The organism is Pseudoalteromonas sp. T1lg76, from assembly GCF_002964725.1.
GTDB lineage: Bacteria > Pseudomonadota > Gammaproteobacteria > Enterobacterales > Alteromonadaceae > Pseudoalteromonas.
Window position 1 is genome coordinate 57,185 of sequence record NZ_PQCE01000034.1, and the last position, 56,609, is coordinate 113,793.

Consider the following 56,609-nt stretch of genomic DNA (forward strand, 5'->3'; position numbering starts at 1 on the left):
TTTAGTGAAACGGATGTCCTCGGGCACATTAACAATACAGTACTACCGGTGTGGTTTGAAGCCGCCCGCACACCTATTTTTAAAATCTTTACCCCAGATCTTAATCCACATCAATGGCGCTTGATTGTTGCTAAGGTGGAAGTGACCTTTTTGGGCGAGCTTTTCTATGGCCAGGAAGTGGAAGTGAAAACCATGATCGAGCGCATCGGTTCCAGCTCTTTTGTGATCAAACAACAAGCCTGGCAGCATGACCAGTGTTGTGCCGAGGGTAAGACGGTGATGGTGCGTTATAACTTCGAAAACAAGGCGTCACAAGCCTTAAGCGAAGAGGAAAAGTCGCAACTTAGCCAGCATCTCGAGGCCGTGCAAGAGGGCTAGGGGCTGTTGATGGTGGTTGTGGCGGGAAAGGCCGGAGACACACACCGTTTTGTTTCAAAGCGAACACCATACTCGGCTTGCTCATCCTCGAAGAGCTCAACAATTTCATAATCATTGAGCTCAACCACCTTACTGTTTTTACTTTTCGCGCAGCGCGAGAAGCTGTCTGCCTCCCAATTGTAGGCAAACTGGGCAACTAGGATTTTGATCCACTTATCGGAATCCTTGCCCGGCTCGGCAATGTTTGCTTCAAGGTGCATGGTCGCCGGTGCCTCTTGTGTTTGTTCTGCATTGGGTTCTTGCTCCTTACTCATCTCTTTTTCAAAGCTCGCACTGACCTGATCTATGACATCACCCGCATTGTCGAAATCCCCTGAGGTTACCACTAGGTTGGCCGTGACAATAACACATAAAACAAAGCGGGCGATGGCGGTTTGAATGGGTCGTTTCGTGCTGTCCAAAAAGTGCAAGCCAAAGCGCTGGAAAGGTCTGAGTAAGAGTAATACCAAGATGTAAAGGGGAAGCACCAGCTGGAGAAGAAGCAAGGCGATAACCGAAAGCGCTAACATCCAACTGGGCAGGTACAGCAAGATAGCAAAGTTATGGGTATAGTCGAAATGGCTTGCCGCCACGCCGGTGACTTCATTTACCGTGCCAGCTGCATTCGCCAGCACAAAATTGGCTATGGTACCGTAAAACAGTAAGAGAATGGCTTTACCGGGAAGTGAGTGAAAAAGCTGAAGAAAGCGCGGCCAGAACTCAATGGTTAAAGCCGCCACTGTGCATGCCGTTGCCAGCCAGATACTGACGGGAGAGAGCAACAAAGCGACCGCGTACAGGCGTTGTGCCAGGGTCAAGGCTTGCCAAAATTTTTTAAAGCCTAGTTTAAGGTTTCTCGTATTTCGGGCTGTTTTTGCTTTGAGGCGTAATAAGGGGGCCGTCATGATAAGCCTGAATATTTTCGTTATTTATTCAGACTTTACCCCCTAATTGCTTATTTTGCCAACAATGGCTTGAGATAGTGCCCGGTATGGGAGCGCTCATGCGCAGCTACTTCTTCCGGGGTACCGGCGACGAGAATTTCACCGCCACCGCTGCCGCCTTCCGGCCCTAAATCCACAATCCAGTCGGCGGTTTTGATCACATCCAGGTTATGCTCAATCACCACTATGGTATTGCCGTGGTCGCGCAGGCGGTGCAATACCGTCAGCAGTTGCTGAATATCATGGAAGTGCAGGCCGGTAGTGGGCTCATCCAAGATATACAGGGTTTTACCCGTGTCGCGCTTGGACAGCTCTCGGGCCAGTTTCACACGCTGCGCCTCACCGCCGGATAAGGTGGTTGCCGCCTGTCCCAGACGAATATAGGACAGGCCTACATCCATCAGGGTTTGCAGCTTACGATTGATCGCAGGAATGGCATCGAAAAATTCGCGCGCGTCTTCCACCGTCATTTCCAGCACCTGATGAATGTTTTTACCCTTGTAGAGGACTTCCAAGGTTTCGCGGTTATAGCGCTTGCCCTGACACACATCGCAAGGCACATACACATCCGGCAGGAAGTGCATTTCCACCTTGATCACGCCATCGCCCTGACATGCCTCACAGCGTCCGCCCTTAACGTTAAAGCTAAAGCGACCCACCTTGTAGCCACGCGAGCGTGACTCCTGAGTACCGGCAAAAAGTTCACGTATGGCGGTGAAAATCCCCGTATAGGTGGCCGGGTTTGAGCGTGGCGTACGGCCGATAGGGCTTTGGTCGATATCGATAACCTTATCGAAATGATCCAGGCCAGTGATTTCTTTATGCGGCGCCGGCTCAACTGCGGTGGCGCCGTTGAGTACAGTGTGTGCCACCTTAAACAAGGTGTCGTTAACCAGGGTCGACTTACCCGAGCCGGAGACACCGGTAATACAGGTCATTAAACCGAATGGGATGCGCAAGTCGACATTCTTGAGGTTATTGCCGGTAGCGCCAAACAGCTCTAGCCATTTCTCGTTAGTCGGGTGGCGCTCCTTGGGCACGGCGATTTCTTTGACGCCGCTGAGGTATTGGCCCGTTAATGAGTCCGGATTGTTCATGATGTCGTCGCGCGAGCCTTCGGCCACCACGTGGCCTCCATGAACTCCGGCGCCCGGACCGATATCGATAATGTAGTCAGCGGCGCGAATGGCGTCTTCATCGTGCTCCACCACCAAGACGGTATTGCCGAGGTCGCGCAGGCGCGTCAGGGTTTGCAGCAGGCGGTCGTTATCGCGCTGGTGCAAGCCGATAGAAGGCTCGTCCAACACATACATAACCCCTACCAGGCCGGCACCTATCTGGCTGGCCAAACGAATGCGCTGGGCTTCGCCCCCGGAGAGGGTATCGGCACTGCGCTCCAGGGATAAATAATTTAGGCCGACATTGACTAAGAAGGATAAGCGGTCGCGAATTTCTTTAAGGATCTTATCGGCAATCTGTGCTTTTTGGCCGCTGAATTCCAGGCTGTCGAAATAGTCGAAGGCCTGGCCTATGCTCATCAGGGTCACCTTAGGCAGGTTAGTCTCGTCGATAAAGACGTTACGTGCTTCCTGACGTAAGCGTGAGCCGCTACAACTGGGGCAAGCCTGTGAGGTTTGATACTTGGCCAGCTCCTCACGCACCGAATTGGACTCGGTCTCATGGTAGCGGCGCTGCATATTATTGAGCACGCCCTCGAATTCATGATTGCGGGTGATTAGATCGCCGCGGTCGTTACGATAATGGAAGGCGACCTTGTCCTTGCCAGAACCCTCCAGTACCACCTTTTTGGCCTCATCACTTAAATTTTGGAAGGGCGTATCCAAATCAAATTGATAATGCTCGGCCACAGATTGCAGCATTTGGAAATAGTAGAAGCTGCGCTTGTCCCAGCCCTTAATGGCACCACCGGCGAGGCTTAGCTCGGGGTTATGAACCACGCGGTGGGGGTCGAAATACTGGCGTACACCCAGGCCATCACAGGTTTGACAGGCACCGGCCGGGTTATTGAAGGAAAATAATCTTGGCTCAAGTTCGCTCATGGCATAGCCACAGCTTGGGCAGGCAAAGTTGGCGGAGAACACCAGCTCTTCTTCGAGGGAATCATCCATGGCGGCCACCTGAGCAACGCCACCGGAGAGCTCCAGCGCGGTTTCGAAGGACTCGGCTAAACGTTGTTGCTGCCCTTCTTTCACCTTTAAGCGGTCAACCACCACTTCTATGGTGTGCTTTTTATGTAGCTCTAACGGCGGAGGATCGGATAGGTCACAGACTTCACCATCGATGCGAGCGCGGATATAGCCTTGTGCCGCCAGTTGCTCGAGCAGCTTAACATGCTCACCCTTACGGTTTTTTACCACGGGTGCCAGCAGCATCAGCTTGCTGCCCTCGGGCAGGGCTAGGACGTGATCCACCATCTGGCTGATGGTTTGCGCCGCCAACGGCAGGTGATGGGTTGGACAGCGTGGCTCGCCGACACGGGCAAACAGCAAACGCAGGTAATCGTATATCTCGGTGATGGTGCCCACGGTTGAACGTGGGTTATGGGAGGTCGACTTCTGCTCGATGGAAATAGCCGGCGACAGGCCTTCAATATGATCTACATCGGGCTTTTCCATCAGCGATAAAAACTGGCGCGCGTAGGCCGATAAGGATTCCACATAACGCCTTTGTCCTTCGGCATACAGGGTGTCGAAGGCGAGGGACGATTTGCCCGAGCCCGATAATCCGGTAATGACGATCAACTTATCCCGAGGTATGGTTAGATTGATGTTTTTAAGGTTATGGGTGCGCGCACCGCGAACTTCGATATTATCCATTCTTCGCCTGTTTCCCGAGCTGCTTATTAACCTGTAAGTATCGCATAGTTTGCCATTACTTAGCGATGCTTTCTTGTCCTTAAACCGAGCCGATGGCTTGCATCTTGGCAAGGGCTAAATTCGCGGCTAGGCATGTCCCAATGGCAGGCGATTATGCTATCATCGCCGGCCAAGATAGAATTTGTTATCAGCCGATTAGTAATCCGTCATGTCTGCATCCCAGTTAAACAGTGTTGAAAAGCGCGCCGCGCTGTCGTTGGCGAGCGTGTTTGCCTTTCGTATGCTTGGCCTCTTTATGTTGATGCCGGTGCTGGCCATTTATGGTCAGGATCTCAGTGGTTTTTCGCCCTTGTGGATCGGACTTGCCATTGGTGCCTACGGGTTGACTCAGGCGCTGCTGCAAATCCCCATGGGCTGGCTATCTGACCGTTTCGGTCGTAAACGTATTATTATCGCCGGATTAATCGTCTTTACCCTGGGCTCTGTGATAGCCGCTTTGGCCGAGTCCATGTATATGCTGACGCTAGGTCGAGCACTACAGGGCATGGGCGCCATTGCCAGTGCCTTGTTGGCCTTGGCTGCGGATCTAAGCCGCGACGAGCAGCGTCCCAAGGTGATGGCGGTGATTGGCATGAGCATAGGCATGAGCTTTGCGATTGCCATGTTGCTTGGCCCCATGGTGGCGGCTAGCTTTGGCGTCTCAGGTATCTTTTGGTTAACGGCAGCTCTGGCGCTGGTGGGAATGGCCATAGTTGTATGGCTGGTACCCAGTGCGGTTAATCGGGCTCCCAAGGGGGAAACCACTGTGACCCTGAGGGATGTGGGTAAACTGGCGCGCCACCCGGATCTGGCGCGTTTGGATTTGGGGGTGCTGTTTTTGCACCTGACCCTGACCACCATTTTTGTTTCCTTGCCACCTCAGCTTATTAACGACGGTTTACCCGCGGCCCAGCATTGGCAATTGTATATTCCGGTATTTATTTTATCTTTTGTGCTTATGGTGCCTATGATGATAGTGGCTGTGGCTAAGCAAAAGGAAAAACCCCTGTTTTTGGTGGCCATAATTATGCTGGTTGTCAGCATGCTGGGCTTGGTTTTCGGAGCCAACTCTGTCTACATGATAGCCTTGTGTATGATGTTGTATTTTATCGCCTTTAACTTTCTAGAGGCGACCATGCCGGCCCTAGTATCACGTCTGTCGCCAGCCAATCAGAAGGGCTCGGCCATGGGCGTGTTCTCATCATCCCAGTTTATCGGTGCCTTTTTGGGCGGTATTCTTGGCGGATTTGTGGCTCAGCGCGGTACCCCCGAGATGGTGTTTGCGGCTGCCGCCTTGGTTGGGTTAATATGGTTTGTCATTGCTGTAAAAATGCGAGTACCGCCGCGCAGTAAAATTATCAGTTTGCTAAGTGCAGTAGGCAGCGAACATGATGCAGAACAATTAGCGGCGCAATTGGTAGAGCTGCCGGGAGTGCTTGAAGCCACGGTGGTATGTGATGAAAACCGTAGCTACCTCAAGGTAGACGAGAAGAAATTTGATTTACAGGCGGCGCAACAGCTAGTCGCCTCAGCGTAAAAAGTAGGAGCATATATCCATGGCGCGCGGTATTAATAAAGTGATTTTAGTGGGCAACCTGGGTCAAGACCCTGAAGTTCGCTACATGCCTAACGGCAATGGCGTTGCTAACATTAGCATCGCGACCAGCGACAGCTGGAAGGATAAAAACACGGGTCAGATGCAAGAGCGTACCGAGTGGCACCGCGTGGTGTTGTTCGGCAAGCTGGCCGAGGTAGCCGGTGAGTATCTACGTAAAGGCTCGCAGGTTTATATCGAAGGTAAATTGCAAACCCGTAAATGGACAGATCAAAGCGGTCAGGAAAAGTACACCACGGAAATCGTGGTTGACGGTTTTGACGGTAAAATGCAGATGCTCGGCGGTCGCGGTGAAAACCCAGGCGGCGGTCAAGGCGGTTACCAAGGTGGCCAGCAGCAGGGCGGCTTCGGTGGCGGCCAGGCGCACAGCCAGCAAGGCGGTCAACAAAGTGGTGGCTATGGTCAATCACAGCAGCAGGGTTATGCACCGCAGAGCAACCAAGGCATGCAGCAAGCTGCTCCACAACAAGGTGGCCAGCAAGGTGGCCAACAAGGCGGTGGTTATGGCAACCAGCAGGGTGGCCAACAGGGCGGTTTCGCTCCTAAGCCACAAAATGCCCCTCAAGGCGGCGCTGCTAACCCAATGGAACCGCCAATCGACTTCGATGACGATATTCCGTTCTAAGGTAAATAAGCTTGCTTAACTGAGCTTATTGAAATCTAGATAGTTTCTTCTGAAGGCCCCGTAATACGGGGCTTTTTTATGGGCTCACACTTGAGCTTCCCCAGCACATGGACAACACTTTAGTCATGAGTAAAGATGACTAATAGACCTTGGATTTGTCCATTTTCACTAAGTATCAAAAGCTTGGCTTAACTTGCATGCTTGGCGCGCTGATGATGGTGCTGATCAACGCCATTTTGGTGTGGGGCTTGATGCAGGAGCGGCAATCGCAAATACAACAACTGGAAACGCGGCTTGAGCAATTGGGCAGTGTTAACGAGCAGGTGCTCTCCACGGCTCTGGCGCCTTATGGTTTATCAAGTAAGGCGCAAACGGGGAGTTTTGTGATGCCGGTACAATTTAATCTGGCCCTGAGCTCAGGGGCGCTCACTGTTTATAGTCAGCCCTTGTGGCAGCAGCATAGCCATTGGTTTATTGCCATTAATGTTTTGTTGCTTATTTTTTTATGGCGCACGGTACAGTGGCTGCGCAGGACCGAATGGCGTGCGGCGCGGGCATTCAGCTGCTACGGAGGGCAGAAAAAAGAGGACGAAGACCAGGATACCCATCCGGTCAGTGCCAATATGCTGGGGGTCAACCAGCTTTATCAAAGTGTTTTTGCTATTGTTTATTGCCAGCGCTTAAGCTCGGTAGCATCCGGGGTCGTGAGCTTATTCGAGACCCTGTTGCAGGAGCAGTTACAGCATCAACAAAGGGTATCGGTTAAAATTCTTAATTCCGGCTGCTTCGCCATTACGGTTAAAGAAGTGGCCTATAAACAGCTGGAAACTCATTTGCAAAGCTTTAGTGCCATGGCGCTTAAGTGTTGCCGTAGCCTATTACCTGATTTGCGTCGCGATGAGGTTAAAGTCGGCCTGTGTAACTATCGCAGTGGTGCCGATCAGGCGGTGGTCTATCAGCTGTGCCAATCGGCATTGGCATTGGCGTGTCAGAGTGAGCATAAGCATTGCTACCGCATTCCCTTTAGTCATAATCACTCCATGCTGCTGGCCGCCAAGTCCTGCTCTTTGGTTGATGCCATTAATAACGAGCAGTTTGTATGTTTCTTCCAGCCTGTATTCGACTTATATAATGAGGAAATTATGCATCACGAAACCCTGCTGCGAATTCGCCATCCACAGCTTGGGCTGATTTCTCCCGAATATTTACTAAGTCACAGCACGCCTGAAAGTGCTGCGCGCAGCGTTGATATTGCCGTACTGAAGCGTCTTGAAACCATGCTTAAGAGCGAGCAGCTGCAGGCCGACATCAGTTTAAATATTCACCCCAGCTCCTGGCTTGATGATGATGTATGGCGGCGGTTAGGGGAGTTTTTAGAAGCCCACCCCAGGGTGTGCCTGGAGTGTCCGGCAGCGCTGCTGGCCAAGCAACCCAGGCTGATAGCAAAGCGCTTAAAAAGCACAACAGCGTGCCAGCGCGGTATCATTGTCGACCAGCTAAGCAAGTGGCCCACCGACGCCATAAACACCCTTAATGTACCGATTAAGGCCGTTAAATTAGCCAGTGAATTGATCAGCCATGTGGATACGGACAGGCATATTCAGCGTCGGGTTTTATCTTATGTCGCCAATGCACAGCGCTTGGGGATAGTGGTTTTTGCGGTCGGCATTGAGCGCCATCAACAGGCCGAAGTGCTAAAACAACTGGGTGTGCAAGGAGCGCAAGGCTTTTACTTCACCGGCACCATTAACCAACTCAGTGCCTTTAACTTGCCCCAATAAGGCCGCGATACCTAAGGCCTTCCTTACCCTGTAGGCCACCGGTATGGATGGCAATGATATGGCTGCCGCCGGGAAATAACCCTGTTCGATCAGTTGCCAGAGGGCATAGATCATTTTGCCGCTGTAGATGGGCTCCAGTGGGACCTTGTGAGTGTGTTCGAACCATTGGCAAAAGCGCCATAGTTCGGGGCTAAAGCGACCATAGCCGCCGTCATGATGGTCACAAAGCAGACGCCATTCGCAGTTGGGCTGTGGCTGAAGCCGTGTGATTTCTAGTTTTAGGTATTCGGCATTTTTCAATACAGCTATGCCCAACACCTGGGTTTGTGTATGCCCGGATAGCAGTCCCGCCAGGGTGCCGCCACTGCCGGTGGCACACGCTAAGAACTGATGTTCCGGCAGGCTGTGGGCCAGTTCTTCGACTCCCCTTAAGGCGGCGGTATTGGTGCCACCTTCGGGAAGGATAAAAGCCTTGGTAAAGCGCTGCTGTAATTGCTCTAGGTACTCCGGGCTATTGCGCTGGCGATACTCGATACGGGTAACCGGATGCAACTGCATACCGCAGGCCTTGGCAAAACGCAGCGTCGGATTATGCTCATCCAGCTGCGGGCCGCGCACTATAGCGCGCGTTGCAATGCGGAATATTTTGCCGGCGGCGGCACTGGCATACAGGTGGTTGGAAAAGGCGCCACCAAAGGTCAGCAGCTCGGATTTACCGGATTGGGCAAAGGCGACCAGGTTGTACTTTAACTTGCGCCATTTGTTGCCATGGATAATGGGGTGCAGCAAATCGTCACGTTTAATACTCAAGCGCACACAGTGTTTGGTTAGCAGCACATCCTGGATTTGCTGCAGGGGAGATTCGGGGATTGTATTTTCGACCAGATTCATGGTTAACCGTGTTTATTTGCTGTGAGTATGTGCAATGATGGCGCTGCGTTATTATCCGTTGCGACTAGGGTAAAAGCCAGCTTCAAGCTGGAATCCAGTACTTTTACCCACCGAGTCAGCGACTGTTAAGCGCAGAGGTGGACAATGAGCGCCAGCGGTGGCGAGATAAGGGGTTATACTAGGCTTGCCGCGGGTAAGTTTTTAAATGTACTACTTTATGCGTATGTCGACAGATGTCATCAAAGTTTTGCATTTACGGCGCTCAATGTGCTGTTTTTTAGAGACCAATGCAAGCTTTATGTTGCCGCGACGCAGTTGCATTGGTAAAGTGTCCCAAGCTTTCAGATAATAAGAATTTTCAAAGGTCAACCAGTCCCATGTTCAAGAAACTCCGTGGTCTTTTCTCCAACGATCTATCGATCGATTTGGGGACAGCGAATACCCTGATTTACGTTAAAGAAGAAGGTATCGTCCTTAACGAGCCTTCAGTAGTAGCCATTCGTCAAGAGCGTGCTGGTGGACCTAAAAGTGTGGCTTCGGTAGGGACGGAAGCCAAGCAAATGCTGGGTCGTACCCCGGGCAACATTAAAGCCATTCGCCCTATGAAAGACGGTGTTATTGCCGATTTTTATGTTACCGAAAAAATGCTGCAGCACTTTATTAAGCAAGTGCACAACAACAATTTCTTGCGCCCAAGCCCACGCGTTCTAATTTGTGTGCCTTGTGGTGCCACTCAGGTTGAAAAGCGCGCCATTCGCGAGTCGGCCATGGGTGCTGGTGCTCGTGAGGTGTATCTTATCGAAGAGCCGATGGCGGCAGCCATTGGTGCCGGTCTGCCGGTATCTGAAGCAACGGGTTCCATGGTGGTCGATATCGGTGGTGGTACCACAGAAGTGGCCATTATCTCACTGAACGGTGTGGTGTATTCTTCATCGGTGCGTATCGGTGGTGATAAGTTTGATGAAGCCATTATCAACTACGTACGTCGTAACTTCGGTAGCCTGATCGGTGAAGCCACGGCGGAGCAGATCAAGCACGAGATAGGCTCGGCATTTAAGACCGACGAAGTAAGAGAAATGGAAGTACGTGGCCGTAACTTGGCCGAAGGTGTACCGCGTTCATTTACTCTGAACTCACACGAGATCCTCGAAGCCTTGCAAGAGCCATTGATGGGCATAGTAAGTGCGGTAATGGTGGCGCTGGAGCAATCGCCGCCAGAGTTGGCATCGGATATTTCTGCTCACGGCATGGTATTGACCGGCGGTGGCGCACTACTGAAAGACTTGGATCGCTTACTAATGGAAGAAACCGGTATTCCGGTTGTGGTAGCCGACGACCCACTTACTTGTGTTGCGCGTGGGGGCGGTAAGGCCCTGGAAATGATCGACATGCATGGTGGTGACGTATTTAGCTACGACTAATGAATTTATTATTTGGTCGCACTATTTCAATGCAACTGCGATTAACCATCGCAGTTGTGCTTAGTGTTATTCTTATTCTTGGTGATCGCTACACCAGTGGCGGCACAGCAGTACGTACCTCGCTTAATACCCTGGTCAGCCCCTTGTTATACCTGGCCAATCTTCCCTATGAGCTGCTTTCGACCAGCGCTAAAAATCTGACCTCCCGCGATCAACTGCTAAAAGAAAACGAAGCCCTGAAAAACAAGCAATTGTTGCAAAGTGAACAGCTGCAGCAATATGCCTTTTTGGTGCAGGAAAACGAAAAGCTGCGTGCTTTATTAGGCTCAAACCCGAGGCAGCAGCAAGGTAAGCTGGTGGCCCAGGTTTTATCCGTGCACTCGAATCCTTACAGTCACCAGGTGGTGATCAATAAAGGAACTTCGGATGGCCTGCGTGAAGGCTTGGCGGTAATAGATGAGTTGGGTGTGGTCGGCCAGGTGATCCAGGTCGGCGCCAGTACCAGTCGCGTCTTGTTGCTGACAGATACCACTCATGCCACGCCGGTGCGGGTGCTGCGCAACAATGTGCGCACAGTGGTTGAAGGCATGGGTAAGATCTCCAGTGTTAAACTTTCTCATGTGCCTCATAGCTTGGATATTCGTATCGGTGATGTGTTATTAAGCTCTGGGCTTGGCGAGCGTTTTCCCGAAGGTTATCCGGTTGCCGTGGTCACCCATATCAATCGTGATGAGGGTCGCCCCTTTGCGCAAATCTACGCGCAGCCGGTGGCGCAGCTCGACCGCATTCGACTATTGCTGGTGTTAACCGATACACCCCAGATGCAAGAGGTAAAGATCGATGAGTAAGCAATATGGGCTCATTATCTTAAGCGTCTTTTTCTCCTTGGTAATGGCGCTAATGCCCTTACCGATTTCCATGGAAGCGTTTCGTCCCGACTGGGTGCTTTTGGTCTTAATGTATTGGTCATTAGCCTTGCCGCATCGCGTCAATATAGGCACCGCCTGGCTAACCGGCTTGATCATTGATTTGGCCACCGGCTCTCCGCTTGGAGTGCATTCGCTGACTTATGCGGTGACCATTTACATTACCGCCAGTAATTATCAAAAGCTGCGTAATTTTTCCATTTGGCAGCAAGGCTTATTAGTAGCCGTGTTCCTGGCCTTGCATCATCTGCTGCAGTTCTGGCTCCATCACTTTCTTTTGGATGTCTACTTTTCGCCGCAATACCTGTGGCCGGTGTTAACCGGTGCCATTTGTTGGCCCTGGTTGTTCCTGTTGCTGCGTAAATACCGCCGTCATTTTCGGATCCGTTAATCATGAAGCCAATTTATCTTGCTTCGCAGTCGCCCCGGCGCCGCGAGCTTTTAGCGCAACTGGGCGTTGAATTTGAACAGTTTTCCGTGGATGCGGACGAACGTCCCTTGGCCGGTGAAAGCGCTCTGGCGCTGGTGGAGCGTCTGGCTCGTCTTAAGGCGGAGACCGGCGTTGCCCTGGGCTATCATGACCGTCCTGTGCTTGGCAGTGACACAGTAGTGGTGTGCGACGAACAAATCATGGGTAAGCCCCATGATTTTGATGATTTTGCTGCCATGATGCGGCTGCTCAGTGGCCGCAGCCATGAGGTTTTGACCGCGGTGGCTTTGGCAGACACAGAGCATACAAGCAGTGTGGTGGTCAGCACTCAGGTCACTTTCAAGACCCTGAGCGAGGCGGAAATAGCCGCCTACTGGCACAGCGGTGAACCCTATGACAAGGCCGGAGGCTACGGCATTCAAGGGCGTGCGGGCGCTTTTGTCACCCACCTTAGCGGTAGCTATTTTGCGGTGATGGGGTTACCTTTGTATGAGACACAAAAATTACTAGCTGAATTTTAGCATGAGCTCAGAATTACTTATCAATGTGACTCCCAGTGAGAGTCGCGTCGCCTTAATAGAAAATGGCGTGCTGCAAGAGATCCAGGTTGAGCGCATCGGCAATCTCGGTATCGTCGGTAATATTTATCTCGGTAAGGTGAGTCGCGTATTGCCCGGTATGCAGGCAGCCTTCGTCGATATCGGCCTAGACAAAGCAGCATTTTTACACGCTTCCGACATAGTCAACAGCGCCTCCTTTGAAGACGGGCTCGACGAGCAGCCGGTGAAAAAGGTGCAGGATATTCGCGAGTTGGTGCGTCAGGGCCAGCATATTATGGTGCAGGTGGTTAAAGACCCTATCGGCACCAAGGGTGCCCGATTAACCACGGACATCACCATTCCTTCACGTTATCTGGTGTTTATGCCGGACGCCACACACGTGGGCGTCAGCCAACGCATCGAAAGCGATGAGGAGCGCCAGCGTTTAAAAGACATAGTGGCTCAGTATAATGATGAAAACGGTGGCTTTATTGTGCGCACCGCCGCCGAAGGGGCGAGCGAGCACGAGCTTAAGCATGATGCCGAATTCCTTAAAAAGCTGTGGTTGAAAATAGTCGATAAGCGTAAAAAGACGCGTAAAGAAAGCATATTGCACGAAGACTTAAAGCTGGCGTTTCGTACCCTGCGTGATTACGTTGGCGAGGATATGGAGCGCATTCGTGTCGACTCCAAGCTGACTTATCAGGAGCTGGTGAGCTTTACCGAAGAGTTTGTGCCGCACCTTCATAAAGTGCTGGAATACTACCCCGGTGAGCGCCCCATTTTTGATCTTTTTGATGTCGAAAACGAGATTCAAAAGGCACTGCACCGCAAGGTAGAGCTGAAGTCCGGCGGATATCTTATTATCGATCAGACCGAGGCCATGACCACGGTGGATGTGAATACCGGCGCCTTTGTTGGTCATCGCAATCTAGAAGAAACGATCTTCAACACCAATATCGAAGCCACCAGTGCCATTGCGCGTCAGTTGCGACTGCGTAATCTGGGCGGCATCATAATTATCGACTTTATCGATATGATCTCCGATGAGCACAAAAGGCGGGTATTGCACTCTTTAGAGCAGGCGTTGTCTAAGGATAGAGCCAAGGCCAATATCAATGGCTTATCGGCACTGGGGCTGGTGGAAATGACCCGCAAACGCACCCGGGAAAGCCTGGAGCATATTCTCTGCGGTGTGTGTCCATCCTGTGCCGGTCGGGGCTCGTTGAAAACGGTGGAAACCGTCTGTTATGAAATCCTCCGTGAGATTGTGCGCGTCAACCGCGCCTATGATGCCGACAAATTTATGGTGTACGCCTCAGCGGCCGTCAGTGAAGCGCTGATAAACGATGAATATCACAATCTTGCCGAGCTAGAACTCTTTATTGGTAAACAAGTGATTATTCAAACCGAAAACCTGTATAGCCAAGAGCAGTTCGATGTGGTGATGATGTAGTGAACGCCAGGTCGGTTTGCTTTTTTTGCGTCACAAAAATTTGGCAACTCAGCGCCATAATTTTAGTGCTGTTGGCCGTGCTTGTGTCGTTGCTAAAATACAGCTTGCCTTATGCCAACGATTACCGTGTCGAGGTCGAGCAGTTTCTTGGCGAGCAGCTGAATGCCGATATCTCCATAGGTTCGCTTAGTGCCAGTTGGCAGGGCAATGGCCCGGCCCTGGTGGTTAACGAAGTGGGCTTTGCCGATAACGCCCAAGCCCCCATCAGCGTCAGCGTGGCGCAAACCCGCCTCCATATCAATTTGTGGCAATCCCTGCTGCACAGACAGTTACGCTCTAACTATTTTGTGCTTAATGGCTTTAAGGCCAAAATTGACGCTCGGCAACTGTTTGCCAATCAGCAAAGCAATAATAACTCACAGCAGCAAGCGCTGATCGAGAGCCTCTTCCTCGGCGCCTCAGGGCATTTTGCCATAGAGGAGAGCGAGCTTAATATCATCAGCCTGGATAATCGTAATCATAGAATCTTGTTAGAAAATTTGGTGTGGGAAAACCGCATCGACGGGCATTATGCCGAGGGGCAGGTAAGCCTGCCCGGCATTGAACAGAACTCTTTGGAAGCACGGCTTAAGCTATCCGGTGAAACCCTGGCCGGGGTGTATGGGGATCTTTATGTGCAGGCTCAAGGTCTGGATGTTTCCGGCTGGTTAAACGACTATCTGCACCCCGAACTTAAAGAGCTGCAGTCGGATTTAAACATTGAGTCTTGGTTGCATTTTGCCGGTGGGCGCCTGACCGATGTGCAGCTGTTAACCCATCCGAGCAAGTTATCCTGGCGTAATGGCGAGCAGGATGAATACCTTGAATTGCAGCAAGGCATGGTACGAATTCACCCGCAAGCCAAGGGCTGGCGAGTGCGTACATCCGGACTGCAGCTTAGCGACGAGCAGTTCCAATGGTCACCGCTGATTTTCGATGCCTTGTTTAGCGATGAGCAACAGGTCTGGGTGCAGGATTTGGATATCTCCATGGTCTCCACCTTTGCTCGTTTGGCCAAGGGCGAGGCCCTACAAGGCTTGCTTTCCATTCAGCCGCAAGGCTTTATCAATGAAGGTTATTTCCATTGGCAAAACGCCGATAAATGGCGCTTATGGTTTGCCGCCGAGCATCTCGGCTGGTCCGGCATTTATGGTATTCCTGGGGCGCAAGACCTCAGTGCCACAGCGCATATTACCAATGAAAAAGGCCTGCTAAGCGTACAGGGGAGTGATAATCACCTGCTTACCGGCGACACCTTTAGTCAGCCGCTGGCCTATCAACAACTGGTGGCGGAAATTGCCTTTTATAACCATGGCGATTATTGGTCGATTGAAAGCGATAATGTGCGCTTAAACAATGACGACCTGCAACTGGTGAGCGAATTTGCCTTGCACCTAGAGGCTCAGCCTAATCTTGACCTCTATGCTGAGATCAGCGGTGGCAGCGCCGCCAGCGCCGGGGCTTATTTTCCCGTGCCCTATATGCACAAAAATTTGATCGACTACCTCAATGGCGCCATTAAGGGCGGTGACATGCGCTTTGCTCAGGTGCTGATGCAGGGGCCGATTGCCGAGTTTCCCTACACAGAAAATCAGGGCCGCTTTGTTGTTAAGGCCGAAGTCGACAACGCCAAATTCGCCTTCGCCCCCCAGTGGCCAGCCCTTGACGAGATAGGAGTGAGCCTGAACTTTGATAATCAGCGCATGGATATCTACAGCCGGGAAGGGGAGTTATTAAATTTAAGCCTGGACAGCAGCGTGCATGTCTACCTGGAAGACTTGCTCAATGCGGATACCCTGTTTATCGATATTGACGAGCAGGTCGACGCCCCAGAATTACAGCCGTTTTTTGCCGATACGCCATTGGCTAAGCCACTGGCGACCGTATTTGATGTGATTCAGGCAAAGGGCAGTATTGCCGGACAGTTACAGCTGCAAATCGACCTTAAGGACGGTGGTGTGCTGGCAAAGGGCGATGTGGAATTTGCCGGCAACCCTGTGTATCTGGCTCAGCCCGGTTTAAACCTCGAAGACTTACGTGGTCGTTTGAGCTTTGCCAATGATCACATTGAGATTAAAGAGGCCAGTGCCAGTTGGCAGGGCATGCCGCTCACCATCAGCCTGTTAGGGGCGCAGGAAGGTGACAGCTATAACACCAATATTGAGCTGAGCCTGGAGGCGGATACTGCCAAGCTAGAGCAGCACCTAAATGGCTTGCTGGCGCCTCAGTTGCAAGGAAAAACGCCGCTGAATGCTCAGCTTCAACTGAAATTCGGGGCGCAAGGCTTTAATTATGAGGCTCATGTACAAAGCGATCTTATCGGCATCACCAGCAGCCTACCGGCACCCTATAACAAACAGGCGCAAGAGGTCTTACCCCTTAATGCGCTGATCCAAGGCGATGATATTTCTAACTTAATTATGGCTGAGCTCGATGGTCAGCTGTATTTCAATGGCATCTTAGATAATGGCAGTGGGCAGATGAGTAGCGCTCACCTGATAGTCGGTGAGCAAAACCTTGGCCTGAATCAGCAGGGCTTTGATGTTACGGTAAACCTGCCTAAGGCGGATGTGTTGGCCTGGCAACCTGTTATCGACAATATTATCAATGTTTCGAGTCGCCCTGCGAACGGCAACTCGGTAATGCCCAAATTCAATAAGGTAGTTGGGCAGATAGGCCAGGCGCAGTTGGGCCCAGTGCCTTTCAACGAGCTGGAATTTACTCTGACTCCAACGCCAGGAGCCATGGATTTAAAGCTGAACGCCAAAGAATTAAGAGCGCGTGTTGATATCCCTACGGGGGAGCAACAGCGCGATATTCATATTCAAGCCGATTACTTACGAGCCAATGTGCCTACGGAACAAAAGCCCCAGAACGAGCTGGAAAATGCATTGGCCGAGCAAGCGCTTGAGCTGCCTGAGGAAGACCTTAGCTGGCTAGCCCGTCTACCGGCGGTGCGCTTTGACTGCGACGACTGTCGCCTCAATCAATACCAGCTGGATAAGGTAAGCATGGCTTTTGAAGGGGATGGCCAGCAACTTAATATTAAAAATATCCTAGTCGATAAGGGCGAGCATACCTTACGTGCCGATGGTATCTGGCGAGACGGGCAAACGGCGCTGCAAGGAGAGTTTAACAGTGATGATATCGGCGAGCTGTTCGATGAATTCGATATTACTTCAACGCTCCAGGACTCTAACGCCAGCATGGATTTCGCCTTGCATTGGCGAGCAGCGCCCTATGATTTCGATATCGCCAGTTTGGGTGGCAATATCGAATGGCGTCTAGGGGAAGGACATTTAAGCGAGATCAGCGACGGCGGTGCCCGGGTATTTTCATTGCTGAGCTTGGACTCACTGGTGCGTAAACTGAAACTGGATTTTCGCGATGTTTTCGCCAAGGGCTTTTTCTACAACAGCATGGAAGGCAGCATGCAGCTGGCCAGCGGTATTGCCTATACCAAGGACACGAAAATGGATGGTGTGCCGGCAGATTTAAGTATTCAAGGGTATGCGGATCTGAATAACCAGACTCTTAATTACGATTTGTCGGTGGCGCCGCAGGTAACCTCCAGCCTGCCGGTGATTGTGGCCTGGATGGTTAACCCGGTAACGGGCCTAGCAGCTTTAGCTCTGGATAAGGTGATCCACTCGGCGCGGGTGATCTCCGAGATTAAGTTTAAAATCAGTGGCCCCATGAGCGATCCTGAGGTGATTGAGCTTGACCGTAAGAGTCGTGAAGTGACCTTGCCTCAGGCGGCGCAAAATGAACCGCCAGAAGAGGGCGATCTGGAGCCACAACCACAGTGATTATTCATGCCTTGCAAGTGTGTGCTCAAAGCGACCCGGAAGTGAACTTTGCCGCGGTACAGGCCTTGATAGCCGAACTGCCGCCGCAGCGTCCCGCTCTGGTGTGCTTACCTGAGAGTTGGCTGTGCTTTGCCAAACAAAGCGAGCAGGTGCTGGCCGTTGCCGAGCAGCATCAAGCCTGGCGTCAACGTCTGGCACAGCTATGCCGGAAGGAAAATATTTGGCTGGCCGCCGGTACCTTGCCCGTGATGAGCGCCAGCGGTCGCTATTATGCCGCTTCCTTGCTTATCGACAACCAAGGCGTCGAGCGCGCCCAGTACAATAAAATTCACCTTTTCGATGTGACCGTTGCCGACAGCACGGGGAATTATCGCGAGTCCAAGCATACCCAGCCTGGCGAGCAAGTCGTCGTGGCCGACACGCCTTTTGCCCGGCTGGGACTCAGTGTGTGTTATGATATGCGCTTTAGTGAATTATATCGGGCGCAAGTGCAACAAGGCGCCGATGTGCTGCTTGTTCCCAGTGCCTTTACCGTGCCCACCGGGCGTGCCCACTGGCATACCCTGCTGCGGGCCCGCGCCATCGAAAGCCAGGCCTATGTGGTGGCCGCCGGTTTATATGGCCGTAATGGCACCGAGCTAAGCCATGATAATGGCCGCGAAACCTATGGTCACAGTGTGATAGTGTCGCCCTGGGGCGAGATCCTCGCCGAGCTAGATCATGGCCAAGGGTGGATAAGCGCCGCCCTCGACAGCAACGAATTAAATCAATGCCGTGAGCGCATGCCGATGGCCGCTCACCGCCAAGCGAGAAAAGTAATTTTATGAGCCAAGTAGAGCACAATCTCTTAACCCAGAGTCATATTGACCGTGATGATCTCGCCAAAGCCCTGGCCTATATTCACCAGCACAAGGTGGATTATGCCGACCTGTATTTCCAGTCCAGCTATAACGAGTCCTGGGTATTGGAAGATGGCCTGGTAAAAGAAGGCAGCTACAACATTGAGCGTGGTGTTGGCGTGCGCGCCATCAGCGGCGAGAAAACCGGCTTTTCCTATTCCGATGCTATCAATCTTGAGGCCATTAATAATGCCGCCATGGCCGCGCGCAGCATTGCCGATGCCGGTCAGGATGGCAAGGTACAAGTCTTTAGCGAGCAGGATGTAAAGCGCCAGTTTGAGCCCATGCAGCCCATTCAAAGCATGAAGGACGCGGACAAGGTGGCCCTGCTGCATGAAGTGGAAGACTATATCCGTCAATTGGCTCCAGAGGTTGAGCAGGTGGTCAGCTCCATGTCGGCGGTTTATGAAGAGGTTTTGATTGCCGCCAGTGATGGTACCTTTGCTACGGATATTCGCCCACTGGTGCGCTTGAATTGCTCCGTATTGCTGACCAAGGGCGACCGCCGTGAGCGCGGCGGTGCCGGCGGCGGCGGTCGCACAGATTTTCACTACTTTAAAGAGTTGGTCGAAGGTAAGCCGCGTTGGATGCACTACGCCGAGGATGCGGTGCGCATGGCGCGAGTAAACCTTGAAGCCATAGATGCTCCGGCGGGCACCATGCCAGTGGTATTGGGCGCAGGTTGGCCGGGCGTGCTACTGCATGAAGCGGTAGGTCATGGCCTGGAAGGTGACTTCAACCGTAAAGGGGCATCGGCCTTTAGCGGTAAGGTAGGTCAACAGGTGGCCTCCGAGCTTTGTACCGTGGTTGATGACGGCACCATGGCCGCTCGTCGTGGTTCATTAAATATCGATGATGAAGGTACGCCTGCCGGTTATAACGTGCTGATTGAGAACGGCATCCTTAAGGGCTATATGCAGGATAAGCATAACGCCAAGCTGATGGGGGTGGCACCTACCGGTAATGGTCGTCGTGAGTCTTATGCTCATCTGCCTATGCCGCGCATGACCAACACCTATATGTTGGCCGGTGAACATTCACAGGCGGATATTATCTCCTCGGTCGATAAGGGCATCTATGCGCCTAACTTCGGCGGCGGTCAGGTAGACATTACCTCGGGTAAGTTTGTGTTCTCGGCTTCCGAGGCCTATTTGATCGAAAACGGTAAGATCACCACGCCGATTAAGGGCGCGACCCTGATAGGTAACGGCCCTGAGGTAATGAAGCAAATCTCCATGGTCGGCAACGACCTTGAGCTGGATAAGGGCGTGGGCGTGTGTGGTAAGGACGGTCAAAGTGTACCGGTTGGCGTGGGTCAGCCGTCGCTGAAAATTGACCAGCTTACCGTGGGCGGTACCGCCTAAGGTAGGTAAACAACGAAAAAAGGCAGCCATGGCTGCCTTTTTGCGTTTTAAGAGGTCGGCTCTAAAGCATCAGATCTTTAAGGATCTGAAATAGCTCTTTGAAGGCCTTGCCCGGTTTTTCCTGCTTAACCTCTTTCGCCGCCTGGCGAATAAGCTGGCGCATACGTTGGCGTTCCAGTTGCGGGTAGGTCTCCAGCAAGGGATTAAGACCGGCGTCGCCCTGGGCGATTAGATCATCACGAGTTTGCTCGATATGATTGATGATCACGTCTTTCTGGTTGTTCTTATTGGTGATAATAGCCATTGCCTGGTGAATGTCTTCGACATTGGTGGTGCTGCGAAGGGTTTTGGCAATATAGTTTAAGTGTCGACGGTAGGCGTCCTTTTTATCCTTTAAACGATCGGCCAGGTCCATCGCCGCTTCCAAGTCGGGACTAAGTGGAAGCTTCTCGCGTTGCTTTTTAGACAGGTTGGCAATCTCTATGCCTAGCTCATGGTATTCCATGGCATCGCGCTTAAGCTCGCTTTTAGATACGTAAATAATCTCTTCTTCGGGTTGCGGTTTTTTGGCCATACTGGTCTCGAATAATGCACTTTGTCGTTATTATACCAATTCGTTTGGGTAAGTGGTCGGAAAATTGCACAGATAAAATCGCGGCAGCACCGCCTGTAAGGCAGAAACAAATAACAAAGCGTAACTGACGCTAAATTAGTGTGAGGCTTTGTGGTAGGCTAGGGTCATTAGATTCAAGAGCGAAACGAATTATGCAAGAAAACGAATCTGCGGCGATTTACCAGCAAATCGACGAAGTAAAAGAGGCCGTCAGTGAAGTCTTAGAGCAGGCCAAAAAGCTCGGCGCCACGGCGGCCGAAGCGGCGATGTCGAGTACCAGCGGCTTGTCGGTGAGCACCCGTTTGGGCGAAGTAGAAACCATCGAATTTAACCAAGATGGTGGCTTAGGTGTGAGTGTTTATGTGGGTAATAAAAAGGGCTCGGCATCGACCGCAGACCTAAGTCCACAAGCCTTGCGTTCCGTGGTGGAAAAGGCCATTGAAATTGCCAAATACACCTCGGAAGACCCTTGCAATGGTTTGGCCGATGCCGAATTGTTAGAAATGAGCCCGCCGGATCTGGACCTTTATCATCCTTGGCAGGTAACGCCGGAACAAGGCATTGAAATTTGTCAGGAAGCGGAGCACGCGGCGCTAAACTTCGACCCGCGCATAGTGAATTCCGATGGCGCCAGTTTTAGCAGCCATCAGGGCCTGCGCGTATATGGTAACAGCCATGGCATGCTGGCTGGTTTCCCCCGTACCCGCCATAGCATAAGCACCATGGTGATAGGTCAGGAAGGGGAGCAAATGCAACGCGACTCGGCCTACACCATAGCTCGTGAACAAAGCGGTTTAAAGGCGGCCAGCGAAGTGGGCCTGGAAGCGGCCAGCGAAACCCTGGCGCGATTAAATAGCCAAAAGCTGGGCACCATGAAGGTACCGGTGATTTTCCGTGCCGATGTGGCTAACTCCTTGTTTGGCCACCTGGTAGGAGCCATTGGTGGTGGCGCCCTGTATCGCAAATCCAGCTTCTTGCTTGATAGCCTAAATACTAAGGTGTTCAGCGATATAGTTAATATTAGTGAGCGCCCGCACTTGCTTAAAGGCTTTGCCTCGTCACCCTTTGATTCAGAAGGGGTAAAAACTCAGGACCGTGAAATTATTCACGGCGGTGAGCTAAAAACCTATCTTCTGGCCAGCTATGCGGCCCGCAAAATGGGTATGACGGCAACCGGTCACGCCGGTGGCATTCATAACTGGCTGGTGGAACAAACGCACCAGGATTTAAAGGCGCTGCTGAAGCAGATGGGTCGTGGTTTATTGGTGACCGAGCTGATGGGCCAGGGCGTTAATACAGTGACCGGTGATTACTCCCGCGGTGCCGCCGGATTCTGGGTTGAAAACGGCGAAATTCAGTATCCGGTGAGTGAAATTACCATAGCCGGTAACCTGAAAGACATGTTTAAGGGCATAGTCGGCATAGGTGGTGACATCGACCCGCGCGGTGGTGTGCTTACCGGCTCAGTGCTTATTGAGCAAATGCAGATAGCCGGCGAGTAACTCAAGCATCTATTTCTCGAATAATTTTAAAGCGCCTTATGGGCGCTTTTTTTCATTTTGCGCTTTACCTTAACTTAAGTTGAGGTTTTAAAGTCTTTCCTAAGTTAAAAAATGAAAACCAAATTAGGAGAGAGCTATGTACTTAGAGCATGTAAATTTAGTGGTCACGGATATCAATGAGTCGCTGCGTTTTTATCGCGCCGCCTTCCCGCACTGGCAGGTACGCAGCAAGGGAGAAGGTACCTGGTCCGGTAAACCGCGCAATTGGCTGCACTTTGGCGATGACTACCACTACATTGCCCTGAGCGATAACGGCGAGGGGGTTAATCGTGATCTGGAAGGGCATCAACCCGGCTTGGCGCATTTCGCCTATGTCACTCAGGATATCGATGGGGTGATAGAGCGCTTGCAGCAGGCGGGCTTTGCTATTGCCAAAGACGGGATGGATAACCCCTATCGTCGCAATGTTTACTTTCTAGATCCGGCGGGTTTTGAGGTGGAGTTTGTGCAATACCTGACGGATATTCCCGAGCTGCGTAATAATGAGCTTTGAGAGAATACGAAAAAGCCCAGATAAATCTGGGCCTTGTCTTTGTGATACGGCTCGTTTGGCTAGATCAAGAACCAGGTCGCGGTGCCGAGGAAGGCGAATATACCGACTATATCCGTGACCGTAGTTAATACCACATTACCCGCCAGGGCTGGGTCGATATTCATGCGCTTGAGAATAAGCGGGACCACCGCACCGGCGATACCGGCGGCCAGCAGGTTCATAAACATGGCAAAGGCAATCACCAGACCTATGGTGATATCCCATTTCCACAAGGCTATGGCACTGCCTATGAGTATCGCCCACAACACGCCGTTTAAGGCACCGATGGCCAGCTCCTTGGTCAGTAGGAATTTTTGGTTGGTCTCATTGACATGGCCTAGGGCCATACCACGAATAACCAGAGTCAGGGTCTGCGAGCCGGCAACGCCACCCATGGACGGCACTATGCCGTTAAGCACGGCTAAGAAGGGTAAAATACCCAGGGTGGTTTCGAAGAAACTTGCGACAAAGGCCGCCAACATGGCGGTAAGCAGGTTTACACCCAGCCAGATAGAGCGTCGCTTGGTACTTTTCACAACCGGCGCAAAGGTATCTTCTTCATCATCAAGACCGGCCAGGCTTAACATGCTGTGCTCGGCACTTTCACGGATAACATCAACGATATCATCGATGGTAATACGACCGAGCAGATGGGCTTGATCATCCACTACCGGGGCTGAGATCCAGTTATGACGTTCGAACAGTTGAGCCACTTCCGACTCGTCCATGCTAATGGGAATGACTTCGCATTCCTCGTCCATTACCTCGCGCACTATGGCGTCGGGCATATTGGTTAACAAGGCGGTAAGTGGCAGTGAGCCCAAAAAGCAGTTGTCTTTATCGACCACGTAGAGCTCATCCGTGCCCTCTGGTAATTCGCCTTTTAGGCGCAGGTAACGCAACACCACATCGATGGATACGTCCGGGCGTATGGTCACGGTATCCGTGTTCATCAAGGCCCCGGCCGAGCGCTCCTGATAAGACAGCGCCGTGGTTGCCCTGTCTCGATCTTGGCTGTCCATCGCCTCGATTACGTCTTTATAAACGGGCTCCGGCAGGCTTCGCAGTACTTCACCGAGATCATCGTCGTCCATATCTTCGGTCGCCGCGGCAATGTGCTCCGGCTCCATGCGCGCAATAATGCTAAGACGCACGTCTTCAGACAGCTCTTCGAGCACGTCACCCTGAACGTCGGGGTCGACTAAGGCCCAAAGCTTGGAACGGGTTTTATGCGGCGATGATTCGAGTAAAAGGGCGGTGTCACAGGGCGCTGTTTTTGCTAGAAGCCGACGTACATGAACAAATTGGCCGCTATTGAGTGCTTCAGTGATCTCTTGAAGTGGTTGCAGCGGATTTTCTTGTTCATAGGCTTCAGGCATAGGCTTCCCTTGTCGATAAAAATGGAAGAAACGCACCGATAAGCGAGCACTTACAAGCGCTTAGTAAGTTTACCTTAACTCAGACTAAGATACCAAAGGTAAATGAGGGAGCTATTCTTGTTCGTGAAACTTTTCTGCGATTAACTGCCCAATGGCAGCCAGAGCACCTTCTTCGTCGTTGCCCTCGCACACCACTTTGACTTCCTTGCCTTGGCCGCTTTCGAGCAAGAGTAAGGCGAGGACGCTGTCGGCCTCGGCGCTTTTCTCACCCTGATACAGGGTGATCTTGGCATCAAAGTTCATTGCCAATTGTGCCAGCTGTGAGGCGGCACGGGCGTGCAACCCCAGCTTGTTTTGAATAACAAAGGTGGCTTCCATCAAGTCTAGCCCTCCTGCTCGCGATGGCGGATTTTCACGTTAGGGTGAGAGTCCATAAAGCGCTCGCCCAAAGTTTGCGCCAGATACACAGAGCGGTGCTGGCCACCGGTACAGCCTATGGCTATGGTCAGATAGCTGCGGTTATTACGCTCTAAATGAGGTAACCAGGTTTGCACGAAGGTTTGAATTTGCCAGGTAAATTTTTGCACTATGCTATGGCTGGCAAGGTAGTCTTTGACCGGTTGATCTAGGCCGGTTAAGGGCTTAAGTTCCGGCTCCCAATGTGGGTTAGGTAAAAAGCGGGCATCGAACACATAGTCGGCATTTTTTGGGATGCCGTGTTTAAAACCGAAGGATTCAAAGGTGATAAGCAGTTGCTTATCTTTTTTACCTAGTACCTTTTCTCGTATCATCTCGGCCAACTGGTGAACACTTAACTCACTGGTATCAATGATAAAGTTGGCGTGAGTGATCAACACATCCAGTAGTTGTTTTTCTTCGCGGATGGCCAAGTCTAGAGGCAGGTTTTGCATCGACAGCGGGTGCAGGCGTCGGGTTTCTGAAAAGCGTTTGATCAGGGTCTGCTCGTCACTGTCGAGGTAAAACAGTGTCGGTTGTGAAAATTCTGGTAGGTAACCTAAGATATCGCTGAATTCTTGTTCTTCTTTGGGAAGGTTACGAACGTCTATGCTGACGGCAATTTTATCGTAATTGTCGGAAACGCTGCGCACCAGGGCGGGCAATAGGTTGACCGGGATATTATCGACACAATAGTAGCCGAGATCTTCAAGTACATGCAGGGCGACGGATTTACCGGAACCGGAGCGCCCACTGACAATAATCAAATCCATTTATCCACCCCTTGCCGAGCCATATGCTGGCATTAAAGTTAAACACTCGAACTTATCAATCGAACTTCTCAGTCGCACTTTTCAGTCGAATTTTTCAATCGAACTTCCCATGTGGTGCCCTAGGCAACCATTAACTGGTACAGTTCCTGGTCACTGGTGACCGATCTTAGCTGCTTACAGAATTGTTTATCTTTAAGTTTATCAGCAATTTTCGCCAAGGTCTTGAGATGTTGATCGCATTGATCGCCTGGTACAAGCAGCGCCACAAAAATATCAACGGGGCGATTGTCGATGGCGTCAAAATTGATGGCTTCACGGTTGGTGACGATAATGGCCAGGGTATTCTCTATGCCTTCAAGGCGACCGTGTGGAATGGCAACCCCTTTCCCTATGCCAGTGCTGCCAAGCTTTTCACGAGCCAGAAGGGAATCCAGTATAGCTTGCTCACTGAGGTGGGGGATATGTTGGTGTGCTACCTGAGAGAGGTATTCCAACATTCTTTTTTTGCTATTAAAAAGGACCGCAGCCTTGCTGCAGTCCTTGGAAAAAAGTAAATCTAAGCTCATTTTAATGACGAGACAATTTCTCTTTATGTTTGATTACCTGGCGGTCTAATTTGTCAATTAAGCCATCGATCGCCGCGTACATATCCTGATGCTCTGCGGTGGCAAACAGTTCGCCGCCGTTTACATGAAGTGTTGCTTCTGCTTTTTGTGTGAGTTTCTCGATATCAAGAATAACATGCACATTATTAATGTGGTCAAAGTGACGCTCTAATTTGGCAAATTTACTATTTACATAGTTGCGAAGAGAGTCTGTGATTTCTACATGACGACCGGTAAGATTTAATTGCATAAGCATTTTCCTTCTTGTCTAACGTCTATATCAAGCTTTTACGTTGATTTGACGGTGGTATGGCCAACGATTCACGATATTTTGCAATCGTTCGTCGAGCCACTTTGATTCCTTGCTCTGCTAGTATGTCGGTAATCTTGCTATCGCTTAACGGTTTTACAGGATTTTCCGCGGCTACTAGCTTTTTGATCAATGCTCTAATCGCTGTGGATGAGCATTCACCTCCATTCTCGGTATTCACATGGCTGGAGAAAAAGTACTTTAACTCAAAGATCCCACGTGGCGTGTGCATGTATTTTTGTGTGGTAACACGAGAGATTGTTGACTCGTGCATTTCCACCATTTCTGCAACGTCGTTAAGGACCATTGGCTTCATTGCTTCTTCGCCATGTTCAAAGAATGCCTGTTGTTGCTGAACAATGCAATTAGTTACTTTAAGTAAGGTGTCATTGCGTTGCTCCAGGCTCTTTATAAACCATTTTGCCTCTTGCAAGTGAGAGCGAATAAATTGGCTGTCACTTTGTGATTTGCAGTTGCGACCCAGGGATGCGTAGTGATCGTTGACACGTATCTTCGGCATGCTGTCGGGGTTTAATTCCACCTTCCAGCGACCCTTGACCTTCTTCACCGATACATCCGGGATCACATACTCCGACTCTTCGCGCACTATGGTCGCGGCGGGCTTGGGATTCAGGCTGTGTATCAGTGTCATCACCTCTTTCAACTGGGCTTCTTTAAGCTTAGTCTTTTTCATTAAGGTGCGGTAGTCACGGTTACCAAGCAAATCAATATAATTACAAACTACCTCTTTCGTCTCGTTAAGCCAAGGGGTTTGAGGCGAAAATTGCTTGAGCTGGATCAACAAGCACTCTTGTAGTGAGCGGGCGCCAATACCAATGGGATCAAACATTTGAACTCGCTTAAGAACGGCCTCTATTTCGTCGAGTTCAATCTCTTCTTCCAGCTCATCATGGTTGATGCTTTCGAGCAAGTCCTCGGTGCTAACGGTAAGTAAGCCGTTGTCGTCGATGGCTTCGATAATCGCGGTAGCAATGGCTTCATCTATGGCGCTAAACGGGGTGAGGCGTAATTGCCACATCAGGTAATCGTGCAAGGTTTCTGTGGTTTCGCCTTGGTAAATAGACTCGTCATCGGGCATGGGCCCAGATGCAACCGGGGCGGCACTGATGTACTCGTCCCAGGATACATCCATGGGCAGCTCATCGCTGATCGAGTCATTGTTAAGGGCGTCGCTGCTTTCAACTTCGTCCTGATTGCTTGTGCTGTTATTGCTTTGAATGTCGCTATCGCTGTCGGCCGCCGAATTTTTATCGCGTGGCAGGTCACTATCGCCGTAATGCTCTTCTTCGATTTCGAGCAAGGGGTTGGCATCAAGCGCTTCTTGAATTTCTTGTTGGAGATCCAAAGTACTGAGCTGCAACAGGCGGATAGCCTGCTGCAATTGTGGGGTCATTGTTAATTGCTGGCCTAGACGCAGCTGTAATGATTGCCTCATGTACTCTAACAATCCTTTTGTGATTAAAGTCTAAACTGCTCACCTAAATACACATCGCGTACTGTTTGATCTGCTAATACCTGTTGGGGAGTTCCTGATGCGATTAGCTCGCCATGGGAGACGATATAGGCAGTTTCACATACATCTAATGTTTCGCGCACATTGTGATCGGTAATAAGAACGCCAATACCACGGTTGCGGAGGTGTTCAATGATTTTCTTAATATCTAGCACCGAAATAGGGTCAACACCAGCAAAAGGTTCGTCGAGCAGAATAAATTTCGGGTTAGCGGCGAGGGCGCGGGCAATCTCCACACGACGGCGTTCGCCGCCGGACAGGGCCATGCCTAATGACTCACGAATATGCTGAATATTAAATTCGTCCAGCAGACCTTCGAGCTCGCTTTCACGGCCGCTTTTATCCAGGTCCTTACGGGTTTCCAAAATAGCCATCAGGTTCTGATAGACGGTTAATTTACGGAAAATAGAAGACTCTTGCGGCAAATAACCTATGCCTAAACGGGCGCGTGAATGCATGGGCAGCAGGGTGATATCCTGCTCATCGATGCTGATCACACCCTTGTCGCTTGGTACCAGACCCACAATCATATAGAAGGTAGTGGTTTTACCGGCGCCGTTGGGGCCAAGCAAGCCGACTATGCTGCCGGCTTTGACTTCCAGGCCCACATCCTTGACCACTTCACGGCCTTTATAGCTTTTTGCCAGCTTTTGCGCCTTCAGCGTGGTCATGGTTGTCCCTTCTCTTTTTGCTCGTCATTTTGCGGTGTGAGCGTGGTTCTTACACGGGTGCTCGAATCTTTATCTTTTTCGGCACTGATCAGCTGCTTGTTTATATCATAGCTGATCGTCTCGGCGACGATCTGTTGATCGGCCATGGCAATTTTGGCGGTGCCGGAAATCTGTAGCATTTGCGTGGCTACATCGTAGCGGATTTCCTTAGCGGAAGCGGTGATTTGCGTACCATCGTCCATGGTTTCACTGTAGATGGCCGGGTTGCCGGTGGCAATAAGCAGCTGCTTGTTATCACCTAACTCAGGGCGACGGTGGGCCTCAAGGCGATCCGCCTTGATTTCTCGTTGACCATGAACAATGTGCACATTTTTATCAAAAATGGTGATGTTTTCTTTGATCAGCGCCTGCTGCTTATCGGCGTCGATCTGTACTTCCGTCACCGTGGCTGGTTGCTCTGCCCAGGCATTTACAGCGCCTAGTCCGAACCCCAAACCTATGATTAATGCTTTGAATTTACTGGTCATAATATACCGTTCGCGTATGTTTTATTAGTTCCACTATCTCTGTATTGATATCCGCTTTCAAGCCCTGACCTGTGATCAGTAGATCCGGCCCCCTGAGCTCAACACTTTGTTCCGATTCCATACGTTGGGCATCAATGTCTATTTGGATAGCTGCTGCTTGGACCTTTTCGATCATTGCCCCTGGTATTAAATTGGTGGCGATGACGTTGGTTTCCAAGATCAAAATATTATTATTGTAGAGCGTCGCCTCATCGGCGGTTACACGCCAACGTTCACCGTCGTTATAGAGGGTAAATACCGGCTTCTTGAAGTGGGTAAAACCCAGCTCGTCGAAGAGCTCCATATGTTCAGCATAGACGGTGTGGCTTAACGCCCCCTGATCGTTATAGCTGCTTTGTCTTAGTCCGGTGGCAATATAATCCGGGATAGAAATGGCATCGCTGCTGCTTTTTACCGTTTTTTCCGATTGCATATAATAGGGCGCCCATAGCCAGGCCATAAGCGCAATAAAAACGATGGATATCAGCACCCGCGCCATATTCATGAGCTGGTGCCCTCGGTGCCCAGGCTGCCGCCCTTGGCCAGTATCAGCAGGTCGGTGAGTTCGCGCACCGCACCAAAGCCACCTGGCAGCATAGTAGTGTAGTGAGCAACGCGCTTTACCAAGGGGTGCGCGTCATTAACGGCCACGGCAAAACCTACTTTTTCCATTACCGGCAAATCCGGGCCATCGTCACCTATATAGGCAACCTGCTCATCACTTAGATTAAGGGTTTGCTTGAGTTCGGCATAGGCATCGAGTTTATGCTCACGGCCCTGATAAATATAAGGGACGCCCAGGCTTTCCATGCGGGTTTGCACTATTTGTGACTGGCGGCCGGTGATCACCGCCACCTGAGTACCGCTATTAAGCAGCGCCTTAATGCCAAAGCCGTCTTTGGTGTTAAAGGCTTTGAGCTCTTCACCCTGATTGCCCAAATAAATACGGCCGTCGGAAAACACGCCGTCGATATCGCAGATAAGCAATTTTACCGCCTGCGCTCTTTGCCAAGCATCTTGCTCTATGGGCTGATACAAATCGGAAAATTGCATTAGAGCACTCCTGCACGCAGTAGGTCTTGCATATTCAGGGCGCCAATGGGGCGACTATCCTGATCGATGACGATCAGACCGTTGATACGCTTTTGTTCCATGATATTAAGTGCCTCGGCGGCCAGCATATTAGCGGTGGCCGTAGTGCAATTTGGTGTCATCACCTCGAGCAGGGCGGTGCTATGGATATCGATGCGTTGCTCCAGCACTCGGCGCAGGTCGCCATCGGTAAAGAGTCCAACCAGTTGTTGCTCATCGTTTATAACAGCCGTCATGCCCAGGCCCTTGCTGGAAATTTCCAACAAGGCTTCTTTAATGCTTTGTGATTGATGCGAACGCGGTACGCTATCACCGCTGTGCATAACGTCGTTAAGCGTTAGCAATAAACGTTTACCCAGGCTGCCGCCGGGGTGGGATAAAGCAAAGTCATCGGCGGTAAAGCCCTTGGCTTCGAGCAGGGCAACGGCGATGGCATCGCCCATGGCTAAAGTGGCCGTGGTACTGGCGGTGGGAGCCAGGCCCAAGGGGCAGGCTTCCTGAGAAACGCCGATGCAGATATGCAGATCCGCCAGGGTAGCCATGCTTGACTGGGCGTTGCCTGTCATGGCCACCAAGGTTGCGCCAATGCGCTTAATCACAGGGATGATGCTGACAATCTCATGAGTCTCGCCGGAGTTAGAGATCAATAACACCACATCCTGGGCGGTGATCATGCCTAAATCTCCGTGACTGGCTTCTCCCGGGTGCACAAAAAAGGCCGGGGTGCCTGTACTGGCCAGGGTGGCGGCTATCTTGTTGCCGATATGACCTGACTTGCCCATGCCGACCACGATAATGCGTCCGGCGCAGGCCTTCATTAGCTCACAGGCCTGAATAAACTGCTCGTCCAGATGTTGTAGCTGTTCTTGAAGGGCAAGAACTTCTGTCTCTATCACCCGCTGGGCGGAAGCGATGTAGCTTTGTGTCATATACGCTTACTCTATGCTATCTGACTAAAAATATATCCTTGGTAGGCAAAAAATGCGACCAGCAACATGCCTCCTTCTAACCTGTTGATGCGTCTGGCACCACGAAAGTTCAAACTCATGGCAATTAATACTATGGTCGCGGCTATCATAACCAGGGCGTCGCGGTTGGCTGCAGCCGGGTCAATCACAGCAGGGTTGAGAATGCCAGCAAGAGAAAGCACGGCAAGGATATTGAATAGGTTTGAACCGACGATATTACCCAGGGCCAGATCGTCTTCGTTTTTTAACACCCCGGCCACACAGGCGGCAAGCTCTGGCAAACTGGTGCCAATGGCGATAATGGTGAGGCCGATTACCAGGTCGCTAAGACCGAAGAATTGAGCAATTTCCACCGCCGAAGAAACGATAAAATGCGAACTGACCGGCAGTAGTATCAGGCCCACAACCAGCCACAGTGAGGCGGTTTTGGTGCTTACGTCTTTAGGGATTTCATCACAGGCTTCGCTGACAAAGGGGTCGTCCTCAGTATTCTTGTGCTGGCGTGAAATAACGATAAGAAAAGCGATAAAGGCGACAAAGCCGGCCAGTAGCAACCAGCCTTCTACACTGGAGAAATAGTTGTCGGTAAACATGTACCAGGCGGCCACAGAGACCACAAAAACCAAGGGCATTTCCCGTTTAAGTGTTACCGAGGACACTGACAGCGGGCGCAACAGGGCGGTGATACCCAGCACCAGCAGAATATTGGTTATATTTGAGCCCACAGCATTACCGACCGCAGTATCGGTTTTATCCGCCAGCGCCGCTGACGCCGACACCATCATTTCCGGGGCGGAAGAGCCCATAGCGACTACGGTTAAACCTATGATTAAAGCGGGTACGCCAAGGTTGCGTGCCAAAGCCGCGGCGCCAAAGACAAAACGGTCAGCACTCCAAACGAGAGCGACAAAACCGGCGACGAGAATGGCAAAAGAAGTGAGCATGAGTGCAAAGCCAATGAGTTAGAAAAAATACTGGCGCAAATAGTATCAAAAGCCGTTGTAATTGTGTAAAAAAACGCACCTAATTTGTCGTCATTACAGCTTTGTTGAATGATCTTACAAATTTTTACAGATTCTTTTTTCCCTCGGCGCAAAAAAACTTTAAAATGTCGGGTCACATGATAGAAGAATAGTGGGAGAGCGACTTGTCGCAACCAATCGTTGAAATCAAGGATGTTACCTTCAAACGCGCGGAGCGTGTTATCTATCAGAATATGAGCCTAACCATTCCCAAGGGGAAGATCACTGCCATTATGGGTCCCAGTGGTATAGGTAAAACCACCTTGCTGCGGCTGATCGGCGGTCAGCTCAAGCCAAATAGTGGCGATATTCTTTTTCAAGGTCAAAGCATTCCCAGCATGAATCGCGCAGCGTTATACAAGGCGCGCACGAAAATGAGCATGCTGTTCCAAAGCGGCGCCTTATTTACCGATATGTCGGTGTACGACAATATCGCCTTTCCACTGCGCGAGCATACCCAGCTAAGCGAAGAATTAATCCGTCTTATTGTCTTAATGAAGCTGCAAGCCGTGGGTTTACGTGGTGCTAAAGACTTAATGCCCGCAGAGCTCTCTGGTGGCATGGCCCGTCGTGCCGCACTAGCGCGCGCTATCGCCCTGGACCCGGAATTCATCATGTACGACGAGCCGTTCGCTGGGCAAGACCCTATTTCCATGGGCGTGCTGGTGAAGTTGATCCGCTCGCTTAACAATGTTCTTGGGCTGTCGTCCTTAATCGTTACTCATGATGTGCCCGAGGTAATGAGCATCGCCGATCACGTGATTATCATCGCTGAAAAAGGGGTGATAGGTTGTGGCAGCCCGGATGAGCTGCGCAAGCATGAGTCGCCTCTGGTGCAGCAATTTTTACAGGGCTTATCCGATGGTCCTGTGCCATTTCATTTTGATGCTCAGCCTTATGAACAGGAGTTAATGTCATAATGTCAGCCTTGCTCGAGTTTTGGCAGCGCCTGGGGCATAAAACCCTGAGCCGCTTCGCCTCTATGGGCCGTGCTACCTATATGTTGTTAGGTGCTTTAATAAGCATGCCTAACTTTCGTAAGGGCACGCCGCTGCTGATCCGCCAGCTTTACATGGTGGGTTTCTTATCTCTGATTATTATTGTGGTATCCGGCTTGTTTATCGGCATGGTATTAGCGTTGCAAGGTCATACCGTGTTGGTGGATTATGGCGCCGAAGACAGTTTGGGGCCCTTGGTGGCACTGAGCTTATTGCGTGAATTAGGCCCTGTGGTTACAGCGCTATTGTTCGCCGGGCGTGCCGGCAGTGCGTTAACTGCAGAAATTGGATTAATGAAGGCCACCGAACAGCTTACGAGTCTGGAAATGATGGCGGTGGACCCTTTGAAACGGGTTATTGCACCGCGCTTTTGGGCGGGCATGATCAGCATGCCAGCGCTGGCACTCATCTTCTCTGCGGTGGCCATTTTAGGGGCGCATTTAGTCGGCGTTGATTGGCTTGGCGTTGACCGCGGTAGTTTCTGGTCAATTATGCAATCGCAGGTGTCGTTCGAGAAAGACATACTCAACGGCATCATTAAAAGCTGTGTATTTGCCTTAGTGGTGACCTGGATAGCCTTGTACAAGGGTTATGACTGCGTCCCCACATCGGAAGGGATCAGCAAAGCGACAACGGAAACCGTTGTCCATTCTTCACTGGCCGTGCTTGGCTTCGATTTTATTTTGACCGCCGTGATGTTTGGCGGCTAAAGGATTAACACCATGAATTCGAGAAAAATTGAAATTTTGGTCGGCTTGTTTGTCTCTCTGGGCATTGCCGCGCTTGTTATGCTGGCGCTCAAGGTAGCCAATGCGGGTTTAAGCGGCAGCAATGGCACTTATTCATTGCAGGCTAAGTTTGAAAATATAGGATCACTAAAATCTCGTGCACCTATCAAGGTGGGCGGGGTGGTTATCGGCCGTGTTGAAACCATTCAGGTGCACCCGAGTGAGTTTGTGCCTGTGGTCTATATGGCCATAGATAACGCCTATGAATGTAAGTTTTCCGATGCCACTTCGGTATCGATTTTGACCTCGGGAATCTTAGGTGAGCAATACTTGGGCCTTAACCCGGTTATTGCCAGCAACCAAGCGCAGCAGGCCTGTTTGGGTAATGCTGTGGCCGAGTCGCAACAAGATGATGAGTTATCAATTGACGCCATCTTTGGCGTGCAGTCAAAAGCGTTAAAGGACGGCGATATGATCACCGATACCAAGTCAGCCTTGGTGTTGGAAGAGCTAATCGGCCAGTTTCTATTCAATCAAGGTAGCGAGTAGGTAGTTATGGATAAGGTTTTCAGTTTCGTAGCAGGATTATTTTTGCTGCTAGCCCCTCAGGCGCAGGCGGTGGAAGTTGATTTAAGCGACCCATATAAAATGGTGCGCCAGGTTGCCGATCAAACCTTTAAGCGTATCGAACATGACCAAAGCAAGATTGCCGCCGATAAAGAGCATCTAAAAGTGATAGTGGAAGAAGAGCTTCTTCCTTATGTCGATTATAAGTATGCCTCTTATCGCGTGCTGGCGAGCTATATTCAAAAGGCGCGTAATATCGAAGACCCTGAGGAGAAAAAGCAGGCCATCGAAAATATTAAGCGCTTTATGGATGTGTTTAAGGACTATCTGGTAGCCACTTATGCCGGGGTATTTACCCAATACACCAACCAAACCGTGGAATTCGACAGTGCGAAAGAGTTCGGTAGCGATACTGTGGTAGTGGTAAAAACCACGATTAAAGATCCGGGTAAGCCAGACATTGATATTGGCTTTAAAGTGCGTAAGGATAATAGCAATCAGTGGCGCGCTTATGACATGATAGCCGAAGGCATTAGTTTGCTTGATGCCAAACAAAGTGAGCTGCATGGTATTTTACGCCAGGAAGGCATTGAACATGTCATTGATTTACTAGAGAAGAAAAGTAAACTGCCAGTTCAGTTTCGTGGTGAAGGTGGCAATGAGTAGCCTGACCTTATCACAACTAAGTGATGACCAATTTACACTTAGCGGTGAATTAACCCGATATAGTGTTGCCGATAAGACCTTGGTACAGCAGCTGCTCGCCAGTGGCAGTACAAAGGTAGCACTGGATTTAAATGACGTTAGTCACGTTGATACCGCTGGGTTGGCCTGGTTATTAGACAGCTTGTCGCAGCTTCATAAGCAAGGTAAAGAGTTGCGATTACAGCATATCCCTGAACAGCTGCAAAAGTTGATGCAACTGGGTCAGGTCGACAAAATTTTTGAGTGAGAGTAATGCAAAGCAGTCAAGTTGAAGCTTTATTGAAAGACGAGCTAGGGCTCGAAGAAGTAATAGTTAAAGTTGAAGGTACCCACTATCAGGTGATCGCCGTGGGTGACTGCTTTGACGGGTTAACCCCGGTCAAAAAACAGCAGTTGGTGTATAAGCCACTGATGGAGCAAATCTCAGATGGCACCATACATGCTGTGACTATTCGTGCCTTTACGCCAGAACAGTGGCAGCGTGAACGCAAATTTATCCTTCCGCAATAACAGGCACAGTAATGGATCATTTTATTATTCAAGGTGGCACCCCGTTAAGCGGTGAGGTGACCATTTCCGGGGCGAAAAATGCCGCCCTGCCCATTCTATTTGCAGCCCTTTTAGCCGATTCTAAAAGCTGCTTTAGCAATGTTCCCAAATTACGCGATATCACTACCACGGAAGCCCTGCTAAAAGAGCTGGGTGCCGAGGTGTATTGGCAAGACGACAAGCTTATCGTCGATGGCGCTACGGTCGACAATATCCTGGCGCCGTATGAATTGGTAAAGCAAATGCGCGCCTCGGTCTTGGCCCTAGGCCCTTTATTGGCCCGCTTTGGTAAGGCCCAGGTTTCTTTGCCTGGCGGTTGTGCCATAGGCGCCCGTCCGGTCGATATTCATATTCAAGGCATGCGCCGCATGGGTGCACAGATTGAAGTGGAAAACGGCTATATTCACGCTCAGGTTGATGGTCGTCTTAAAGGCGCGGAAATCTTTATGGATACAGTGAGTGTAGGCGCTACGGAAAACTTGCTGATGGCAGCAACCCTGGCGGAAGGTAAAACCATACTGGAAAATGCCGCCCGCGAACCTGAAATCAGCGATCTTGCTAAGTACCTGAATAATATGGGTGCCAAGATCAGCGGTGCCGGCAGCAGCCGCATCGAGATTGAAGGGGTTGAGCGTCTAGGTGGTTGCGAGCATTCCATTTTGCCTGACCGTATCGAAACCGGCACCTTCTTGGTTGCTGCGGCCATGGCTAAAGGCGATATCCTGTGTAAGAACACGGATCATCTGAGCCTGGAGCCGGTAATTGAAAAGTTACGCGAAGCCAATGCCCATATTGAGGTCACTGAGAATACCATTTATCTGGATATGCGCGATCGTGAACTTAAAGCGGTCAACATTAAAACCTTACCGCACCCGGGTTTCCCGACCGATATGCAGGCCCAGTTTACCGCCCTAAACGTGGTAGCCAAGGGCAGCGCGACTATTACAGAGACCATCTTTGAAAACCGCTTTATGCACGTACCTGAGCTGCAGCGCATGGGTGCAGACATCCGCCTTGAGGGCAATACCGCCATTTGTGGTGATACCCCTAAATTAAGCGGTGCGCGAGTGATGGCCACGGACTTGCGTGCCTCGGCCAGTTTGATTCTTACCGGTATTATCGCCGAGGGCGAAACTCGTGTGGATCGCATCTATCACGTTGATAGAGGCTATGAGCATATCGAGGATAAGCTGACCGCGTTAGGCGCTAACATCAAGCGCGTAAGCGACTAACAGCGAACATAAAAAAAGCTGCCTGATGGCAGCTTTTTTTATATCAATAACATTACATACGAGTTTCCAGCTCGGCCACGGTAACCGTAAGCTTATGTAGTTCGCCATCGCGGTAGAGTTCAACCTCCAGCTCGGTGCCCGGGTTGGTATTGGCAATACGCTCAAGGCTTTGCTGTATATTGCTGACCGAGTGGCCACCCATACGAATAACTATATCGCCTTCTTTTATACCCGCCTGCCATGCCGGCCCAAGGGGGTCGAGCTTATTAATGCGCATGCCAGCTATGGCCATCTTATTATTGGTGACATCGCGCCCTTGTTTATCTACGGCTGTGACATCCATACCCATATAACCGCGTACCACACGGCCGTAGCGGATCAACTTATCCATCACGTCTTTGGCCAAGGAGTAGGGCACAGCAAAAAAAATCCCTTGAATATCCAGGTTGCTACGGGTTTTAAACTGGGCCGAGGTAATACCCACCAGATCGCCATGGGAATTAACCAGGGCGCCCCCCGAGTTACCGACGTTGATGGCGGCATCCATTTGTAACAGGCTTGAGTGTGAGCTGTCGGTGAGTCGCTGCTTACCCGTGGCACTGATAATGCCCTGGGTAATGGTTTGCCCCAGATTTAAGGGGTTACCTATGGCTAGGACCACATCGCCAACCTGGGGGGAAAAGGTTTCATCAATGGGAATGGTAGGCAGGCTTTGTGCGTTTATCTTTAACAGGGCCAGATCGGTGACGGTATCAAAACCCACCAGTTGCACATCACTAAAGTGGCGGCCATCGCTGAGCATCACCATGATCACATCGGCGCTATTGATAACATGGTAGTTGGTAAGAATATAACCATCTGCGCTCATTACTACGCCGGAGCCAATTTCCGATACCGTGCTTTGTTGCTGCATGTAACGGGGTTGAGTAGAAATGCGTTCGGAATAAACCGTGACCACGGCGGGTGCGGCGCGTTTTACGGCGGTGGCATAGCTCATATGTGAGCCGCTAAAGCCGTCGCTTGCCAACATTGGCAGTAAGGCATCCCGCAGCGAGGGTGTGGCCAGCACCATAATAAAGGCGAGCCCCAAACCGCTCAGCAGCGGCACGAGCACAAATCTGATTTGTTTTAGCACGAAATTAATAATTATTATTAGTTTGTTGAGCTAACAATGATGGCACAGAAGTAACAACAGCGGCAAGGGCGCCGCTGTTGAATTGTTGCAAGTCGAGGTGGTGCTTACTGAATCGGAGCGAAGAAGGTGCTGTTACCGCGGCGCACTACTAGCACTATATTGCCTTTAATATCGGCTATGGTGCTGGACAGCTCTCGCACTGTTTCTACGCGCTGGCGATTCACCTGAGTGATGATATCGCCTTCCTCTAAGCCGATACGGGCGGCAACCGAGCGGGGATCGACGCTATTGACTATCACGCCTTTGATGCCGTTACGCTTACCGGACTCGAGCTCGGCACCGGCCAGTGCCGGGTGCACTTCCGCCGCTTCTTTGGAGATATCACCGGCGGCGGCCAGGGTGACGTCCACTTCGATTTCATCGCCGTCACGATAGAGGCCGATTTCCACTTTCTTACCTTCGCCCAGGGTCGCTATTTTACCCTGTAGCTCCTGGAAGCTGCGTATATCATTGCCATTGACGCTGATGATCACATCGCCCGCCTTGATACCGGCCTTTTCAGCGGCCGAGTCTTCGACCACGCGCTCAACCATGGCGCCGCGCTTCACATCAAGATCCAGGGCTTCGGCGTAACCGGCATCCAGCGTGCGTCCGGAGATCCCCAGCGAGCCACGGCGTACCTGGCCAAACTCAATGATCTGATCGACCAAGTTCTTCATCATATTTGAAGGAATGGCAAAGCCGATGCCCACGTTGCCACCTGAGGCGCCGAGGATGGCGGTGTTGATGCCGATCAGCTCGCCCTTAAGGTTCACCAAGGCACCACCTGAGTTACCCTGGTTGATGGCGGCATCGGTTTGAATAAAGTCTTCGTATCCTTCAATATTGAGGCCGCTACGGCCAAGAGCACTGACAATGCCCGAGGTGACCGTGTGACTTAAACCAAAGGGGTTGCCTATGGCCACGGAGAAGTCGCCGACGCGTAGTTTGTCTGAGTCGGCCAGTTTAATTTCGGTCAGGTCTTTGCCTTCGATTTGCAAAAGGGCGATATCCGACTCTTTATCGGCGCCAATCAACTTGGCGGCAAATTCACGGCCGTCTTCTAAGGTCACCAGCATTTCTTCGGCATCGTCGATAACATGGTTGTTGGTAACTATATAACCGTCATCGGCATCTATGATCACGCCTGAGCCTAAGCCGCTAAAAGGGCGCTTTTGCGAGCGAGGCTGAGGGCGACCAAAGAAAAAGTCGAATGGGTCGACACGACCACGGACTTCCTTGGAGCCGGAAACGCGAATACTAACAACGCCAGGTGTTACGCGCTCGAGCATAGGCGCTAGGGTGGGGAGTTGTTGACCATCAACGGCAACGGGTAATTTTGCCTCGGCAAGGCCGGGCTGCATAAAAAATGTGGCCGATAAAATTGCGGCACTGAGAACTGATAACTTCATTTTCATAGTATAGACAAACTCCAAAAGAGAGGGCCGCGAAGCAGCCCGGTACCTATAAAGCTATTTTCTATACTGACTATGGGGATGCTAAATTAGTTCCTCAAGGGTAGAACGACTGCTTATTTATCAAGCAGATTGTCTTTGTTCAACATCCTTTTTCTCGCCTCGAAACAGTCCGGATTCACCGGCGGCATAGTCGGCCGGCTGGCTGTCATGGACTATGTTGCTGGAGTGGCGCTCTGGGCGCTGACTTAATGATGCCTGCAGTTGTTCCGTGGTTTCTTTAGAGAAAAACGGCTGGCTCTCACCCAGGTCCTTTTTGCTCAGCAATAAATGGTCGCTTTGCTGCACATGATGAGCCAACTGCTCATAGTTGTCTTTTAATTTATTGATCAGTCTATTAGTGCTATCCAAGTGGTCAGCGACGTCCTGGCGATATTGTTCCAGCTCGTTTTGTGCTTTTTCAGCTTGTTGCTCTAATTCTTCCTGCTTAAAGCGTTTTTTTGTAAACAAGCCACCAACAAAGAAGCTGCCAATGGCAATAATGATTACAACTCCAATCCAAGTAATAGTGGACATAGATTTCCCCTTCTGAAAACTTTCTTAGCCAAATATACGCTTTGTTATGAGCCGTGTTAAGATAGCGCGAAAATTTACCTCTTTGTACGCCGTTACTATCATGACTCCTTGGCAAAAATACCAACAAGACTTACAGCGTGACGACTTTCTCTATGATGCCGCTCAGGAAAATGCCGTTAGGCACCTGCAAAGGCTATTCGATGATATGGTCGCGCAACCACCCAAGCCGGCCGGTTTATTCGCAAGACTCTTTTCTAAGGATAGCACGAAGACCATTAAAGGGCTTTATTTTTGGGGTGGTGTTGGTCGTGGTAAGACCTACCTGGTAGATACCTTTTATGAGGCTTTGCCAACGGAACGTAAAATGCGTGTGCACTTCCACCGTTTTATGCACCGGGTGCATCATGAATTAAAGCAATTACAAGAGGTTAAGAACCCTCTTTTGGTGGTGGCCGATAAGCTTAAAAGTGAAACGGATATCATCTGTTTTGATGAGTTTTTCGTCCAAGATATCACCGATGCCATGCTTTTGGGCGGCTTAATGGAGGCCTTGTTCGAGCGTGGCATCATCTTGGTGGCAACCTCGAATATAGTGCCAGATGAGCTATATAAAAATGGCCTGCAACGAGCGCGCTTTTTACCCGCCATTGAGTTGGTTAAGGCCAATACCGAGGTGGTGAATGTAGACTCAGGTGTCGATTATCGTTTGCGTACGCTGGAGCAGGCGGAGATCTTCCACAGTCCTCTAGATGAGCAGGCGGATAAAAACCTCTTTGCTTATTTTGAGCAGCTCTCTCCAGAGCCCGGGCGCGCCAATGAAGAGATTGAAATCGAAGGGCGAATGATAGGCACCCGTATGGTCAGCGACTGTATCGTGATGTTTGATTTTGAGCAGCTTTGCGAAAGTGCGCGCTCTCAGGTCGACTATATGGAAATCTCCCGTCTTTATAACACTGTTTTGTTGGCCAATGTTAAGCTGATGGGCCAGCATAATGATGATGCGGCGCGCCGTTTTATCGCTCTGGTCGATGAATCTATGAACGTAATGTAACCTTGATCATCTCTGCCGAAGCGCCAATAGAGCAGCTTTACAGCAGTGGTCGGTTGAACTTTGAGTTTAAGCGTTGTGTTAGTCGTTTGCAGGAAATGCAGTCGCACGAATACCTAAAACGCCCTCATTTGGCCTGATCTTAGCGGTGCGTTTTGGTGCCGCCACTTCGACCCCTTAAAGGCGCGCAAAAAAACAGCTAAGCAGTAGTAATTCCCTATTTGCTTTGCTATACTCCCGCGCCTACCACTTGCCGTTCTACCTCGGTTCGTTTAGCCACTACTGAGGGTTAAGTCTTAAACTCGAAGGGGTTGAAGCATATTTAATAGAGCAGCAGAAAAATTTCTGCTTGTGGTTTTATAATTGTAAACATTGGATTTTTATAAATGAAAACGTTTGTTGCTAAGCCAGAATCAGTAAAACGTGACTGGTACGTAGTTGACGCTGAAGGTAAAACTTTAGGTCGTATCGCTACTGAGATCGCTCGTCGCCTACGCGGTAAGCATAAAGCTGAGTACACTCCTCATGTTGACACTGGTGATTACATCATCGTTATCAACGCGGAAAAAGTAACCGTAACTGGTAACAAGACTCAGGACAAGATGTACTACGCGCACACTGGCTTCCCAGGTGGCCTTAAGTCTATCAACTTCGAGAAACTTCAAGCTAAAAAGCCTGAAATGATCATCGAAAAAGCTGTTAAAGGCATGCTTCCACGCGGTCCTCTTGGCCGTGCAATGTACCGTAAACTTAAAGTTTACGCAGGTACCGAGCATAACCACGCTGCACAACAGCCTCAGGTTCTAGACATTTAAGGAGCACTAACTCATGGCAAATCAATACTACGGTACAGGTCGTCGTAAAAGTTCAAGTGCTCGCGTTTTCCTACGCCCAGGCACTGGCAACATCGTAATCAATCAACGTTCTATCGAAGAATATTTCGGTCGTGAAACTGCTCGCATGGTTGTTCGTCAGCCTCTAGAGCTAGTTGAAATGACTGAAAAGTTTGACCTTTACATCACTGTTGAAGGTGGTGGTACTACTGGTCAAGCTGGTGCTATCCGTCACGGTATCACTCGTGCGCTTATGGAGTTCGATGAATCACTTCGTCCTTCACTTCGTAAAGCTGGCTTTGTTACTCGCGACGCTCGTAAAGTTGAGCGTAAGAAAGTGGGTCTTAAGAAAGCACGTAAGAAAACACAGTTCTCGAAGCGTTAATTTATTACGTATCCAGAATTTCAAAACCCGGCTTTGCCTTTGGCAAACCGGGTTTTTTATTGCCTGTTTTCGACGCGGGGACGGCTTAGGTCTCTTTCGCCGAGAATATTTCATAATTTCCCCGATTTAATGCAAATCAAGCCGATAATTTTGAGAATTTTTTGCTACAATTGCCGGGCAAATAAACTAACGAAGTGATTTTAAACTACTTTGCTTGACTAGACCTTGATCTTTATCAGCGTCGGCGGCGAGTGTTTGCGATAACATAAACAGCACTGCTTGATAATCGAATACGCTTTTTGAACCCAGACTCAGTCGCTGAGAGGGTGCTTATTCGACTGTGAAACAGTGAATAACCTTGTTTTAATCAAGGCTTTTATTTATGATCGCTTCTATTTTGTAACTTCAAAAATTAACCTGCTGTAACTGATGTTCTCAATATAGCAAGTGTTGAGAATCATAGTGGAGATAAGTGGATGAGCAATGCGCCTGTAGACAACAGCCGACGCCGCTTTTTGACCATTGCTACCTCTGTTGTAGGTGGTGTGGGTGCGGTTGGAGCTGCTGTTCCTTTTATTGCGTCTTGGAACCCTAGTGAGAGAGCTAAATCTGCGGGTGCTCCCGTAGAAGTGGATATCTCTAAACTAGAGCCTGGACAATTAATCCGTGTTGAATGGCGAGGCAAACCTGTTTGGGTAATCTCGCGTACGCCGGAAATGCTAGAACAACTTAAAGCACACGAAGATCAACTCCGTGATCCTCAGTCTGATGAACCGCAACAGCCTGGGTTTGCCAAGAACGAATTCCGTTCAATCAAAGAAACTATCTTTGTGGCCGTGGGTATTTGTACTCACCTGGGTTGTTCTCCTAGCTTCCTACAAGGTGGCTTTGGTGAGAAAGTGGAAGGCACAGACGATGGTTTCTTCTGTCCATGTCATGGTTCTAAATTTGATATGGCCGGTCGAGTATTCCAGTCGGTTCCAGCTCCTCTAAACCTAGAGATCCCTCCTTATTACTTCATTGACGACACAACTATTCTAGTTGGTGCTGAGCAAGGCGAAGGGGTAGCATAATGTTTGGTAATATTATCAACTGGATTGATGAACGTATTCCTATGACTCGCGTCTGGAATATGCACATCGCACAATATCCCGCACCGAAAAACTTTAACTTCTGGTACTTCTTTGGCTCACTAGCCATGCTAGTACTAGTAAACCAGATCGTTACTGGTATCTGGCTAACCATGAACTTCGTTCCTTCGGCCGAAGGTGCGTTTGCTTCCGTTGAATACATCATGCGTGACGTAGAATACGGCTGGTTGCTGCGTTATCTCCACTCTACTGGCGCCTCGGCGTTCTTCGTAGTGGTTTATTTGCACATGTTCCGTGGCATGATCTACGGTTCATACCAGAAGCCGCGTGAACTACTGTGGCTATTCGGTATGTTTATCTTCCTAGCGCTAATGGCTGAAGCCTTCATGGGTTATCTACTACCTTGGGGTCAGATGTCATTCTGGGGTGCTCAGGTAATTATCTCATTATTCGGTGCTATTCCGGTGATTGGTGATGACCTTACCCTGTGGATCCGTGGTGACTACGTAATCTCAGGTGCAACGCTTAACCGCTTCTTCGCCCTACACGTAATCGCACTGCCGCTGGTACTTGTTATCCTAGTGTTCTTGCACATTGTTGCTCTTCACGAAGTGGGTTCAAACAACCCAGACGGTGTTGAAATCAAGCGTAAGAAAGGCACGGTTGCCGAAGAAGACAAGCCAAAATTCAAGTTCCACGAATACTACACAAACAAGAAAGACATCGTTGATGCGATTCCTTTCCACCCTTACTACACGGTAAAAGATATTGTGGGTGTTGTGGGCTTCTTAATCCTATTCTGCTACGTAGTGTTCTTTGCGCCGGCTATGGGTGGTTTCTTCCTAGAAGCGCCAAACTTTGAAGCGGCAAACCCGCTGAAAACGCCTGAGCACATCTTCCCTGTTTGGTACTTCACGCCTTTCTATGCGATTTTGCGTGCGATTCCAGACAAGCTAATGGGTGTAATCGCCATGGGTGCGTCAATTGTAGTGCTAGCGCTGCTACCTTGGATTGACCGTGGTAAAGTTAAATCAATCCGCTACCGTTGTGGTTTCCACAAGCTGAACATTGCTCAGTTCGTTGTAACCTTCGTTATCCTTGGCTGGGTAGGTGCAACTCCACAAACTGACTTCAAAACGATTTTGTCGCAGATTTGTACAGTTACTTACTTTATGTTCTTCGTGCTACTGTTCTTCTACTCTAAGAACGAGAAGACCAAGCCATTGCCAGAGAGGTTGACTAAGTGATGAAAAAACTAGTAATCGGTTTATTCGCATTGCTGCCAACGCTATCAATGGCAGCGGGTCCTTCGATGCCTTTGCAAGAAGCAAACATCGACCTAACGGATCAAGCATCATTACAACGCGGTGCTAAGCTATTTATGAACTACTGCCTTGGTTGTCACCAAATGCAGTACCAGCGTTATGAGCGTACTTTCCGCGATATCGGTATTCCTACCGATATCGGCCAGGAAACGCTTATTTTCGACGGTTCGAAAGTAGGTAGCCACATCACCAATGCGATGGAAAAAGACGATGCTGCAAAATGGTTCGGTGCTGCGCCACCGGATTTAACACTGATTTCACGTGTTAAATCACCTGACTACATCTACACCTACTTAAAGTCGTTCTATAAAGATGAGTCGCGTCCATTTGGCGTAAACAACATTGTGTTCCCTTCTGTAGGTATGCCGCACGTTCTTCAAGAACTACAAGGTCTACCAAATCCTGTATTCGAGGAAGTGGAAGAGCACGGAAAAACAGTTAAGAAAGTGGTAGCGGTTGAAACCGACGGCCAGGGTGAAATGAGTGTTGACGAGTATGATCATGCTGCTCGCGACATTGCTAACTTCCTAGCCTATGTAGGTGAGCCTTCACGTTTAGATTCAGAGTCTTTAGGTATCAAGGTTATTGGTTTCCTATTTATCCTCTTTATCTTTGCTTTCTTACTGAAGAAAGAATACTGGCGTGATGTTCATTAATTAGAATAATCAACCAGTTAACTCAATAGGGGCGTATGCCCCTATTGCCGTTTAAAATCATTGCTGTGAATTTAGTCAGGCTAGGCACTGTGATGACGCAAAAAGTATGTTGTACTTTGTGATTTTTTAATGGAGGTAGGCATGGCCGTTGCTGCCAATAAACGCCCTGTAATGACGCTGTTTTCCGGCGCGAATTGTATGTACAGCCATCAAGTTCGTATTGTCTTGGCTGAGAAAGGCGTGAGCGTGGATATCCATTTGGCGGAGAAAGATAACCTGCCAGAAGCATTACACGAAATTAACCCGTACGGTACGGTTCCTACTTTGATCGATCGTGAGCTAGGTCTTTACCAAGCAAACATCATCATGGAATATTTGGATGAGCGCTTCCCGCACCCTCCATTAATGCCTGTGTACCCGGTAATGCGTGGTCGCAGCCGCTTGATGATGCACCGCATTGACACCGACTGGTATTCGCTTGCTGCGAAGATCCTGGCCGGTGGCAGCGATGCCGAGCAAGCACGCAAAGAGCTGACCGAAGCACTGCTTGCGGTAGCACCTATTTTCAATGAAGCACCATACTTTATGAGCGAAGAGTTCAGCCTAGTTGATTGCTACCTGGCGCCGCTATTATGGCGTTTACCTGAGCTTGGTATCGAGCTTGCCGGTGCTGGCAGCAAAGAGCTGAAAGAGTACATGATTCGCTTGTTTGAGCGTGAATCGTTCCAAGCGTCATTGACTGAAGCAGAACGTGAGATTCGTCTCTAATGACACCTAACAGACCTTATCTGTTACGTGCCTTTTACGACTGGATAGTCGACAACCAGTGCACACCGCACTTGGTTGTCGATGCCGAGTTTGCTCAGGTACAGGTACCGACTCAGTTTGTTCAAGACGGACAAATTGTGTTGAACATCAGCCCGAGCGCTGTAATGCAATTTTCAATGGATAACCGAGCATTGACCTTTAATGCTCGCTTTGGTGGTCAGCCCATGCAGGTGTATGTACCCATGGGAGCTGTATTGGCCATCTATGCCCGAGAAAATGGCGAAGGCACGGTATTTACTCAAGAAGAGTTATACGAAGAGCAGGATCGTTCTGAATCAGTACAATCAACTGCCGAGTCTGAGCCGCAACAACCGCAGGCCGGGTTCGAGGCAATTGACAATCCAAACCCACAAGCAAGCCGTGAGAACAGTCAGGACGACGGCAAAGGCAAAAAAGCTAATCACTTAAAAGTGATTAAGTAGCCTACTCAGATTCGGCTTAAGTAGAAATCCATCGTAAGCAGGGCTAAGTTCTAAAAGTGCGCTGGATTTCTCTAATCGACCCACCGCCCACTGTGATTATTTGCAGTATTATGCTTGAAAACAGGCATAAATTACTGAGATAATCTCCCCCTTGAATTTTGGGGCCAGTCGCGAGGCGGGGTTTTATTTCAAATTTTAGAGTTCGTTTGTACTAAAAGATATGGCTGAGAAACGTAATATATTTCTAGTAGGTCCCATGGGGGCCGGAAAGAGCACAATTGGTCGCCACATTGCAGACCAACTGCACCTTGAGTTTTATGACTCGGATAACGAAATCGAGCGCCGCACCGGTGCCGACATTGCTTGGGTATTTGATATCGAAGGCGAAGATGGTTTCCGTCGTCGTGAAGAAGCGGTGATCACAGATCTAACCGAGCTTCAGGGTATCGTATTAGCAACAGGTGGTGGCTCAGTAGTCAGTAAAGAAGTACGCAACAAACTGTCTGCTCGCGGTATCGTGGTATACCTTGAGACCCCAATCGAAAAACAGGTTGCCCGCACCCAGCGTGATAAACGACGTCCGTTACTGCAAACAGAAGAAGCGCCGCAGCATGTGTTGGAGCGTCTAGCCGAAGAGCGCAACCCGCTGTATCAAGAAATCGCCGACTTTGTTGTGCGTACCGATGAGCAGAGTGCGAAAGTTGTGGCTAACCAAATCATCGAGAAGCTTAACTTCTAAATATCCCAAGGAGAATTGCGCATGCTGGAACTCAATGTTGAACTCGGTGAGCGCAGTTATCCCATCTTTATTGGTAACGAGTTAATACAAGACGGTGCGCGCCTGCAGCAATATGTAGGCGAGCGACGCGCGGTAATCGTTACCAATGAAACCATAGCACCTCTCTACCTGGACACCCTGATTGCCAGCTTGGCAGATAAGGATCTTCTTGTCTTCGTAATGCCCGACGGTGAGCAACACAAAACATTGGAATGGTTTGAGCGCCTCAATGCCTTTTTGTTAGAGCACAACTGTGGCCGCGATACCATTTTGCTGGCTTTGGGTGGCGGGGTTATTGGTGACCTGACCGGTTTTGTTGCTGCCTGTTATCAGCGCGGCGTACCTTTTGTGCAGATCCCTACCACCTTGTTGTCGCAAGTGGATTCATCCGTAGGCGGTAAAACCGCGGTTAATCACCCCTTGGGCAAGAATATGATCGGTGCCTTTTATCAGCCTCAGGCTGTGTTTATCGATACCGCTGCGCTGGCCACCTTACCGGCCAAGGAATTTGCCGCCGGTATGGCCGAGGTGATTAAATACGGCTTGATCTACGACCTTGATTTGTTCGAGTTACTTGAGCGTAATGTTGAAGAGATCAAGGCCTTGGATGCTCAGCTATTGCCAAGGGTGATACAGCGTTGCTGTGCCATTAAGGCGGAGATAGTAGCGGCGGACGAAAAAGAAGCCGGGCTTAGGGCCTTGCTTAATTTAGGTCATACTTTTGGTCATGCTATCGAAGCTGAAATGGGCTACGGCGCCTGGCTTCACGGTGAAGCGGTCGCGGTCGGTATGGTGCTGGCAGCACAACTGGCACACAGCCGAGGCAAGCTAAGTAGTGCCGAGGTTGAGCGTATTATTGCCTTGCTCAAAGCCTATGATCTACCAGTGCAAATCCCAGATGAAATGACCCCAGCGCAGTTTCTTGCCCATATGCGCAAGGACAAAAAAAACAAAGCGGGACGCATTCGCTTTATTCTGCCTAGCCAATTTGGACGTTGTGAATTGGTTGATGATGTCAGCGACGCCGAGCTAGAAACCCTGCTCACACGCTAATACAATCGCTCCTCCTGCCTGTGGCCTATAATGGTCAGCACCAATAAGAAGGTGCAGTGCGCCTTATCATAGTGCCGTTAAAGGCCGGCATGTGCTTACCTGGGCTCAGGCCGTGTCTAAGAATGAACTAACCTCTTAGTTGGCGGCGATACGCCTACTAATTGGTGAGGCCCAGCGCTAAGGTAAACAAATAGCGCAGATAAAAGGGGAGATAAACTCGCAACAGTCCCCTGAATTGCGGTAGAATTTGGCGTTGACCCCGGTATTTACATTTACCCTTGTGGTGCACCGGGAGTGAGATAATAATTAAAGATGAGCTAGTAGAATAGATGCAAAAGAAAACCCGTGCTTTCCTGAAATGGGCGGGCGGCAAATACAGTTTGGTCGAAGATATCGCCAAACGTTTAGATCAAGCTCAGGAGCTCACCGGCAGCTCTGCATCTACGCTCGTTGAACCCTTTGTTGGCGCCGGCTCGGTGTTTCTAAATACCAATTTTAAGCATTACGTGCTTAACGATATCAATGCGGATCTAATCAACCTCTATAAAGAATTAGCCCATGCGCCTGATGAGTTTATCAGTGATGCGCGTAAGCTGTTTTGCGAGCTTAATAATGACGCCGATGTCTATTATGGCTTGCGGGCTCGCTTTAACGAAAGTCGCGATGCCTACGAACGCGCCATCCTATTCCTCTATATGAATCGTCATGGTTACAATGGCTTGTGCCGTTATAATCTTAAAGGCATTTTTAATGTGCCTTTTGGAAAATATAAAAAGCCTTATTTCCCCGAAGCGGAAATGTATTTCTTTGCTGAAAAGGCACAGCAAGCCACCTTTACCTGTTTAAGCTATCGCGATGTCTTTGCTTCATTACCGCAAGATGCCGTGGTTTATTGCGATCCTCCCTATGTGCCGCTGAGTAAAACCGCATCCTTTACCAGCTACGCCAAAGGCGGTTTTAACCTAGACGACCAAGCGAACCTGGCCAACTTGGCAGAGCAGGCCGCGGGTGAACAGCAAACTTCGGTACTGATCTCTAACCACGATACCTTATGGACCAGAAAGATCTATGAGCAGGCGGATATTGATGTGCTCAAGGTAAAGCGCACCATCAGCCCTAAGGGGAATGGTCGCAATAAGGTCAATGAATTGATGGCTATGTATTTATCCGGTCGCCAATACCAGTTGAACCAGGCCAAACACGGCTAGGACAAAAATAACAAACAGGGCGATGGCGAGGGCGATAATGATCTTGGGGTTATGATTGCTGAAGTCTTGTTGACGTTTGGCGTCGCTTTGTACACCAAAAAAGGCCGCGACCACAGTTTGAATTTGTGACCACATAAGAATTCCTGCCTAGTAGGAAGTATTAGAGAATTGTCGGGCGCTTTCCTTGTTGTCGTTACGGCTAAGTAATTCCAACAAGTCTAAATAATGAAATTGGGCACTGCGGCTGTCGCCGGCAAACCAAGCAAACCAAGATTGTTCACCATCAGGATTAGCACAGTCTTGAGTTTGTTCGCCGTACGCATTGGTATCACAAACGCATTGGCTATAGGTTTCAGAGTTAAGAGATGAGCCAGATTGGATAGCAAAAGTGCCAACAATCATAGCAGTAGTTGCAACGCCTGCTAACAACGCATGTTTTTTCAGCACTAACAACATATCCCTCTCCGATCCTTAACTAGTCACTAGAGCTTACGCAAAGTTGTTTAAAAAAACAACTGAACTTTTAAAAATAATTAAACTTTTTACTTTAAAAACAAGGGTGTAATGTTTAATTTATGTTAACGGTTGGGCTTTAACGTTTTGTTTCTAAATAATTCGTCGGGATCGATGAAAAACCTCGCAAAAATAAACATACGCTAACAACTATGCGTATTTTTCGTTAAAGTATAGGCCCCGTTCAAAGGAGCAGTATTATGAAAGACTACCTGATCGCGCCCTCGATCCTTTCCGCCGACTTTGCCCGTCTTGGTGAAGACGTAGAGCGAGTTATTTCCGCCGGCGCCGATGTGGTGCATTTTGATGTGATGGATAATCACTATGTGCCGAACCTGACGTTTGGTCCCATGGTGTGTAAGGCGCTTAGAGATTATGGCATCACGGCACCTATTGATGTGCACCTGATGGTGAAGCCGGTCGACAGCCTGATCCCTGAATTTGCCAAGGCTGGTGCCAGCATTATTACCTTCCACCCCGAGGCCAGCGAGCATGTGGATCGTACCCTGGCTCTGATCAAGGAGCATGGTTGTCAGGCAGGTCTGGTATTTAACCCGGCGACACCGCTGCATATTATTGAGCATGTTATTGATAAGCTGGATGTTATCTTATTAATGTCAGTTAACCCTGGGTTTGGCGGCCAGAGCTTTATTCCTCATACCTTGGAAAAGCTTAAGCAGGTACGTGCCATCATAGATGCCAGTGGTCGTGATATTCGACTTGAGGTCGACGGTGGTGTGAAGGTGGATAATATTGCCGAAGTGGCGGCCGCCGGTGCCGATATGTTTGTAGCCGGTTCGGCTATTTTTAGTCAATCCGACTATCAGGTAGTCATCGAGCAGATGCGCAGCGAACTCGCCAAGGTTGCTCAGTGAAATACCAGGCGCTGATATTTGATCTTGATGGCACCCTGGTCGACAGCGTGCCGGATATGTACATAGCGGTGAACCTGATGCTTACCGATCTGGCTCGACCGGTGATCTCTCACGCCATGGTCAGCCAGTTTGTCGGTAATGGCATAGAGCAGCTAGTGGTGCGTGCGCTTAGTGGTGATATGGAGCCCAATCCGTTGCTAACGGAGCAGGAGATTGGCCGTGCCAACGAGCTGTTCTGCCACCATTATCTTGCGGTGTTGGGCCAGTATTCGCAGCTTTACCCCCATGTTGAAACTGTATTGGCGGCCTTTGCGGCTACGCCCAAGGCTCTGGTCACCAACAAGGCCCGATGTTTTACCGAGGCTTTATTGCAACAGCTGGGTATTGCCAGTCATTTTCAGGTGATTGTGTGTGGCGATGATGGCAAGAAAAAACCTTCGCCCGAGCCCTTGTTAAAGGCTTGCCAGCAGCTTGGTGTCGAACCGGCTCAAGCCTTGATGATCGGCGACTCGAAATCGGATCTGCTGGCGGCACAAGCAGCGGCCATGGATGCCCTGGCTTTGAGCGGCGGTTATCACCAGGGGGAAGACCTGCGCCAGTACAATCCAGAGTACCTCTGTGACCAATTCTTAGATATAATCACCGCCATTAATCGATAAGCAATAAAGGAACATCATGAGTAAACCAGTAGTGTTAAGCGGCATTCAGCCAACAGGTGGTATGACAATCGGCAATTATGTTGGCGCCATTAACCAGTGGCTTAGCTTGCAAGAGCATCATGAAAGTTACTTTATGCTGGTTGACCTGCATGCCATCACCATTCGCCAAGAGCCGGAAGTATTACGCTCGCGTGTGCTTGATGGTGTGGCCCTTTATGCGGCTTGTGGTATCGACCCGGAAAAAGCAGCGTTATTCGTGCAATCTCAGGTGCCTGAGCATGCGCAGCTGGCCTGGGTGTTGAACTGCTACGCGCAAATGGGCGAACTTAACCGCATGACACAGTTCAAGGATAAGTCGGCCAAGCACGCCAACAATGTCAATGTTGGTCTATTTGCCTATCCTGTGTTACAGGCGGCCGATATCCTCCTGTATCAGGCGGATCAGGTGCCGGTAGGTGAAGACCAAAAGCAACACTTGGAGCTGACCCGAGATATCGCCACGCGCTTTAACAACCTTTATGGTGAAGTATTTAAGCTGCCAGAGCCTTATATTCCTGAGTTTGGTGCCCGTGTAATGAGCTTGCAGGATCCATTGAAGAAGATGTCCAAGTCGGATGAAAACCCAAATGGTTACATCATGCTTCTGGACGAGCCTAAGAAGATCGAGAAAAAGCTGAAAAAAGCGGTGACAGACTCTGACGAGCAGGCACGTATTTACTTTGATCGTCAGGAAAAGCCGGGCGTATCAAACTTGTTGACCTTACTGTCGGTAGCAACCAAGCGTTCTATCGATGATCTGGTGCCTGAGTACGAAGACAAGATGTATGGTCACTTGAAGAAGGACACCGCCGATGCCGTGGTAGCCATGATTGAGCCTATTCAACAGCGCTTTAAAGAGATCCGTGCGGATCAGGCGTTGTTGGATCAGATCATGCGCAGCGGCGCTGAGAAAGCCAGAGCGAAGGCAGCGCCGACATTAAAAGCAGTGTACGACGCACTTGGCTTTATTCCGCGTCCTTAAGCGTTAGGGCAGAAATAGACTAATCCAAAGCCAAGCGTGTAAATGCTTGGCTTTTTAGTGGAAGATTCCATGTTATTAATGATCGACAACTACGACTCATTTACCTTTAACTTGGTGCAGTATTTCCAGCGTCTTGACCAGGAAGTCTTGGTTAAGCGCAACGATGAATTGACCCTGGCCGATATTCAAGCGCTTAAACCCGAGCATATAGTACTGTCGCCCGGACCATGCAGTCCCAATGAGGCGGGTATTTCCCTTGATCTGGTGCGCCGTTTTCAGGGCAGTATTCCTATTCTTGGTGTTTGCCTAGGACATCAAACCATAGCCCAGGCCTTAGGCGCTCAAGTGGTGCGTGCCAGAGAGGTTATGCATGGTAAAACTTCTGTGATACGTACTACACAGCAGGGCGTTTTTGCCGGATTAGACGAGCGCATTGAGGTGTGTCGTTATCATTCCTTGGTGGTGGCCCCGGAAACCTTACCAGCCGAGCTGAAAATTACCGCTTGGACCGAGAATGAGCAGGGGGAGATGGATGAAATCATGGGCTTATTGCATACCGATAAGGCCTTAGAAGGGATTCAGTTTCACCCGGAAGCCATTCTTACCCAGCACGGGTTGGACATGCTAAAGCACTTTATCCAGCGAAATTAACGCTCAGAATATAGCAACTCAGCAGGCACACTTGGTTCAAGTCTAAAGGCGTAGATTCCTCGCGCCAATGTGAGTACCAACTTACACCTCTTCATCAAAGAAGACATTGAAGCTTAAGCCTGTGCTTTATGACTCCACCTAGGTAAGCCGTCATAGTTCAGCGGCGTGGCCAAGATTTTGGTGCAGGCCAATGGCTCTTGCCAGAACCATTGGTTGTAGCGGATGAACGGCGGTAATGCTGTGGCTATCTTGGCCTGCAAAATCCTCAACTTACCCCTTTACCTGGTATCGATTTAGGTACTTTCACCCAGCAAACTGATGCAAAATAAGCCGTTGCTGAAAATATTTTGTAAATTTTTTACGTATATTCATTCAAATACTGTTCAGTATGCGCTTTGACGGCGGCAACTCATGCCATATGGCTTCTTTATTAATGGCGCTAAAATAGTTATTCACTCAAGGTGAAAATCTACCCTCAATGCCTGTGTTTACGGGGTCTGCATGAAAGCTTTGCATGAGACTTTACGGGTTTTTTCTGAAATAATGATGTTATTCATGTAGTGCTTTGTCCGTCGCCTTAATGGCGGATTTCATAGCCTTGTTAAGAGTGTTGCACTAGCTTTAAGGTCCCCAGACCTGTACTTGGTACCCACTTTTAACGCCAGACTCAATGAGGAAAGAAAATGACAGTTAATCGCGCTTTATTTGATGAAGTAATGGTTCCTAACTACAACCCATCGGATGTGATCCCGGTACGCGGCGAAGGTGCTCGTGTATGGGACCAGCAAGGCCGTGAGTTTATCGACTTTGCCGGTGGTATTGCGGTTAACTGTTTGGGTCATTGTCATCCAGCGCTAGTTACGGCATTAAAAGAGCAGGGCGAGAAACTTTGGCACCTGTCGAATATTTGGACCAATGAGCCGGCACTGCGTTTAGCCAAAAAAATGACCGACGCGACCTTTGCCGAGCAGGTTTATTTTGCCAACTCGGGTGCGGAAGCTAACGAAGCGGCACTAAAGCTTGCTCGTCGCTGGGCCCTAGATAACTTCGGTGCACAAAAATCAAAAATCATTGCCTTTAACCAAGGCTTCCACGGTCGTACCTTCTTTACCGTAACCGTGGGTGGCCAGGCTGCTTATTCAGACGGTTTCGGTCCTAAGCCGGGTGATATTGTGCATTGTGATTACAACGACCTGGAAGCATTCAAGTCATTGATCGATGACAACACGTGTGCGGTTATGATGGAGCCACTGCAAGGTGAAGGCGGCATCATTGCTCCTGAAGCTGATTTCGTTAAGGGCGTACGTGAGTTGTGCGATAAGCACAATGCACTGCTTATTTTCGATGAAGTACAAACAGGTGTTGGCCGTACCGGTGAGCTTTATGCTTATCAGGGTCTGGGTGTAACTCCAGATATCATGAGCTCGGCTAAAGCCTTGGGCGGCGGTTTCCCTATCGGTGCCATGCTGACCACTACAGAGATTGCCAAGCACCTTAAGCCGGGTACGCACGGTTCAACCTACGGCGGTAACCCGCTGGCGTGTGCGGTAGCCGAAGCGGCTTTCGACACTATCAATGACCCTGCGGTATTAGCAGGCGTAAAAGAAAAAGAAGCGCTATTTAAGCAACTTCTAAATGACATCAATGCTAAGTACGATGTTTTCAGTGATGTGCGTGGTAAAGGCTTGCTTATCGGTGCAGTAGTGAACGATAAGTTCAAGGGTCGTGCCCGTGAATTCCTGGTTGCCAGCATGGAACAAGGTTTGATGTCGCTTGTGGCCGGTGCCGATGTGGTACGTTTTACACCGTCATTGGTGATCAGCGAAGAAGAGATTCGTGAAGGCATGGCACGCTTTGAAAAAGCGGTTGCCAGCCTAGTTTAAGCACTTCACCGCGGCGTTCTGTCTAACTACTAGAACGCCGGTCAATTTGAAGTTTGGCGCTGCATGGCGCGGCGCCAGGCTTGTTATGGTTTAACCTTTAGGGAGTAAGCGGATCTATGATGGTTCTTCGCCCAATCCGACAACAAGATTATCAAGAGCTGCTCGTTATCGCCGAGGAGTCGGGGCATGGTTTTACCTCGCTGCCACTGAATGAAGAGTTGTTGCAGAATAAGATCACCCGTTCTATTGAATCCTTCGCCAAGCCGACAGCAAAAGCCGGTGATGAAGGCTACTTGTTTGTTCTTGAAGATAGCGAAACCGGTGAAATCGCCGGTACCTGTGGCATTGAAGCTGCGGTGGGTTTAGATGATGCATTTTATCACTACCACCTTTCCAAAGTGATCCACTCGTCTCGCACCTTAGGTGTGTACAAGGCGGTTGATATTCTAACCCTGTGTAACGATTACACCGGCGCCACCGAACTTTGTACGCTGTTCCTGAAGGAAAAATATCGGCAAAAATTTAATGGCAAGTTACTGTCTAAATCGCGTTTCTTGTTTATTAACCAGCACCGTGAGCGTTTTGCTGACACAGTGATCGCCGAAATGCGTGGTGTATCCGACGAGCAGGGCAGCAGTCCGTTTTGGCAGTGGCTTGAAGAGCACTTTTTCAGCATGGACTTCCCCACCGCGGATTACCTGACCGGCATAGGCCAGAAGGTCTTTATCGCCGAATTGATGCCGAAATACCCGATTTACGTAAACCTGTTGAGCAAAGAAGCGCAGCAGGTTGTAGGTCAGGTTCATACCAATACGCGTCCAGCCATTGAATTGCTTAAAAGCGAAGGCTTCACCTTTAACGGCTATGTCGATATTTTCGATGCCGGTCCTACGGTGGAAGCCAAGGTCGACAATATCCGCACCGTTATCAACAGTGGCCTGCGCACCGTAGTGATAGGTGAGAGCCAGGGCGACAACGCGGTGATGGTGGCCAATCAGAACATTGAAGATTACCGTGCCCTGGTGGTTGAGGTAGATCTAGATGGTGGCGATGACGCCGAAATTATTTTAACGCAAAGCACCGCCGATGCGCTCAAAGTACAGAGCGGCGACCAGGTGTGCGTGGCAGCATTATAAGGAGTCATATTTATGTCTCACCCAGCACAATTTATTAATGGTCAATGGCTTGCAGGTCAGGGCCATGCAGTTAGCTCGGTAAACCCTGCTAACAACGAACAGCTTTGGCAGGCCAGCAGCGCCACCGCCGAGCAGGTAAATGACGCCGTTGTAGCGGCGCGCAATGCTTTTATCCCTTGGTCGGA

General features: G+C 50.0%; 58 protein-coding genes and 2 pseudogenes (2 of these 60 running past the window's edge). 39 read left to right on the forward strand and 21 right to left on the reverse strand.

Annotation, left to right across the window (positions count from 1 at the left end):
* Positions 1-378, forward strand: partial view of an acyl-CoA thioesterase gene (locus C2M35_RS12715; protein ID WP_105265511.1) — the 3' portion only. 27 nt of this gene lie to the left of the window's left edge; the window shows 378 of its 405 coding nt (coding positions 28-405); its start codon lies off the left edge, out of view; it ends in the stop codon at positions 376-378.
* Here the strand turns inward: C2M35_RS12715 and C2M35_RS12720 are convergent.
* Positions 375-1,322 (reverse strand): hypothetical protein, encoded by a 948-nt coding sequence (locus C2M35_RS12720; RefSeq protein ID WP_105265512.1) that lies wholly within the window; start codon positions 1,320-1,322, stop codon positions 375-377. The genes C2M35_RS12715 and C2M35_RS12720 overlap by 4 nt on opposite strands.
* 50 nt (positions 1,323-1,372) lie before the next feature.
* Positions 1,373-4,198: an excinuclease ABC subunit UvrA gene (uvrA, locus tag C2M35_RS12725; RefSeq protein ID WP_105214917.1), complete on the reverse strand. Its 2,826-nt coding sequence runs from the start codon at positions 4,196-4,198 to the stop codon at positions 1,373-1,375.
* A gap of 208 nt (positions 4,199-4,406) precedes the next feature.
* On the opposite strand from uvrA, the gene C2M35_RS12730 reads away from it, so the two are divergent.
* The 3 genes from C2M35_RS12730 to C2M35_RS12740 all read left to right on the forward strand — a co-directional run bounded on the left by C2M35_RS12730 (position 4,407) and on the right by C2M35_RS12740 (position 8,258).
* Entirely contained in the window at positions 4,407-5,774 is a 1,368-nt protein-coding gene (locus tag C2M35_RS12730) for an MFS transporter (protein WP_105265513.1), read from the forward strand.
* A 19-nt stretch (positions 5,775-5,793) separates the two neighbouring features.
* Entirely contained in the window at positions 5,794-6,477 is a 684-nt protein-coding gene (gene ssb / locus C2M35_RS12735) for a single-stranded DNA-binding protein (RefSeq protein WP_105265514.1), read from the forward strand.
* 197 nt (positions 6,478-6,674) lie between these two features.
* Positions 6,675-8,258, forward strand: a complete 1,584-nt coding sequence (locus C2M35_RS12740) for an EAL domain-containing protein (RefSeq protein ID WP_105265515.1) — start codon at positions 6,675-6,677, stop codon at positions 8,256-8,258.
* On the opposite strand, the pseudogene C2M35_RS12745 reads toward C2M35_RS12740, so the two are convergent.
* Positions 8,242-9,149, reverse strand: a pseudogene (locus C2M35_RS12745) (1-aminocyclopropane-1-carboxylate deaminase/D-cysteine desulfhydrase). The gene C2M35_RS12740 and the pseudogene C2M35_RS12745 overlap by 17 nt on opposite strands.
* Before the next feature lie 377 nt (positions 9,150-9,526).
* On the opposite strand from C2M35_RS12745, the gene C2M35_RS12750 reads away from it, so the two are divergent.
* From C2M35_RS12750 to tldD, 8 genes are read left to right on the forward strand one after another with little or no spacing between them, the layout of a single operon-like run.
* Positions 9,527-10,570, forward strand: a complete 1,044-nt coding sequence (locus C2M35_RS12750) for a rod shape-determining protein (RefSeq protein WP_105200035.1) — start codon at positions 9,527-9,529, stop codon at positions 10,568-10,570.
* Positions 10,570-11,418: a rod shape-determining protein MreC gene (mreC, locus tag C2M35_RS12755; protein WP_105265516.1), complete on the forward strand. Its 849-nt coding sequence runs from the start codon at positions 10,570-10,572 to the stop codon at positions 11,416-11,418. The genes C2M35_RS12750 and mreC overlap by 1 nt, the downstream gene beginning before the upstream one ends.
* Positions 11,411-11,887, forward strand: coding sequence for a rod shape-determining protein MreD (gene mreD / locus C2M35_RS12760; RefSeq protein ID WP_105200037.1), 477 nt, complete (start codon positions 11,411-11,413; stop codon positions 11,885-11,887). Before mreC ends, mreD begins: the two co-directional genes overlap by 8 nt.
* Positions 11,888-11,889: 2 nt before the next feature.
* Entirely contained in the window at positions 11,890-12,447 is a 558-nt protein-coding gene (locus tag C2M35_RS12765) for a Maf family protein (protein WP_199774427.1), read from the forward strand.
* A 1-nt stretch (position 12,448) separates the two neighbouring features.
* Positions 12,449-13,921 carry a ribonuclease G gene (gene rng / locus C2M35_RS12770; RefSeq protein WP_105257868.1) on the forward strand — a complete coding sequence of 491 codons (1,473 nt, stop codon included), beginning with the start codon at positions 12,449-12,451 and terminating at the stop codon, positions 13,919-13,921.
* Positions 13,921-17,769 (forward strand): YhdP family protein, encoded by a 3,849-nt coding sequence (locus C2M35_RS12775; RefSeq protein WP_105265517.1) that lies wholly within the window; start codon positions 13,921-13,923, stop codon positions 17,767-17,769. Before rng ends, C2M35_RS12775 begins: the two co-directional genes overlap by 1 nt.
* The gene (locus C2M35_RS12780) at positions 17,769-18,596 is read left to right on the forward strand and encodes a carbon-nitrogen hydrolase family protein (protein WP_442792760.1); all 828 of its coding nucleotides are present in this window, start codon (positions 17,769-17,771) and stop codon (positions 18,594-18,596) included. The genes C2M35_RS12775 and C2M35_RS12780 overlap by 1 nt, the downstream gene beginning before the upstream one ends.
* Positions 18,593-20,032, forward strand: coding sequence for a metalloprotease TldD (gene tldD / locus C2M35_RS12785; RefSeq protein ID WP_105265519.1), 1,440 nt, complete (start codon positions 18,593-18,595; stop codon positions 20,030-20,032). Before C2M35_RS12780 ends, tldD begins: the two co-directional genes overlap by 4 nt.
* Positions 20,033-20,093: 61 nt before the next feature.
* Here tldD and yjgA read toward each other — a convergent pair whose 3' ends face one another.
* Entirely contained in the window at positions 20,094-20,606 is a 513-nt protein-coding gene (yjgA, locus tag C2M35_RS12790; protein ID WP_105200043.1) for a ribosome biogenesis factor YjgA, read from the reverse strand.
* A 191-nt stretch (positions 20,607-20,797) separates the two neighbouring features.
* Between yjgA and pmbA the strand changes: the two genes are divergently transcribed.
* Positions 20,798-22,147, forward strand: coding sequence for a metalloprotease PmbA (gene pmbA / locus C2M35_RS12795; RefSeq protein ID WP_105214890.1), 1,350 nt, complete (start codon positions 20,798-20,800; stop codon positions 22,145-22,147).
* Between the two features lie 136 nt (positions 22,148-22,283).
* Positions 22,284-22,700: a VOC family protein gene (locus C2M35_RS12800; protein WP_105257865.1), complete on the forward strand. Its 417-nt coding sequence runs from the start codon at positions 22,284-22,286 to the stop codon at positions 22,698-22,700.
* Positions 22,701-22,759: 59 nt separating this feature from the next.
* Here the strand turns inward: C2M35_RS12800 and mgtE are convergent, their stop codons facing one another.
* From mgtE to C2M35_RS12860, 12 genes are all read right to left on the reverse strand, one after another.
* Positions 22,760-24,118 carry a magnesium transporter gene (mgtE, locus tag C2M35_RS12805; protein WP_105200046.1) on the reverse strand — a complete coding sequence of 453 codons (1,359 nt, stop codon included), beginning with the start codon at positions 24,116-24,118 and terminating at the stop codon, positions 22,760-22,762.
* 111 nt (positions 24,119-24,229) lie between these two features.
* Positions 24,230-24,496, reverse strand: coding sequence for an HPr family phosphocarrier protein (locus tag C2M35_RS12810; RefSeq protein WP_105200047.1), 267 nt, complete (start codon positions 24,494-24,496; stop codon positions 24,230-24,232).
* Between the two features lie 5 nt (positions 24,497-24,501).
* Complete coding sequence (gene rapZ / locus C2M35_RS12815) at positions 24,502-25,347, reverse strand: RNase adapter RapZ (RefSeq protein WP_105200048.1); 846 nt, start codon at positions 25,345-25,347, stop codon at positions 24,502-24,504.
* A gap of 119 nt (positions 25,348-25,466) precedes the next feature.
* The gene (gene ptsN / locus C2M35_RS12820) at positions 25,467-25,913 is read right to left on the reverse strand and encodes a PTS IIA-like nitrogen regulatory protein PtsN (RefSeq protein ID WP_105200049.1); all 447 of its coding nucleotides are present in this window, start codon (positions 25,911-25,913) and stop codon (positions 25,467-25,469) included.
* 1 nt (position 25,914) lies between these two features.
* Complete coding sequence (gene hpf / locus C2M35_RS12825) at positions 25,915-26,202, reverse strand: ribosome hibernation promoting factor (RefSeq protein ID WP_022945550.1); 288 nt, start codon at positions 26,200-26,202, stop codon at positions 25,915-25,917.
* A 25-nt stretch (positions 26,203-26,227) separates the two neighbouring features.
* Positions 26,228-27,718, reverse strand: coding sequence for an RNA polymerase factor sigma-54 (locus tag C2M35_RS12830; protein ID WP_105265520.1), 1,491 nt, complete (start codon positions 27,716-27,718; stop codon positions 26,228-26,230).
* 23 nt (positions 27,719-27,741) lie between these two features.
* Positions 27,742-28,467, reverse strand: a complete 726-nt coding sequence (lptB, locus tag C2M35_RS12835; protein WP_105214886.1) for an LPS export ABC transporter ATP-binding protein — start codon at positions 28,465-28,467, stop codon at positions 27,742-27,744.
* Positions 28,464-28,994 carry a lipopolysaccharide transport periplasmic protein LptA gene (lptA, locus tag C2M35_RS12840; RefSeq protein WP_105200051.1) on the reverse strand — a complete coding sequence of 177 codons (531 nt, stop codon included), beginning with the start codon at positions 28,992-28,994 and terminating at the stop codon, positions 28,464-28,466. The genes lptB and lptA overlap by 4 nt, the downstream gene beginning before the upstream one ends.
* Positions 28,984-29,538, reverse strand: a complete 555-nt coding sequence (lptC, locus tag C2M35_RS12845; RefSeq protein ID WP_105200052.1) for an LPS export ABC transporter periplasmic protein LptC — start codon at positions 29,536-29,538, stop codon at positions 28,984-28,986. Before lptC ends, lptA begins: the two co-directional genes overlap by 11 nt.
* Positions 29,535-30,086, reverse strand: a complete 552-nt coding sequence (kdsC, locus tag C2M35_RS12850; RefSeq protein ID WP_105214884.1) for a 3-deoxy-manno-octulosonate-8-phosphatase KdsC — start codon at positions 30,084-30,086, stop codon at positions 29,535-29,537. The genes lptC and kdsC overlap by 4 nt, the downstream gene beginning before the upstream one ends.
* Positions 30,086-31,054 (reverse strand): KpsF/GutQ family sugar-phosphate isomerase, encoded by a 969-nt coding sequence (locus C2M35_RS12855; RefSeq protein ID WP_105200054.1) that lies wholly within the window; start codon positions 31,052-31,054, stop codon positions 30,086-30,088. Before C2M35_RS12855 ends, kdsC begins: the two co-directional genes overlap by 1 nt.
* A gap of 11 nt (positions 31,055-31,065) precedes the next feature.
* Complete coding sequence (locus C2M35_RS12860) at positions 31,066-32,037, reverse strand: calcium/sodium antiporter (protein ID WP_105200055.1); 972 nt, start codon at positions 32,035-32,037, stop codon at positions 31,066-31,068.
* Positions 32,038-32,240: 203 nt separating this feature from the next.
* Here C2M35_RS12860 and C2M35_RS12865 point away from each other — a divergent pair, with 203 nt between their 5' ends.
* Genes C2M35_RS12865 through murA form a run of 7 tightly spaced genes read left to right on the forward strand, consistent with a single transcriptional unit; the run spans position 32,241 to position 36,894 of the window.
* A complete protein-coding gene (locus tag C2M35_RS12865; protein WP_105200056.1) occupies positions 32,241-33,035 on the forward strand; it encodes an ATP-binding cassette domain-containing protein in 795 nt (264 codons plus the stop codon).
* Positions 33,035-33,823 (forward strand): lipid asymmetry maintenance ABC transporter permease subunit MlaE, encoded by a 789-nt coding sequence (gene mlaE / locus C2M35_RS12870; RefSeq protein WP_442792512.1) that lies wholly within the window; start codon positions 33,035-33,037, stop codon positions 33,821-33,823. Before C2M35_RS12865 ends, mlaE begins: the two co-directional genes overlap by 1 nt.
* 12 nt (positions 33,824-33,835) lie before the next feature.
* Positions 33,836-34,390, forward strand: a complete 555-nt coding sequence (gene mlaD, locus C2M35_RS12875) for an outer membrane lipid asymmetry maintenance protein MlaD (protein ID WP_105200057.1) — start codon at positions 33,836-33,838, stop codon at positions 34,388-34,390.
* Positions 34,391-34,396: 6 nt separating this feature from the next.
* Entirely contained in the window at positions 34,397-35,074 is a 678-nt protein-coding gene (locus tag C2M35_RS12880) for an MlaC/ttg2D family ABC transporter substrate-binding protein (protein WP_105200058.1), read from the forward strand.
* Positions 35,067-35,360: an STAS domain-containing protein gene (locus C2M35_RS12885; RefSeq protein WP_105265521.1), complete on the forward strand. Its 294-nt coding sequence runs from the start codon at positions 35,067-35,069 to the stop codon at positions 35,358-35,360. The genes C2M35_RS12880 and C2M35_RS12885 overlap by 8 nt, the downstream gene beginning before the upstream one ends.
* Before the next feature lie 5 nt (positions 35,361-35,365).
* Positions 35,366-35,623, forward strand: a complete 258-nt coding sequence (locus tag C2M35_RS12890) for a BolA family protein (protein WP_105200060.1) — start codon at positions 35,366-35,368, stop codon at positions 35,621-35,623.
* Positions 35,624-35,634: 11 nt separating this feature from the next.
* Entirely contained in the window at positions 35,635-36,894 is a 1,260-nt protein-coding gene (gene murA / locus C2M35_RS12895) for a UDP-N-acetylglucosamine 1-carboxyvinyltransferase (protein WP_105200061.1), read from the forward strand.
* A gap of 52 nt (positions 36,895-36,946) precedes the next feature.
* Here murA and C2M35_RS12900 read toward each other — a convergent pair whose 3' ends face one another.
* From C2M35_RS12900 to C2M35_RS12910, 3 genes are all read right to left on the reverse strand, one after another.
* Entirely contained in the window at positions 36,947-38,029 is a 1,083-nt protein-coding gene (locus C2M35_RS12900) for a trypsin-like peptidase domain-containing protein (RefSeq protein WP_105200062.1), read from the reverse strand.
* Between the two features lie 104 nt (positions 38,030-38,133).
* Positions 38,134-39,486: a DegQ family serine endoprotease gene (locus tag C2M35_RS12905; protein WP_105214878.1), complete on the reverse strand. Its 1,353-nt coding sequence runs from the start codon at positions 39,484-39,486 to the stop codon at positions 38,134-38,136.
* Between the two features lie 120 nt (positions 39,487-39,606).
* Positions 39,607-40,059, reverse strand: a complete 453-nt coding sequence (locus tag C2M35_RS12910) for a YhcB family protein (RefSeq protein WP_105200063.1) — start codon at positions 40,057-40,059, stop codon at positions 39,607-39,609.
* A gap of 100 nt (positions 40,060-40,159) precedes the next feature.
* On the opposite strand from C2M35_RS12910, the pseudogene zapE reads away from it, so the two are divergent.
* The 11 genes and pseudogenes from zapE to C2M35_RS12965 all read left to right on the forward strand — a co-directional run bounded on the left by zapE (position 40,160) and on the right by C2M35_RS12965 (position 49,686).
* Positions 40,160-41,247, forward strand: a pseudogene (zapE, locus tag C2M35_RS12915) (cell division protein ZapE).
* A gap of 246 nt (positions 41,248-41,493) precedes the next feature.
* On the forward strand, positions 41,494-41,922 hold the full coding sequence (rplM, locus tag C2M35_RS12920; protein ID WP_105187995.1) for a 50S ribosomal protein L13: 429 nt from the start codon (positions 41,494-41,496) through the stop codon (positions 41,920-41,922).
* A gap of 13 nt (positions 41,923-41,935) precedes the next feature.
* Positions 41,936-42,325: a 30S ribosomal protein S9 gene (gene rpsI / locus C2M35_RS12925; protein ID WP_105200064.1), complete on the forward strand. Its 390-nt coding sequence runs from the start codon at positions 41,936-41,938 to the stop codon at positions 42,323-42,325.
* Between the two features lie 476 nt (positions 42,326-42,801).
* The gene (gene petA, locus C2M35_RS12930) at positions 42,802-43,398 is read left to right on the forward strand and encodes a ubiquinol-cytochrome c reductase iron-sulfur subunit (RefSeq protein ID WP_105200065.1); all 597 of its coding nucleotides are present in this window, start codon (positions 42,802-42,804) and stop codon (positions 43,396-43,398) included.
* Positions 43,398-44,663 carry a cytochrome b gene (locus C2M35_RS12935; protein ID WP_105200066.1) on the forward strand — a complete coding sequence of 422 codons (1,266 nt, stop codon included), beginning with the start codon at positions 43,398-43,400 and terminating at the stop codon, positions 44,661-44,663. The genes petA and C2M35_RS12935 overlap by 1 nt, the downstream gene beginning before the upstream one ends.
* Positions 44,660-45,397 (forward strand): cytochrome c1, encoded by a 738-nt coding sequence (locus C2M35_RS12940; protein ID WP_105200067.1) that lies wholly within the window; start codon positions 44,660-44,662, stop codon positions 45,395-45,397. The genes C2M35_RS12935 and C2M35_RS12940 overlap by 4 nt, the downstream gene beginning before the upstream one ends.
* A 141-nt stretch (positions 45,398-45,538) precedes the next feature.
* The gene (gene sspA / locus C2M35_RS12945; protein WP_105200068.1) at positions 45,539-46,165 is read left to right on the forward strand and encodes a stringent starvation protein SspA; all 627 of its coding nucleotides are present in this window, start codon (positions 45,539-45,541) and stop codon (positions 46,163-46,165) included.
* On the forward strand, positions 46,165-46,647 hold the full coding sequence (locus tag C2M35_RS12950; protein ID WP_105200069.1) for a ClpXP protease specificity-enhancing factor: 483 nt from the start codon (positions 46,165-46,167) through the stop codon (positions 46,645-46,647). Before sspA ends, C2M35_RS12950 begins: the two co-directional genes overlap by 1 nt.
* A gap of 220 nt (positions 46,648-46,867) precedes the next feature.
* A complete protein-coding gene (gene aroK, locus C2M35_RS12955) occupies positions 46,868-47,386 on the forward strand; it encodes a shikimate kinase AroK (RefSeq protein ID WP_105187988.1) in 519 nt (172 codons plus the stop codon).
* Positions 47,387-47,407: 21 nt separating this feature from the next.
* Positions 47,408-48,478 (forward strand): 3-dehydroquinate synthase, encoded by a 1,071-nt coding sequence (gene aroB / locus C2M35_RS12960; protein WP_105265522.1) that lies wholly within the window; start codon positions 47,408-47,410, stop codon positions 48,476-48,478.
* A gap of 329 nt (positions 48,479-48,807) precedes the next feature.
* A complete protein-coding gene (locus C2M35_RS12965) occupies positions 48,808-49,686 on the forward strand; it encodes a Dam family site-specific DNA-(adenine-N6)-methyltransferase (protein ID WP_105200071.1) in 879 nt (292 codons plus the stop codon).
* Here C2M35_RS12965 and C2M35_RS12970 read toward each other — a convergent pair.
* Positions 49,642-49,821 carry a DUF2970 domain-containing protein gene (locus C2M35_RS12970; protein WP_105200072.1) on the reverse strand — a complete coding sequence of 60 codons (180 nt, stop codon included), beginning with the start codon at positions 49,819-49,821 and terminating at the stop codon, positions 49,642-49,644. The two genes, C2M35_RS12965 and C2M35_RS12970, sit on opposite strands and share 45 nt — an antisense overlap.
* 12 nt (positions 49,822-49,833) lie before the next feature.
* Positions 49,834-50,142 (reverse strand): hypothetical protein, encoded by a 309-nt coding sequence (locus C2M35_RS12975; RefSeq protein WP_105214874.1) that lies wholly within the window; start codon positions 50,140-50,142, stop codon positions 49,834-49,836.
* A gap of 257 nt (positions 50,143-50,399) precedes the next feature.
* Here C2M35_RS12975 and rpe point away from each other — a divergent pair, with 257 nt between their 5' ends.
* The 7 genes from rpe to astD form a co-directional block, all read left to right on the forward strand.
* On the forward strand, positions 50,400-51,074 hold the full coding sequence (rpe, locus tag C2M35_RS12980) for a ribulose-phosphate 3-epimerase (protein WP_105265523.1): 675 nt from the start codon (positions 50,400-50,402) through the stop codon (positions 51,072-51,074).
* Positions 51,071-51,733 carry an HAD-IA family hydrolase gene (locus C2M35_RS12985; RefSeq protein ID WP_105258139.1) on the forward strand — a complete coding sequence of 221 codons (663 nt, stop codon included), beginning with the start codon at positions 51,071-51,073 and terminating at the stop codon, positions 51,731-51,733. The genes rpe and C2M35_RS12985 overlap by 4 nt, the downstream gene beginning before the upstream one ends.
* 16 nt (positions 51,734-51,749) lie before the next feature.
* Positions 51,750-52,754: a tryptophan--tRNA ligase gene (gene trpS / locus C2M35_RS12990; RefSeq protein ID WP_105200076.1), complete on the forward strand. Its 1,005-nt coding sequence runs from the start codon at positions 51,750-51,752 to the stop codon at positions 52,752-52,754.
* Positions 52,755-52,823: 69 nt separating this feature from the next.
* A complete protein-coding gene (locus C2M35_RS12995) occupies positions 52,824-53,405 on the forward strand; it encodes an anthranilate synthase component II (protein ID WP_105265534.1) in 582 nt (193 codons plus the stop codon).
* 683 nt (positions 53,406-54,088) lie between these two features.
* The gene (locus C2M35_RS13000; protein ID WP_105265524.1) at positions 54,089-55,288 is read left to right on the forward strand and encodes an aspartate aminotransferase family protein; all 1,200 of its coding nucleotides are present in this window, start codon (positions 54,089-54,091) and stop codon (positions 55,286-55,288) included.
* 116 nt (positions 55,289-55,404) lie between these two features.
* Positions 55,405-56,424, forward strand: a complete 1,020-nt coding sequence (gene astA, locus C2M35_RS13005; RefSeq protein ID WP_105200078.1) for an arginine N-succinyltransferase — start codon at positions 55,405-55,407, stop codon at positions 56,422-56,424.
* A 12-nt stretch (positions 56,425-56,436) separates the two neighbouring features.
* A protein-coding gene (gene astD / locus C2M35_RS13010; protein WP_105258140.1) for a succinylglutamate-semialdehyde dehydrogenase crosses the window boundary here: on the forward strand, positions 56,437-56,609 show its 5' end (the start). It continues 1,297 nt past the right edge of the window; only the first 173 of its 1,470 coding nucleotides appear in the window; it begins with the start codon at positions 56,437-56,439; its stop codon lies beyond the right edge, outside the window.

What these genes read in the sequence shown, in the direction of transcription:
- petA (WP_105200065.1), top strand. Translation starts at nt 42,802, where the DNA reads ATGAGCAATGCGCCTGTAGACAACAGCCGACGCCGCTTTTTGACCATT.
- C2M35_RS12830 (WP_105265520.1), bottom strand. Translation starts at nt 27,718, where the DNA reads ATGAGGCAATCATTACAGCTGCGTCTAGGCCAGCAATTAACAATGACC.
- C2M35_RS13000 (WP_105265524.1), top strand. Translation starts at nt 54,089, where the DNA reads ATGACAGTTAATCGCGCTTTATTTGATGAAGTAATGGTTCCTAACTAC.
- yjgA (WP_105200043.1), bottom strand. Translation starts at nt 20,606, where the DNA reads ATGGCCAAAAAACCGCAACCCGAAGAAGAGATTATTTACGTATCTAAA.
- aroK (WP_105187988.1), top strand. Translation starts at nt 46,868, where the DNA reads ATGGCTGAGAAACGTAATATATTTCTAGTAGGTCCCATGGGGGCCGGA.
- mlaD (WP_105200057.1), top strand. Translation starts at nt 33,836, where the DNA reads ATGAATTCGAGAAAAATTGAAATTTTGGTCGGCTTGTTTGTCTCTCTG.
- aroB (WP_105265522.1), top strand. Translation starts at nt 47,408, where the DNA reads ATGCTGGAACTCAATGTTGAACTCGGTGAGCGCAGTTATCCCATCTTT.
- C2M35_RS12720 (WP_105265512.1), bottom strand. Translation starts at nt 1,322, where the DNA reads ATGACGGCCCCCTTATTACGCCTCAAAGCAAAAACAGCCCGAAATACG.
- mreD (WP_105200037.1), top strand. Translation starts at nt 11,411, where the DNA reads ATGAGTAAGCAATATGGGCTCATTATCTTAAGCGTCTTTTTCTCCTTG.
- C2M35_RS12740 (WP_105265515.1), top strand. Translation starts at nt 6,675, where the DNA reads ATGCTTGGCGCGCTGATGATGGTGCTGATCAACGCCATTTTGGTGTGG.
- sspA (WP_105200068.1), top strand. Translation starts at nt 45,539, where the DNA reads ATGGCCGTTGCTGCCAATAAACGCCCTGTAATGACGCTGTTTTCCGGC.
- C2M35_RS12910 (WP_105200063.1), bottom strand. Translation starts at nt 40,059, where the DNA reads ATGTCCACTATTACTTGGATTGGAGTTGTAATCATTATTGCCATTGGC.
- C2M35_RS12880 (WP_105200058.1), top strand. Translation starts at nt 34,397, where the DNA reads ATGGATAAGGTTTTCAGTTTCGTAGCAGGATTATTTTTGCTGCTAGCC.
- rapZ (WP_105200048.1), bottom strand. Translation starts at nt 25,347, where the DNA reads ATGGATTTGATTATTGTCAGTGGGCGCTCCGGTTCCGGTAAATCCGTC.
- C2M35_RS12860 (WP_105200055.1), bottom strand. Translation starts at nt 32,037, where the DNA reads ATGCTCACTTCTTTTGCCATTCTCGTCGCCGGTTTTGTCGCTCTCGTT.
- C2M35_RS12810 (WP_105200047.1), bottom strand. Translation starts at nt 24,496, where the DNA reads ATGGAAGCCACCTTTGTTATTCAAAACAAGCTGGGGTTGCACGCCCGT.
- mgtE (WP_105200046.1), bottom strand. Translation starts at nt 24,118, where the DNA reads ATGCCTGAAGCCTATGAACAAGAAAATCCGCTGCAACCACTTCAAGAG.
- pmbA (WP_105214890.1), top strand. Translation starts at nt 20,798, where the DNA reads ATGCAAGAAAACGAATCTGCGGCGATTTACCAGCAAATCGACGAAGTA.
- lptA (WP_105200051.1), bottom strand. Translation starts at nt 28,994, where the DNA reads ATGACCAGTAAATTCAAAGCATTAATCATAGGTTTGGGGTTCGGACTA.
- C2M35_RS12885 (WP_105265521.1), top strand. Translation starts at nt 35,067, where the DNA reads ATGAGTAGCCTGACCTTATCACAACTAAGTGATGACCAATTTACACTT.
- kdsC (WP_105214884.1), bottom strand. Translation starts at nt 30,086, where the DNA reads ATGCAATTTTCCGATTTGTATCAGCCCATAGAGCAAGATGCTTGGCAA.
- C2M35_RS12975 (WP_105214874.1), bottom strand. Translation starts at nt 50,142, where the DNA reads ATGTTGTTAGTGCTGAAAAAACATGCGTTGTTAGCAGGCGTTGCAACT.
- C2M35_RS12800 (WP_105257865.1), top strand. Translation starts at nt 22,284, where the DNA reads ATGTACTTAGAGCATGTAAATTTAGTGGTCACGGATATCAATGAGTCG.
- C2M35_RS12855 (WP_105200054.1), bottom strand. Translation starts at nt 31,054, where the DNA reads ATGACACAAAGCTACATCGCTTCCGCCCAGCGGGTGATAGAGACAGAA.
- C2M35_RS12905 (WP_105214878.1), bottom strand. Translation starts at nt 39,486, where the DNA reads ATGAAAATGAAGTTATCAGTTCTCAGTGCCGCAATTTTATCGGCCACA.
- C2M35_RS12950 (WP_105200069.1), top strand. Translation starts at nt 46,165, where the DNA reads ATGACACCTAACAGACCTTATCTGTTACGTGCCTTTTACGACTGGATA.
- mreC (WP_105265516.1), top strand. Translation starts at nt 10,570, where the DNA reads ATGAATTTATTATTTGGTCGCACTATTTCAATGCAACTGCGATTAACC.
- trpS (WP_105200076.1), top strand. Translation starts at nt 51,750, where the DNA reads ATGAGTAAACCAGTAGTGTTAAGCGGCATTCAGCCAACAGGTGGTATG.
- C2M35_RS12765 (WP_199774427.1), top strand. Translation starts at nt 11,890, where the DNA reads ATGAAGCCAATTTATCTTGCTTCGCAGTCGCCCCGGCGCCGCGAGCTT.
- C2M35_RS12935 (WP_105200066.1), top strand. Translation starts at nt 43,398, where the DNA reads ATGTTTGGTAATATTATCAACTGGATTGATGAACGTATTCCTATGACT.
- astA (WP_105200078.1), top strand. Translation starts at nt 55,405, where the DNA reads ATGATGGTTCTTCGCCCAATCCGACAACAAGATTATCAAGAGCTGCTC.
- C2M35_RS12970 (WP_105200072.1), bottom strand. Translation starts at nt 49,821, where the DNA reads ATGTGGTCACAAATTCAAACTGTGGTCGCGGCCTTTTTTGGTGTACAA.
- rpe (WP_105265523.1), top strand. Translation starts at nt 50,400, where the DNA reads ATGAAAGACTACCTGATCGCGCCCTCGATCCTTTCCGCCGACTTTGCC.
- C2M35_RS12995 (WP_105265534.1), top strand. Translation starts at nt 52,824, where the DNA reads ATGTTATTAATGATCGACAACTACGACTCATTTACCTTTAACTTGGTG.
- uvrA (WP_105214917.1), bottom strand. Translation starts at nt 4,198, where the DNA reads ATGGATAATATCGAAGTTCGCGGTGCGCGCACCCATAACCTTAAAAAC.
- ptsN (WP_105200049.1), bottom strand. Translation starts at nt 25,913, where the DNA reads ATGAGCTTAGATTTACTTTTTTCCAAGGACTGCAGCAAGGCTGCGGTC.
- lptB (WP_105214886.1), bottom strand. Translation starts at nt 28,467, where the DNA reads ATGACCACGCTGAAGGCGCAAAAGCTGGCAAAAAGCTATAAAGGCCGT.
- rplM (WP_105187995.1), top strand. Translation starts at nt 41,494, where the DNA reads ATGAAAACGTTTGTTGCTAAGCCAGAATCAGTAAAACGTGACTGGTAC.
- ssb (WP_105265514.1), top strand. Translation starts at nt 5,794, where the DNA reads ATGGCGCGCGGTATTAATAAAGTGATTTTAGTGGGCAACCTGGGTCAA.
- rpsI (WP_105200064.1), top strand. Translation starts at nt 41,936, where the DNA reads ATGGCAAATCAATACTACGGTACAGGTCGTCGTAAAAGTTCAAGTGCT.
- tldD (WP_105265519.1), top strand. Translation starts at nt 18,593, where the DNA reads ATGAGCCAAGTAGAGCACAATCTCTTAACCCAGAGTCATATTGACCGT.
- hpf (WP_022945550.1), bottom strand. Translation starts at nt 26,202, where the DNA reads ATGCAATTAAATCTTACCGGTCGTCATGTAGAAATCACAGACTCTCTT.
- murA (WP_105200061.1), top strand. Translation starts at nt 35,635, where the DNA reads ATGGATCATTTTATTATTCAAGGTGGCACCCCGTTAAGCGGTGAGGTG.
- C2M35_RS12750 (WP_105200035.1), top strand. Translation starts at nt 9,527, where the DNA reads ATGTTCAAGAAACTCCGTGGTCTTTTCTCCAACGATCTATCGATCGAT.
- rng (WP_105257868.1), top strand. Translation starts at nt 12,449, where the DNA reads ATGAGCTCAGAATTACTTATCAATGTGACTCCCAGTGAGAGTCGCGTC.
- lptC (WP_105200052.1), bottom strand. Translation starts at nt 29,538, where the DNA reads ATGAATATGGCGCGGGTGCTGATATCCATCGTTTTTATTGCGCTTATG.
- mlaE (WP_442792512.1), top strand. Translation starts at nt 33,035, where the DNA reads ATGTCAGCCTTGCTCGAGTTTTGGCAGCGCCTGGGGCATAAAACCCTG.
- C2M35_RS12730 (WP_105265513.1), top strand. Translation starts at nt 4,407, where the DNA reads ATGTCTGCATCCCAGTTAAACAGTGTTGAAAAGCGCGCCGCGCTGTCG.
- C2M35_RS12965 (WP_105200071.1), top strand. Translation starts at nt 48,808, where the DNA reads ATGCAAAAGAAAACCCGTGCTTTCCTGAAATGGGCGGGCGGCAAATAC.
- C2M35_RS12890 (WP_105200060.1), top strand. Translation starts at nt 35,366, where the DNA reads ATGCAAAGCAGTCAAGTTGAAGCTTTATTGAAAGACGAGCTAGGGCTC.